The following is a 55,571-nucleotide window of genomic DNA, read 5'->3' as shown; positions in this document are numbered from 1 at the left end:
CCCGCTGGGTCGCCGCCAGCCACTCGATGCCGCGCTCCACGGCCCTGGACTCCCGCTCCCCCGCCGCCAGCAGGGCCATCAGCGCCCAGCCGGTCTGCGAGGCGGTCGAGGCGCCCCGGCCGCTCCACTCCCGGACGTAGCGGTAGGAGCGCAGGTCCTCGCCCCAGCCGCCGTCCTCGTTCTGGACGGACTCCAGCCAGCGCACCGCGCGCCGGATGGCCGGGTGCGAGGTGGGCAGTCCCGCCGCGGTCAGGGCGGGGATCACGGACCCGGTGCCGTAGACGTAGTTGACGCCCCAGCGGCCGAACCACGAGCCGTCCGCCTCCTGCGCGTCCAGGAGCCACTGGACGCCGCGGCGGGTGCGCGGGTCGTGGGCGAGGCCCTCGACGGCGAGCATCTCGACGACGTGCGCGGTGACGTCCGCGGACGGCGGGTCGATGACCTCGCCGAAGTCGCAGAACGGCAGCCGGTTGGGGAAGGAGCTGGTGTTGTCGACGTCGAAGGCGCCCCAGGCGCCGTTCTTGGACTGCATGCCGAGGTTCCAGCGCACCCCGCGGCCGATGGCCTTCTCCACCCGCTCCGGGTCGTGGTGCTTGACCCGGCGCAGGGCCAGCACCACCTCGGCGGTGTCGTCGATGTCGGGGTAGTTGTCGTTGTGGAACTCGAACGCCCAGCCGCCGGGCGGGAGTCCGGGGCGCTTCACCGACCAGTCGCCGGGGCGCACGATCTGTTCGCCGAGCATCCAGTCGGAGGCCTTGACGAGCTGCGGGTGGTCCTCGGGCACCCCCGCGTCGGCCAGCGCGATGGTGGCCAGGCAGGTGTCCCACACCGGGGACTGGCAGGCCTCGATCATCCGGGCCCCGTCCTCGCGCCACACGGCGAAACGGTCCAGCGACTCCAGGCCCGCGCGCATCACGGGGTGTTCGAGGTCGTAGCCGAGCAGGTAGAGGGCGATGACCGAGTAGACCGCCGGGGGCTGGATGCCGCCCCAGCAGCCGTCGTTCTCCTGCCGCTCGATGATCCAGCGGGCGGCGCTGTTCATCGCGGCCCGGCGCAGGCGGCGCGGGGCGACCTTGCGGTAGGCGTGCAGGGCCTTGTCGATGCGCTGGAAGGCGCCGTCCCAGCTGGCCGCGGGTGCCAGTGGGCGCGGGGGGTTGGGCCGGGCCGGGTCGGTGTGCAGTTCGTCCAGCGGGAACGGCGCGGGGCGCACCGGCCGCTTCGCGGAGACGATGGTGAGCGGCACGATGGTCTGCCGGGCCCAGCAGCCGAAGTCGTAGATGTTGAGCGGGACCCAGGTGGGGAAGTAGATGAGCTCCGGCGGGAGTTCGGGCAGGTCGTCCCATTTCCACCAGCCGAACAGGGCGAGCCAGATCCGGGTGAAGACCCGGGCGGAGGCGATGCCGCCGCGGGACCTGATCCACTCGGAGGCCCGCGCCATGTGGGGTGCGTCGGGCGCGTCGCCGGCCAGGCGGAGGGCGACGTAGGCCTCGATGGTGGTGGACAGTTCGCCGGGGCCGCCGTAGAAGGTGGCCCAGGTGCCGTCCTCGCGCTGCTCGCCGCGGATGAACAGGGCGGCGGCGCGGGTGGTCTCCGCGTCCTGGATGCCCAGGAACTGACGCAGGAGCAGGTCCTCGGCGTCCATCGTGACGTTCGTCTCGAGGTCGCCCTTCCACCAGCCCTGGGCGTCCTGCTGGGAGAGCAGGAAGTCGGTGGCGCGCCGAGTGGCGCGTGCGGCGGCTTCTGGTACCCCGGCCGCCGCGGCGGGGATCGTGATGTCGGTTTCACTGGCCGAGGCTGCCAGGGGCCGCAGGGAGGCCCCGGTGCTTCCGTCGGTCGTCGCTGTCATGGCTTCCCCTTCGTGCAGTGTGCGTGGTGCGTCTGCTGGGTCCGCCGTCGGCCGGTGCTCGTGTCTCCACGACACCGGCCGGCGACTACGCGAGGGCTATTCGACCGATAATGATCATCTCTTTCGTACGACGACGAAGTCCGCGAGTGCCGTGAACATCTCCCGCACCCGGTCGGGCATGTCGACGGCGTCGAGGGCTTCGATGGCGATGGTGTGCTGGCGGCGCGCCTCGTCGGCGGTCCACTCCCGCCCGCCCGCTTCCTCGATGAGGGCGGCGCGGGCCGCGAACTCCTCCTCGGAGAAGTTCGCGAAGTCACTGGCCTTGGCGTCGGCGGCGAGGATCTCGCCGAGCCGCTCGGAGGCGGGCCCCCCGGCCGCGAGGGCGGCGACGACCGGCAGCGACTTCTTGCGCTGGCGCAGGTCGCTCCAGGTCTGCTTGCCGGTGGCGTCCGGGTCGCCCCAGATGCCCAGCAGGTCGTCGACGGCCTGGAAGGCGAGGCCGAGGTGGTAGCCGTACCTCTCCAGGGTGTCGGCGGTGCGCTCGTCGGCGCCGCCGAGCACCGCGCCGATGGAACTGGCGGAGGCGAGCAGGGCGCCGGTCTTGTTGCCCTCCATCTCCAGGCACTCCTCGACGCTGACGCGGTCGCGGTGCTCGTAGGAGATGTCCTGGGCCTGACCGTCGATCAGGGCCCGGGTGGCGCTGGTGAGGCGGCGGGTGGCGCGGCCGGCCTCGACGGTGCCCAGTTCGAGCAGCACCTCGCCCGCCAGCGCGAACAGGGCGTCGCCGACCAGGATGGCCTGGGCGGGGCCGTGCACCTTCCAGACGGTGTCGCGGTGGCGGCGCTGCTCGTCGCCGTCCATCAGGTCGTCGTGCAGGAGGGAGAAGTTGTGCACCAGTTCCACGGCCACCGCGCCGGGCACGCCGACCTCGGGGGCGGCGCCGGTCACCTCGGCGGAGAGCACGGCGAGCGCGGGGCGGACGGCCTTTCCGCCGTCGCCGTGCGCGGGGTTGCCCTGGGCGTCGATCCAGCCGAAGTGGTAGGCGGCGACGGTGTCCATGGGAGGCGCCAGTCGGTCGACCGCCGCCCGCAGGACCGGCGTGGCCAGGGTCCGGCCGCGCTCCAGAAGCGCGGTCACGTCCACCGTGGTCCGTCGATCGGCCTTCGGGGCCGGGGGCACAGTGGGCACAGTCTTTCCTCCAGTTGCGGTGCCGGGAGTGCGGGATCCGGTCCCGCGTGGATCGGCTTTCACGCCGCCTCCTCGAAGAAATCGGGAAGGAGGCCGCGGGACCGGCCCGGGGTGCCGAGCGCGGCGGCCACCGCTCCGACACCGCTGCGAACCGCACTCTCCATGGTCGCGGGCCACCCGGTGGCGGTCCACGCCCCGGCCAGGTAGAGGCCGGGTGCCTTGGTGCGGGCGCCGGGCCTCAGGCGGCCGACGCCGGGGGCGGGGGCGAACGTCGCCGTGCGCTCCCTGGTCACGAAGAAGTCCTTCACCTCGGCACCCCGGGTGCGGGGCAGCAGCCGCTCCAGTTCCGGCAGATACCGCTCGCGCAGCGCGGCCACGGGCTCGTCGATCTCGCTCTGCGCCGTCGACTGGGACAGCGCCAGGTACTGACCCTCCTTCAGTCCGGAGGCCTCGGTACGGTCGAACACCCACTGCACCGGCGTGCCCAGGGCCGTGAGGAAGGGCGTGGCGAGCACCTTGCGGTCGTAGACCACGTGGATGTTGAGGATCGGCGCGGTGCCGATCCGCAGAAGATTCTCCGGGGCGTCCAGCGCGCCGTCCGGCAGCAGGTCGTGGGCCTCGCGCTGGGGTACGGCGAGGACGACCGCGTCCGCTTCGAGCGTCTCGCCGGGAACCTGAACGCTCCAGCCGCCGTTCTCGTTCAAGGAGACGGAGGTGACGCGTGTACGGACCTCGGTACGGACGCCCGCGGAGTCGAGCGCCTTGCGGGCCAGCCGGTCGTGCAGTTCGCCCAGCGGGACACGGGCCCATCCGATGTCGGCCGCTCCCGGGTCGGACAGCAGACCGGTCTTGAACACCATCGCGGCGAGCCCCAGCGAGGCGTCGCCCGCGACCGCGTTGAGGGTGGCGACCCCGACCAGGTCCCACAGGGCCTCGACGGCACGCGCCGACTGGCCGTGCGCGGTCAGCCAGCTGCCGAAGTCCTGGGTGTCCAGGGTCGGATCGGCGAGGTCGAGCCCCTTCAGCGCGAGCGCGGCACGTCCCACCGAGGCGCGCTCGGCCAGGGAGAGGTGCGGGTAGGCCGCCAGGCTGCGCCCCAGGTGCAGGGGCACCGGGAGCGCGTCGCGCCGCAGTCTGCCGAGCCGGTTGCCCTCAGGCCGCGCCAGGTCGACCACGGGCACGTCGAGACGGTCCTGCACCGGTGCGAGCGCCGCTCCGCCGATCCGGTCGAGGAACCACCGGTAGGCGGTGCAGCAGCGCAGGTACACGTGCTGGCCGTTGTCGACGGTGAGGTCGCCGCGCTGGAAGGAGAAGGCCAGCCCGCCCAGCCGGGGGCGTCCTTCGAGCAGGGTGACGCGCACGCCGGCGTCGGCGAGTGCGAGCGCGGTGGTGACCCCGGCGAGTCCGCCGCCGACCACGACGGCGTGCCCTCCGGGGCCGAGGCCCGAGACGTCCGCGAGCGGCCCGCCCTCGCGCGTGCCGTTGCCCTGCGTCATGGTGCGCCCTTCCCTGTCCGGTCGCCGTGGTGGGTGAACGGCGTACGGCCGACCGTCTCAGTCAGGGACGCCGACCGCCACCGCAGGGTTGCCCGCCGCTGCCCGCCGCCGGTGTTGTGCGGGTCCCGGGTGACGAGTGTGCCCGGTGTGTCCATCAGGCGCGCCTCCTGACGGTCCGCCGGGTGACGTGCCGGGTGTCGATGCCAGACAGACCGCGCACGGCGACGTACGCCTTCTCGCGTCCGGGCAGGGAGACCCGGCCGCGCAGCACGGCCTCGGGGTCGCGCTCGATGCGGTCCAGGAGGCGGCGGTAGATGCCGGCCATGGCGGCCACGCAGGCGCCGCTGCGCCGGTCGAGCATGGGCAGCAGCCGGTAGCCCTCGGCGAAAAGGGCGCGGGCCCGACGCACTTCGAAGTGCACGAGGCCCGCGAAGTCGGAGCCCTCGGGTGGCGTCGGTCCGTTGAAGCCGGCCGAGCAGCCGAACTTGGCGAGGTCGTCGGCGGGCAGGTAGGTACGGCCGCCCTCGGCGTCCTCCCGGACGTCGCGCAGGATGTTGGTGAGCTGGAGCGCGAGCCCGAGCGTGTCGGCGTACTCGGGCGCGCGCTCGGCGCCGCGCGTCCCCGGTTCGGTGCCGAACACGCCGAGGGAGAGCCGTCCGATGGCGCCCGCCACGCAGCGGCAGTAGACCTTCAGGTCGTCCCAGGTCTCGTAGGTCTCGCCGCGCAGGTCCATCTGGACGCCGTCGATCAGCTCGTCGAGGCCGCCGAGCGGGATCGGGAACTGCCGGGCCGCGTGGGCGAGGGCCACGGCGACCGGGTCGGTGTCGTCCTCGTCGACCGCGCCGTCGTGGATCCGGGCGAGGACGGCCCGGGTCTCGTCCAGCCGGGCGACCTTGACGTCGTCCGCCAGCACTCCGTCGCCGATGTCGTCGACCCGGCGCGAGAACGCGTACAGCGCGGACATCGCCCGCCGCTTGGGCGTGGGCAGCAGCCGGATGCCGTAGGCGAAGTTGCGTGCCTGCTGACCGGTGACGGCCTCGCAGTAGCTGTAGGCGGCGAGCACCGGTGCCGACATGTTCGCTGACGACTCCACGGACCCGATCACCCCTCTCCTCGCAGGACCACGCCCGCCTCGCGCAGCAAGTGGACCTTGCCTGACTTGGGCGGGCCGGGAAGTACGTCGTGATCCGCCGCGGCGATCGCGTTCAGCGCCGCCCTTCCCCCCGCCACGAAGCCCGCGAGGAGCAGCCGCAGCCTGCCGTGGACGCTACCCACCAGGGGGGCTCCTTCATTCAGCAGGTCGCGGGCGCGACCGGCCTCGTAGGCGATCAGGGCGCGCACGGACGCGTTGGCGGTGGGCGCGGCGAGGTCCGTCTCCTGGACGTGGAAACGTTTCATGTCCTCGGCGGGCAGGTAGATCCGGTCCCGGCCGAGGTCCTCGGCGACGTCCTGGAGGTGCTCGACGATCTGCAGGGCGGTGCAGATCTCGTCGGAGCGGCGGATCCGTTCGGGCGTCGAGGTGCCGGTGACGGCCAGGACGAGGCGGCCGACCGGGTTGGCGGACAGCTCGCAGTAGGCGAGGAGGTCGTCGTAGGTCTCGTACCGTGCGACCAGCTGGTCCTGGCGGTTGGCGGCGATCAGGCCCAGGAAGGGCTCGGGGGTCAGCGCGCGGCGGCGCACGGTGGGCGTCAGGCGGCGCAGCAGCGGGTGGCGGGGCGGGCCGTCGGAGCCGTCGAAGACCCTGCGCAGGTCCGTCTCGAAGGCGTCCAGCATCAGCAGGCGGTCGTCGGCGCGGTCCTCGGGGACGCCGAGGAGGCGGGCGTCCGCTCCGCCCGGGGCGAGGTCGCCGTCGCCGATGTCGTCGACGAGGCGGGCGAAGCCGTACACCGCCATGAGGTCGGTGCGCCAGGCGCGGGGCAGGAAGAAGGGGGCGACGGGGAAGTTCTCGTCGGCGGCCTTGGCGAGGGTGCCGCGCTCCGGGTCGACGGCGTGCGCCGTGTCGGTGGCCGTCATCGCGGGCTGCCCTGGGCGGGCACGGCGCACGCTTCGCGGAGCTGGGGAGTTTCCGTCGCCATTGCCGTCACATCTCCCGTTCTACACTGCCGACCCAATACACACTATTTCGGACACGCCGCCCTGCCACCCGCGCGACAGGCCCGCTCCAGGGTGTCGGGCATTATCGCCCCATGTGCCGCGTTTCAGGACCGGTACAGCTTACGTTGTACAACTAACGGCCGTCCGTCGGGGTGCACCGCGCATCACAACAACACACCGATTGGGTTCAAGATTCCTGGGAACGCCAGGAGTTGACGTTTCCTTTGCAGACGCGGGGCCCCGCCGGAACAGTTCCGGCGGGGCCCCGGCGTGTCGGGCTACTTGCCCGTGAACTTCTCGTACTCCTTGAGCACCTCGTCGGTCGGGCCGTCCATGCGCAGCTCGCCGCGCTCCAGCCACAGGACCCGGTTGCAGGTGTCGCGGATGGACTTGTTGTTGTGGCTGACCAGAAAGACGGTGCCGGCTTCCTTCTTCAGTTCCCGGATGCGCTCCTCGGAGCGGGTCTGGAACTTGCGGTCACCGGTTGCCAGGGCCTCGTCGATCATCAGGACGTCGTGGTCCTTGGCCGCGGCGATGGAGAAACGCAGCCGGGCGGCCATGCCGGAGGAGTAGGTGCGCATCGGCAGGGTGATGAAGTCGCCCTTCTCGTTGATGCCGGAGAAGTCGACGATGTCCTGGTAGCGCTCCTTGATCTGCTCACGGGTCATGCCCATCGCCAGTCCGCCGAGGATGACGTTCCGCTCGCCGGTCAGGTCGTTCATCAGGGCGGCGTTCACACCGAGCAGGGAGGGCTGGCCGTCGGTGTAGACCTTGCCGCGCTCGGCCGGCAGCAGGCCCGCGATGGCCCGCAGCAGCGTCGACTTGCCGGAGCCGTTGGAGCCGATCAGGCCGATGGCCTCGCCCCGGTACGCGGTGAAGGAGACCCCGCGCACGGCATGCACCTTGCGCACGCCCCGCGCCGCGTCGTCGGAGCCTCTCTTGAGCATGCGGCTCAGGGCGGCGGTGGCGCTGCCCTTGCCGGTCCTGGCGCCGTTGACGCGGTAGACGATGTGCAGTTCGTCCGCGATGACCGTCGGCACCCGCTGGTCCTGCTGCTGCTCAGCCACGGCCGTACCTCTCCTCCGCCTTCCAGAAGTACACGAAGCCGCCCACGGCGAGGACCACGGCCCAGCCGAGCGCGACCGCCCACACGTGCGGCGGCAGGTTCTCGGAGCCGTACCCGTCGATCAGCGCGAAGCGGATCAGGTCCATGTAGACGGCGGCCGGGTTCCACTGGAGCACGTCGGCGAGCCAGGCGGGCTTGTCCTCCAGCATGATCGGGATGGAGAACATGACGCCCGACGCGTACATCCAGGTCCGCATGATGAACGGCATCAGCTGGGCCAGGTCCGGCGTCTTGGCGCCCATGCGGGCCACGATGAGCGCCAGGCCCATGTTGAACAGGAACTGCAGGACGAGCGCCGGCAGGACCAGCAGCCAGGACAGCGAGGGGTAGCTGCCGAAGCCGATGACCACCGCGAACAGGACGATCATCGAGGCCAGCAGCTGCTGGAGCTGCTGGAGCGCGAACGAGATCGGCAGCGAGGCCCGCGGGAAGTGCAGCGCCCGCACCAGCCCGAGGTTGCCGGAGATGGCGCGCACGCCCGCCATCGCGGAGGACTGGGTGAAGGTGAAGACGAACACACCCGTCACCAGGAACGGGATGTACACGTCCTTGGGCATGCCCTTGCCCGCGTTCAGGATCAAGCCGAAGATCGCGAAGTAGACGAACGCGTTCAGCAGCGGGGTGGCCACCTGCCACAGCTGGCCGAGCTTCGCCTGGCTGTACTGGGCGGTCAGCTTCGCCTGGGAGAAGGCGAGGATGAAGTGCCGCCGCCCCCAGAGCTGACGGACGTACTCCACGAGGGAAGGTCTGGCACCGCTCACGGTCAGCCCGTACTTGGCGGCGAGCCGGGCCGGTGTGAGGCCCTCGTCGGGCGACACGGGCTTGGTCATGGCGACCGTGCCGTCGTGCGTTGTCTCACTCACTGGTGGATACTTTCGTCTTCGAAAATGCTCGGCCGCGTGGGCCTGCATGGACCTGGTTGCCCCGGTCGGGGCCGGAACGCTCTCGGGTACGAGCTTGTCAGATCACCGGGGGGCGGCCCAGCCGGGTCAGGCGCCACACCGTACGCCACCGCATGGGCCGGCGGGGACCGCACGGGGTGGCCCAGCCCTCGCGGAAGCCGCCGAACCAGGCCTTCAGGGCAGGTCGCGACGGCCGGCGCAGCAGGGTGAGCAGCATCCAGACGCCGAGGTAGACCGGGACCAGCAGCGCGGGGAGGTTGCGGCGGGCGAGCCAGACGCGGTTGCGGGCGACCATGCGGTGGTAGACGGCGTGCCGGGAGGGCGCGGTCGTGGGGTGGTTCAGCACCATGTCGGACCGGTAGTCGATCATCCAGCCCGCGTCGAGGGCCCGCCAGGCCAGGTCGGTCTCCTCGTGGGCGTAGAAGAACGCGTCCGGCAGCCCGCCGACCTGGGTGAGGACGCGGGTGCGCACCGCGTTGGCGCCGCCGAGGAAGGTGGTGACCCGGGAGGAGCGCATCGGGTCGGAGGCGCGCAGCCGCGGGACGTGCCGGCGCTGGGTCTCGCCGGTGTCCGGGTCGGCGATGCGGAAGCTGATGATGCCCAGATCGTCGTCGGCCGCGAAGGCCTCGCGGCACAGCTCGGCGGTGTCGGTGCGGGCGAGCAGGCCGTCGTCGTCGAGGAAGAGCAGGATGTCGACGTCGCTGCCGCCCGGTCCGAAGGCCTCGATGCCGACGTTGCGGCCGCCGGGGATGCCCAGGTTCTCGGGCAGCTCGACGGTGCGCACGCCGTCCGGCACCTCCGGCACCGGAGAGCCGTTGCCGACCACCACCACCTCGACCGGGTCGCCGTCCTGCCGGGCGACCGAGTCGAGCAGGGCGCGCAGTTCCTCGGGGCGGTTGCCCATCGTGATGACGACGGCGCCGACCTTCATGGGCGCGCTCACTTCAGCCTGCTGGAGGCGAGGATGGACACCAGGTGCAGCAGGGTCTGCAACAGGGCGATGCCGGCGAGCACGGCGGTGCCGAGGCGGGTGAAGAACAGGTCGCCGCGCGCCTGGTCGACGATGGCGAGGACCAGGATCAGCAGGGACGCCTCGATGCCGAGGATCAGCCGGTGGAACTTGAGCGCCCCGGCGGCCCGGCGGGCCAGCGCCATGCCGGAGGAGCGGATCTCGGAGGCGGCCTCCTTGACCGGGGGCATCCCGTTCTGGTGCCGGGCGACGCCCACCAGGTCGGTCTCGGCCTTGATCAGGATGGCGCCGAGGGCGGCCAGGGTGCCGAGGAACGCCCACAGCCAGTCGATGCGTCCGGTGCCCCACAGGTCGGCGGCGCGCAGGCCGAGGCCGACCAGGACGGCGGCGTCGGTCAGGTAGGCGCCGACCCGGTCGAGGTAGACGCCACCGAGCGAGTACTGCTTCCGCCAGCGGGCGATCTCGCCGTCGACGCAGTCCAGCAGCAGGTACAGCTGGACCGCGACCACGCCGAGCACGGCGCCCCAGACGCCCGGCACCAGCAGCGCCGGGGCCGCGAGCACGCCGCAGACGGTCATCAGGTACGTGAGCTGGTTGGGCGTGATCCTGGTGTTCACCAGGTAGCGGTCGATCCGCAGCGAGACCTCACGCATGTAGAGGCGTCCCGCCCAGTGCTCACCGCTGCGCCGGTCCTTGACCCCCGCGGGATGGACGACCGGGCGTAGTTCAGCTACCGATGGCCTTGACATAGTCGGCGTACAGGTCCTTGATCTGGTCGGTTTTCAGGTCGAGGTGCTCGAGGATCGTGTAACGGCCGGGCCGCGTCTGGGGGGCGAACTCCACGGCCCGGAAGAACTCCTCGGGGGTGAACCCGATCTCCTCGGGCAGCACCGGCAGCCCGTGCCGCCGCAGGACCCCGGCCATGTGGGCGGACTCCTCGTGGGCCCCGCGCAGGTACATCGCGAAGGCCGCGCCCAGGCCGCACTGCTCGCCGTGGGCGGCCGCGCGCTCGGGGAAGAGCAGGTCGAAGGCGTGGTTGATCTCGTGGCAGGCGCCCGAGGACGGCCGCGAGTCGCCGGAGACCGACATGGCGATGCCGCTGAGCACCAGCGCCTCGGCCAGCACCTGGAGGAACTCGTTGTCACCGATGCCGCCGGGGTGCCGGAGCACGGCCTCACCGGCCTGACGGGCCATCGCGGCGGCCAGGCCGTCGATCTTCTCGCCCTTGACCCGGTTGGCCAGCTCCCAGTCCGCGATCGCGGAGACGTTGGAGACGGCGTCGCCGATGCCGGCGCGCACGAAGCGGGCCGGGGCCGCGCGGATGACGTCCAGGTCGATGACGACGGCGATGGGGTTCGGCACACCGTAGGAGCCGCGGCCCGCGTCGTTGTCGAGGGTGGCGACCGGGGAGCACAGACCGTCGTGCGCGAGGTTGGTCGGCACGGCGACCAGCGGGAGGCCGATGCGCGCCGCCGCGAACTTGGCGCAGTCGATGATCTTGCCGCCGCCGAGGCCGACGACCGCGTCGTAGTGGCCGCCCTTCATGGCGCCGGCCAGCTTGATCGCGTCGTCCAGGGTGCCGCCGCCGACCTCGAACCAGTCGGCGCCGGGCAGCGAGGGGGCGACGCGCTCACGCAGCCGGGCGCCGGAGCCACCGCTGACGGCGACGGCGAGCTTGCCCGAGTGGGAGATGCGCTCGTCGGCGAGCACACACCCCAGGTCGTCGAGGGCACCCGCGCGGATGTCCACGACGACCGGCGACGGGATGAGCCTCGTCAGTACTGGCACGCGATCTCCCTGCCCTTGGCGAGGTCGTCGTGGTTGTCGATCTCGACCCACTTGACGTCGCCGATCGGCGCCACGTCGACCTTGAAGCCGCGGTTGACGAGCTCCTGGTAGCCGTCCTCGTAGTACAGCTGCGGGTCGCGCTCGAAGGTGGCCTTCAGCGCGTCGGCCAGGTCGGCGGCGGCCTCACCCTCGATGAGGGTGACGCCGATGTACTCGCCGGTCGCCTCGGCCGGGTCCATCAGCTTGGTGATGCGCTGGACGCCCTTGTCGGGGTCGACGACGACCTTCATCTCCTCCTCGGCGAGGTTCTTCACCGTATCGAGGGCGAGGATGATCTTCTTGCCGTCGCCGCGGGCGGCGAGCAGGGTCTTCTCGACGGAGACCGGGTGGACGGTGTCGCCGTTGGCGAGGATCACGCCGTCCTTGAGGGCGTCACGGCCGCACCACAGGGAGTAGGCGTTGTTCCACTCCTCGGCCTTGTCGTTGTCGATGAGGGTGAGCTTGACGCCGTACTTGCGCTCCAGCTCCTCCTTGCGGTCGTACACGGCCTCCTTGCGGTAGCCGACGATGATCCCGACCTCGGTCAGGCCGACCTCGGCGAAGTTCGCCAGGGTCAGGTCCAGCACCGTGATGCTGTCCTCCGCCCCCTCGGGGCCGACCGGCACCAGTGCCTTGGGCAGGGTGTCGGTGTAGGGACGCAGACGCCGGCCGGCGCCGGCCGCCAGCACGAGGCCGATCATGCGGGTTCTCCTTCGTCGTGTACGGCGGGTGCGCCGACCTTGTGGGCGGCGACCCAGAAGCGGATGCTCTCGACGAGCACCACGAGTGCCACGGCCACGGCGAGGACCGTGAGCGCGACCTTGAACTGTGTGGCGGTGAGCAGCACGGCCAGCACGCAGATCACCAGCGTGCGGCCCTCGTGCCCGCCGATCGTCCGCACCAGCCACTGCGGCGGCGCGCCCGCGTCGCCACGGATGCGGTAGACCGTGTCGTAGTGATGGTAGGCGACCGCGGCCACCAGCCCGAATGCCGCCGGAAGGGCCCCGTTCACGTCGGCTTTCGCGGCCAGTACCAGGACGGTGAGGTACTCGGCGGCCCGGAAGAACGGCGGGACCAGCCAGTCGAGGGCGCCCTTCAGCGGGCGGGCGACGGCGAGGGCCGAGGTCAGCACGTAGACGATCGCGGCGACGAGCGGCCAGGGGCCGCCGAAGTCGGTGAGGGCGGCGGTGGCGACGACGGCCGCCCCGCCGAGGAGGGCGACGGCGGGGGCGGTGACCGCGGGCAGCCGGCGGGCGGCGCCGCGCAGGCCCCGGGCGGCGGCCTCGGCGAGCGGTCCCGAGTCGGCGAGGTCGGCCAGCGCCTTCGCCGCCCGGTCGGTGCGGGTGGCCTTGCGGGTCAGCGAGCGCAGCACGCGGCCCGCCGTGGTGTACGTCGCGGCGAACGCGCAGCCGATCAGCAGGGCGTAGAAGGTGATCCGGGGCGTGGTGAGCGCGGTCAGGACGGCGATCATGGCCCAGCGTTCACCGATCGGCAGCACGATCATGCGGCGCACCCAGACCGTCCAGCCGACGCTGTCGAGCTTGTCGGAGAGGGCGGCGGTGGGGCTGGTGTTGGCGGCGGCGTCGTGGTTGGCCTCGTTGAAGGAGAAGTCGACGACGTGCCGGCAGGTCTGCAGGACCATGGCGCCGAGCGCGAGGGCCCATACGTCGTCATGGCCGCCGCGGGCGGCTCCGAGCGCGAGGCCCGCGTAGTAGGCGTACTCCTTGGCGCGGTCGAAGGTGGCGTCGAGCCAGGCGCCGAGGGTGGAGTACTGCAGGGAGTAGCGGGCGAGCTGTCCGTCGGTGCAGTCGAGGACGAAGGAGGCGATGAGCAGCACGCCGGCGGCGACGAAGCCGGCCCGGGTGCCGGTGGCGGCGCAGCCCGCCGCTATCAGCGCGGTGATCAGCGAGGCGGTGGTGACCTGGTTGGGTGTCAGCCCGCGCCGCGCGCACCAGCGGGCGATGTAGCGGGAGTAGGGGCTGATGAGGAAGGTGGTGACGAAGCCGTCGCGGGCCTTGACCGCCGACTTCAGGCGTACGGCCTCGTCGTCGACGGCGGCGACGGCCTGCCGTGCCTCGTTGCGGGCCTGCGGGTCGGCGGGCACGGCGGCGACGAGGCTGCCCAGCTCGGGGCGGTGCACGTCGGCGCCGTCGGCGTCGAGGGCGGCGGTGATCCGGTCGGCGAGGCTGTCCACCTCCGCCACGCTCGGCTTCGCTCGCGCGGGGGCACCCCCATGCGCGGTGCCGCCGCCGGCGGAGTTCTCCCGGGCCATCGCGCGGGTCAGCGCCTGGCGGGCGGCGGGCTGGGCGGTCACGGCGCCCGGGATCGCGGCGAGCGGGAATCGGGGGTCGGTGAGGCCGAGGCGCAGGGCGTGCGGGTGGCCCACGAAGCGGGCGTCGACCACGGCGACCCGCTCCTCGCCCGGGGCCCGGGCCAGGAGGGTCTCGGTGTCGGCGGCGCCAAGGGCGAGGTGCACGTCGAACCCCAGGGACCGCAGCTCGCTCTCGATCGACGAACCGGGGACCGGCTGACCGGTGAGGATGGCGGTCGGCAACCGAACTCACTCCCTGGTGCCGGCGCGTGGACGCCGGGCCTGTGCATGGTGGAGCGCCCGTGCCTGGGGCACCCGGGCGGCATGTCGGCAGAGGTTATCGGATGCCGGGAACGCCGTGTTCACCGCCCGTTTGACGGTCGGTCCACGCCGCTTGCTCCCGCCTTTGCCGCGATCATCATCGTGGATGCGGGGCCCGCCCCACAAACCGCGCTCCCAGACCGGGCATCGCGGACATCGCACAGTGTCGACGGTTGTTCGCACAGGGTCAGGGCGGTCCTCGGCGACCGGGTGCGCCGCGTGGCGGAGGCTGCGGCTCCGATTGCCTCCCGGCGCCCTGACCTGCGGAACGTTTTCGCAGGTCAGGGCAGATGACAACGGTGTTCAGTGCCGCGTTGCCCGATACCCCCTACCCGTAGTTGACTGTCATCCGGGCGCCGGGGCACCGGACGCCGGTACGCACAGGGAGGCGGCTTTCTCATGGGGGCTGGGCACGATCACGGACACGCGCACGGGGGGCACGCCGGCGGGACGGCGACGGCCGCCTACCGGGGCAGGCTGCGGGTGGCGCTGGCGATCACCCTCACCGTCATGGTCGTCGAGATCGTCGGCGGGCTGGTCGCCGACTCGCTCGCGCTGATCGCCGACGCCGCGCACATGGCGACGGACGCCCTGGGGCTCGGCATGGCCCTGCTGGCCGTCCACTTCGCGAGCCGCCCGCCGAGCGACCGGCGCACCTTCGGCTACGCCCGCGCCGAGATCCTCGCCGCCCTCGCCAACTGTCTGCTGCTGCTCGGGGTCGGCGGCTACGTCCTGTACGAGGCGATCGACCGGTTCGTCACGCCGGCCGACACCGCGGGCGGTCCGACGGTCGTCTTCGGCGCGATCGGCCTGGTGGCGAACATGGTGTCGCTGTCGCTGCTGATGCGCGGCCAGAAGGAGAGCCTGAACGTGCGGGGCGCCTTCCTGGAGGTGGCCGCGGACGCGCTGGGCTCCCTGGCGGTGATCGTCTCGGCGCTGGTGATCCTGGGCACGGGCTGGCAGCCGGCCGACCCGATCGCGTCGCTGGTCATCGGCCTGATGATCGTGCCGCGCACCTTGCGCCTGCTGCGCGAGACCCTGGACGTGCTCCTGGAGGCGGCTCCCAAGGGCGTGGACATCGCCGAGGTGCGCGCCCACATCCTGGCCCTCGACGGGGTCGAGGACGTGCACGACCTGCACGCCTGGACCATCACCTCGGGCATGCCCGTGCTGTCGGCGCACGTGGTGGTGGACGGCGACGCGCTGAACGCGATCGGCCACGAGAAGATGCTGCACGAGCTGCAGGGCTGCCTGGGCGACCACTTCGACGTCGAGCACTGCACGTTCCAGCTGGAGCCCAGCGGTCACGCGCAGCACGAGGCCCGGCTCTGCCGCTGAGCAGGGGGGCGCCACGGCGGACGACGGGGGCGCGTACGCACCGGCACGCACCCCCGATCGCCCACCGGAAGGTTCCCGGGACGCGGCCCCGGGAACGATCACTCATCGGGCCCCTGCTCGGTGTCCGACCGGCCGCCCCCCGGTGCCGGCACGGGCACGCGGGACATGCGGGTGTGCCGAGAAGTGCCGAGAGTGCCGGATTCGTACGGCACACTTGGGGCGCGAGGACCGATGTGAAGGATGGGTATGCCGATCACTCCTGCCACCGCGACGCCCAGCTCGTCGAACGGCACCGCAGACGCGATTTTGCTGGAACTGGTCGACGAGAACGGCGTCACGATCGGCACCGCGGAGAAGCTCTCCGCGCACCAGCCGCCGGGGCGGCTGCACCGCGCCTTCTCCGTGTTCCTCTTCGACGAGCGGGGGCGGCTGCTGATCCAGCAGCGGGCCCTGGGCAAGTACCACTCCCCCGGCGTGTGGTCGAACACCTGCTGCGGCCACCCCTACCCGGGCGAGGCGCCGTTCGCCGCGGCGGCCAGGCGGACGTACGAGGAGCTGGGGGTGTCGCCCTCCCTGCTCGCCGAGGCGGGCACGGTGCGCTACAACCACCCGGACCCGGCCTCCGGGCTGGTCGAGCAGGAGTACAACCACCTCTTCGTCGGCCTGGTGCAGGCCGAGCCGCGCCCGGACCCGGAGGAAGTGGCGGGTACGGCCTTCGTGTCCCCGGCGGAGCTGACCGAGCGGCACGCGCGGGACACCTTCTCGGCGTGGTTCATGACGGTGCTGGACGCGGCCCGGCCGGCCGTCCGCGAGCTGACGGGCCCGTCCGCGGGCTGGTGACCTGGGGGGTGTCGTGCGGAGCCTGCCTGATCCGCACGACACCCCCTAGCGCAGGGCGTGCTTGAGCGGCAGGGCGGCCCAGATCACCTTGCCGCCGCTCCCGGTGTGGGCGACGTCGCAGGCGCCGCCCGCCTCCCGGGTGACCTCACGGACCAGGAGCAGGCCGCGCCCGCCGGTGCGCCCGTGGTCCGTCTCCAGGGCGGTCGGACGGTAGGGGTGGTCGTCCTCCACGGCCACCCGCACCCACTCGGGTCCGACGGCGACCTCCACGGCGAGCACCGGCGAGAGCACCGCCGCGTGCCGGACCGCGTTCGTGACCAGTTCCGAGACGATCAGCAGCAGGGCCTGGGTCACGTCGTCCGAGACCGGCACACCCTGGCGCGTCAGCAGGTCGCGCACGGCGTGCCGGGCCTGCGGCACCGAGGCGTCCACGGCGGGGGCGGTGAACCGCCAGACACCTTCGTACGGCAGCGGCCCGGCGGGCCCGGTCTCGTCCATGGTCCGGTCGCCACCCCTGGGCTCGATTGTCACCACACCCATGAGTGTTGGTAACGCACAGCGCCGCCCCGGAGCACTGAACACAAGTCAGCATGTATCGAGCGATTTCTGATCGTTGAGGCATGACACGGGACCGTTCCTGTCCCGCCTGCCCGGCCGCTCGCGGCCGAAGGGCCGGTGGATAGCATCCGGTCCATGGAGCCGCAGCTGCTGCACCGGGTCGCCGACTCGGTCGCCACCGTCGTCGTCCACCACCCGGCCAAGCGCAACGCCATGACGGCCGGGATGTGGCGGGACCTGCCCCGCGTCCTCGACGACCTGGCCGCCGATCCCGGGGTGCGGGCGCTGGTGCTCACCGGTGAGGGCGCGACCTTCTGCGCCGGGGCCGACATCTCGACCCTGCGCGAGTCCGCCGAGGAGGCGCAGGGGCTGGCGGTACGGGCCGAGGAGGCCCTCGCCGCCTTCCCCAAGCCGACGCTCGCCGCGATCCGGGGCCACTGCGTGGGCGGCGGGGCGCAGCTGGCGGCGGCGTGCGACCTGCGGTTCGCCGAGGAGACGGCGCTGTTCGGCGTGACCCCGGCCAAGCTGGGGGTCGTGTATCCGGCGTCCGCCACCCGGCGGCTGGTGGCGTTGACGGGGCCCGCCACCGCGAAGTATCTGCTGTTCAGCGGGGAGTTGATCGACGCCGCACGGGCGCTGCGCACCGGTCTGGTGGACGAGGTGCTGCCGGAGGGCGAACTGGGCAAGCGGGTGGCGGAGTTCACCCGGGTGCTGGCGTCCCGCTCGCTGCTGACGCAGGCCGCGGCGAAGGAGTTCGCGAACGGGCGCACGGACCGGGACGCCCACTGGGCCGCGCAGGCGCGCCGCAGCGGCGACACCGCGGAGGGGGTCGCCGCCTTCCTGGAGCGCAGGCAGCCGCGTTTCGGCTGGAGCGGTCCTACGTCAGGGTGAAGCGGTTCCTGGTGCGGAACTCCTCGACGAGACCGGCGGGCGCCTTCTGGGGGGAACCCGCGTCGTACGGCGGCTGCGGGTCGTACTCGGTCAGCAGCTGCACCGCCTGGGCATGCTCGTCGCCGGCGATCCGGCCGACCAGGGTGAGGCCCATGTCGATGCCGGAGGAGACACCGGCCGCGGTGACGTACTTCCCGTCGGTGACGACCCGATCCCCGGTCGGCTCGGCGCCGTACTGCTTCAGGAGGTCCAGGGCCAGCCAGTGCGAGGTGGCGCGGCGGCCGCTCAGCAGGCCCGCGGCGGCGAGCAGCAGCGAGCCCGAGCAGACCGAGGTGGTCCAGGTGCTGGTGGCGTCGGCGGCGCGGAGCCAGTCCAGCAGGGTCTCGTTGTCCATCTGCGCGTCCTGGCCGGGACCGCCCGGCACGACGACGACATCCGGCTCGGTCAGGTCCGCGAGGGTCCGGTCGGCGGTGAGCGCCAGGCTCCCCGTGTCGTTGCGCACCGGGCCGGTCCGCTCGGCGACGAAGACGGTCTCGGCGCCCGGGATGCGGCTCATGACCTCGTACGGGCCCACGGCGTCGAGGGCGGTGAAGCGGTCGAAGAGAACGATGGCTGTCTGCACGTGCTGCCTCTTTCGGTTCGTGGCGGTCCGGTCGTGCGGTTCTGCCGCGCGGTCGGGTCGTGCGGCGGGCCGGTGGCTCGGCGCGTCAGGAGACCGGTGCGGGCCGGAACCGGCGGCGGTACTCCGCCGGTGGGGTGCCGAGGGCCTTGACGAAGGCGCGGCGCATGGCCTCCGGCGTGCCGTAGCCGCTGGCGCGGGAGACCTCCTCGACGCCGTCGCCGGTGTCCTCGAGGAGCCGGCGGGCGTGTTCCAGGCGGACCCGGTCGACGTACCGCCCGGGCGTCATGCCGGTCTCGGCCTGGAAGGCGCGGGCGAAGTGGCGCGGCGAGAGACTGGCGCGGGCGGCGAGGGACTCGACGCTCAGATCGGCGCCGGGGTGCTCGGTGATCCAGTGCTGGAGCTGCCGCAGCGGCTCGCGGCGCGCGGTCTGGGCGGCGAGCTGCGCGCTGAACTGGGCCTGGTTCCCGGGCCTGCGCAGGAACACCACCAGGTGCCGCGCGACGGTCAGGGCGACGTCCCGGCCCAGGTCCTCCTCCACCAGCGCGAGCGCGAGGTCGATGCCGGAGGTGACGCCGGCGGAGGTGGCCACGTTCCCGTCCCGGATGTAGATGGGGTCGGGATCGACGTCCACGGCCGGGTGGTCGCGGCCGAGTCGGCCGCTGTAGGCCCAGTGGGTGGTGGCGCGGCGGCCGTCCAGCAGACCCGCCCGGGCCAGCAGGATCGCCCCGGTGCACACGGAGACCAGGCGTCGGGCGCCGGGACCGTGCTCGCGCAGCCAGTCGATCAGGCGCGGGTCGGGGTTCCGAGAGCCCCGGCCGCCGGGGACGACCAGGGTGTCCGGCTCCGGCAGGTCGCCGGTGAGCGCCTGGTCCGGTACGACGGTCAGACCGCTGGAGGTGCGCACGGGAGCCCCGTCCAGCGACGCCGTGCGGATGCAGTACGTGCCGGGGGTGTGCGTCTCGGCGCCCGCGAAGACCTCCACGGGGCCGGTGACATCGAGGCTCTGGACGTCGTCGAAGAGGAGGACCAGAACGGTGCGGCCGGTGCGGCCGGTGCGCTGCGCCATGCCGTCGATTCTTCGCCCCGCCGTCGTACGGCTGCAATGACGAGGACCCCTCCTTTCCTGCCATGCGTCCCGCGGACCCGGAGTACGTACTGAGCGGTTGGTAACGTGCGTGGCATGACAACTGCCGCCATCGACGACCGCGCGGGCCGCCGCTGCCACAACGCGCTCAACTCGCTGCACTCCACGCACTACTTCTCGCCCGACCTGGGCCGGGAACTGGGCGCCCTCGGGGTCACCGACGCCCCGGCCGTCAACTTCGCGGTGCGCGCCGCCGCGCTGGGACCGGTGGGCGCCGGTGCCGTGACCGCGGCGTTCTACAACTACAAGCACGATCTCGTCGCCCGGCACGTGCCCGCGGTGTGGGAGAAGGTCACGCCGGAGCAGGCGCTGGCGGCACGCGTGCGCGCCGTCGACGCGACGCTGCGCCGTCTGCTGGGCGAGGAGGCCGTGACGTCGGCCGAGATGGCGGAGGCGGCCGAGCTGGCCCTGCGCGCCGCCGAGGGCTGTACGCGCAGCGCCCGCCCGCTCTACTCGGCCCACGCGGACCTGCCCGTGCCCGACGCGCCGCACCTGGCGTTCTGGCACGCCGCGACCCTGCTGCGCGAGCACCGCGGCGACGGTCACCTCGCCGCGCTCATGACCGCGGGCCTGGACGGCCTGGAGGCGCTGGTCACGCACACCGCGACGGGCAAGGGACTGGCACCGAGGTGGGTCTTCGGCACCCGGGGCTGGAACCAGCAGGAATGGGACGCGGCCGTCGCCCGGCTGCGTGAGCGCGGGCTGACCGACGCGACCGGCGGACTGACCGAGGAGGGCACGGCCCTGCGGGAGGGGATCGAACGCGAGACGGACCGCCTGGACGCGGCCCCCTACGCGCACCTGGGAGCAGAGGGCGTGGCGCGCCTGACGGAACTCGGGACGGCCTTCGCGCGCAAGGCGCTCGGCGCGGGCGCCTTCCCGGCGGATCTGCTCGCCAAGCGCTGACGACACGCGCGGGCTCGGACGGAGTGTACGGACAGGCATGCGAAGCCGCGACCGAGGTACCCGTAGGTCTCCCGGCCGAGGCGGCCGGGAAACGAAAGGGGCTACACGTGTTCCGTGCCATCGCAGACGTTCTGCGCCAGATCGGTGGAGCGATCGCCACCGTGGTGACGCTTCCCTTCCGGGCCCTGGCCCGGCTCTTCGGCGGGGCCTCGTCCTCCACCCGGAGCCGCAGGGTCTGATCCGGGCCCCGCTCGTCGGTCGCGACCGGCCCGGACTGCGCCCTGATCCCCGATTGTCGGTGTCACCTGCCACAATTGCCGCGCAACCTCAGTGAGAAGGCGGTACGGGATCGTGACGACACCCGACGTAGGGTCCATCGAAAGCAGGATCGCCGACGAGCTCGGCGTACGGGAGCGGCAGGTGAAGGCCGCGGTCGAGCTCCTCGACGGCGGCTCGACGGTGCCCTTCATCGCCCGCTACCGCAAGGAAGCGACCGAGATGCTCGACGACGCGCAGCTGCGCACACTCGAGGAACGGCTGCGCTATCTGCGGGAGCTGGAGGAGCGGCGCACGGCGATCCTCGACTCGGTGCGCGAGCAGGGCAAGCTCACGGAGGAGCTTCAGGCGCGCATCCGCGCGGCGGAGACCAAAGCGCGCCTGGAGGACATCTACCTGCCGTTCAAGCCGAAGCGGCGGACCAAGGCGCAGATCGCGCGCGAGGCGGGGCTGGAGCCGCTGGCCGAGAGCCTGCTCGCGGACGCGTCGGTGGACCCTCTGGCCGCGGCTTCCGCGTTCGTCGACGCCGGCAAGGGCGTGGCCGATCCGCAGGCCGCTCTGGACGGGGCGCGCTCCATCCTCACGGAGAAGTTCTCCGAGGACGCCGACCTGATCGGCGAGCTGCGCGAGCGGATGTGGACGCGCGGGCGGCTCACCGCCAAGGTCAAGGAGGGCAAGGAGGAGGCCGGCGCCAAGTTCGCCGACTACTTCGACTTCGCCGAGCCGTTCACCGAGCTGCCCTCGCACCGCGTCCTCGCGATGCTGCGCGGCGAGAAGGAGGACGTGCTCGACCTCGTCCTGGAGCCCGAGGAGCCCACCGAGGGCCCGTCGTCGTACGAGGCGATCGTCGCGAGCCGGTTCGGGATCGCCGACCGGGGCAGGCCCGCCGACAAGTGGCTGGTGGACACCGTCCGCTGGGCCTGGCGCACCCGCATCCTGGTGCACCTCGGCATCGACCTCAGGCTGCGCCTGCGCACCGCCGCGGAGGACGAGGCGGTCGACGTGTTCGCCGCCAACCTGCGTGACCTGCTGCTGGCCGCCCCGGCGGGCACCCGCGCGACGCTCGGCCTCGACCCCGGTTTCCGCACCGGCGTGAAGGTCGCCGTGGTGGACGCCACCGGCAAGGTCGTGGCCACGGACGTGATCCACCCGCACGTCCCCGCCAACCGCTGGGACGAGGCGATCGCCAGGCTCGCGCGGCTGGCGAAGGAGCACACGGTCGACCTGATCGCCATCGGCAACGGCACGGCCTCCCGCGAGACCGACAAACTCGCCGGGGAACTCATCGCCAAGCACCCGGAGTTGAAGCTCACCAAGGTGATGGTGTCCGAGGCGGGCGCCTCCGTGTACTCGGCATCCGCCTTCGCCTCCCAGGAACTGCCGGACATGGACGTCTCACTGCGCGGCGCGGTGTCGATCGCCCGGCGGCTGCAGGACCCGCTGGCCGAGCTGGTGAAGATCGACCCGAAGTCGATCGGCGTCGGCCAGTACCAGCACGACCTGTCCGAGGTGAAGCTGTCGCGCTCACTGGACGCGGTGGTCGAGGACTGTGTGAACGGCGTGGGGGTGGACGTCAACACGGCCTCCGCACCCCTGCTCGCCCGGGTGTCCGGCATCACCTCGGGGCTCGCCGAGAACATCGTGGCGCACCGCGACGCGAACGGACCGTTCACGTCGCGGACCGCGCTGAAGAAGGTGTCACGGCTCGGCCCCAAGGCGTACGAGCAGTGCGCGGGCTTCCTGCGGATCCGCGGCGGCGACGACCCGCTGGACGCGTCCAGCGTGCACCCCGAGGCGTACCCCGTGGTGCGGCGGATGGTGAAGACCGCGGGGCAGGAGGTGACCGGGCTGATCGGCAACACCTCGGTGCTGCGGTCGCTGAGGCCGGAGCAGTTCGTGGACGAGACGTTCGGTCTGCCGACGGTCACGGACATTCTGCGGGAGCTGGAGAAGCCGGGGCGCGACCCGCGGCCCGCGTTCAAGACGGCCACCTTCAAGGAGGGCGTGGAGAAGATCTCCGACCTGTCGTCCGGGATGGTGCTGGAAGGGGTCGTCACGAACGTGGCCGCGTTCGGGGCCTTCGTGGACGTCGGTGTGCATCAGGACGGGCTCGTGCACGTGTCGGCGATGTCCAGGACGTTCGTGAAGGACCCGCGGGACGTGGTGAAGCCCGGGGACATCGTGAAGGTGAAGGTGATGGACGTCGACATTCCGCGGAAGCGGATCTCGTTGACGCTGCGGTTGGACGACGAAGCGGCTCCGCAGGGTGAGCCGAAGAAGGAGCGTGAGGGGAGGCCCCCTCGCCAGCGGCAGCAGCGCAGTGCCTCCGGCGGCGGGGGGAAGGGGCGGCCGTCGTCGGCGCCCGCGCCTTCCAACGGGGCGATGGCGGACGCGTTGCGCCGGGCCGGGTTGGCCTAGCGGTCGGGGTCGTGGCTGGGGCGGGTGGGCACGCAGCCCGGCGTTGCGGGGTGCCTCCCCCGCTCTCGGCTCCGCTCGAGCGGGAGGTACCCCCACCGCCCGCCCGCGCCGCCCCAGCGGCACGACTGCCCGCAGCTATGCGGTCGCCTCCACTACCTTGCCGTTCGTTACCTCCAGGCGGCGGGTCACTCTCACCGCGTTGAGCATGCGGCGGTCGTGGGTGATCAGGACAAGGGTGCCTTCGTAGGCGTCCAGGGCCGATTCGAGCTGTTCGATGGCCGGTAGGTCGAGGTGGTTGGTCGGCTCGTCCAGGACCAGGAGGTTGACGCCCCGGCCCTGGAGGAGGGCGAGGGCGGCCCTGGTGCGTTCGCCGGGTGAGAGGGTCGACGCCGGGCGGACGACGTGGTCGGCCTTGAGGGAGAACTTGGCCAGCAGGGTGCGGATCTCCGCCGGTTCCATGTCCGGGACGGCGGAGCGGAAGGCGTCGAGCAGGATCTCGGGCCCGTGGAACAGCTCGCGGGCCTGGTCGACCTCGCCCAGCAGGACACCGGAGCCGAGCGCCGCGTGCCCGGCGTCGAGCGGGACCCGGCCGAGGAGGGCGCCTAGGAGCGTGGACTTGCCCGCGCCGTTGGCTCCCGTCACCGCCACCCGGTCCGCCCAGTCGATCTGGAGGGAGACCGGGCCGAGCACGAAGTCGCCGCGCCGGACCTCGGCGTCGCGCAGGGTGGCGACGACGGCGCCCGAGCGGGGCGCCGAGGCGATCTCCATGCGCAGGTCCCATTCCTTGCGCGGTTCCTCGACGACCTCCAGGCGTTCGATCATGCGCTGGGTCTGGCGGGCCTTGGCGGCCTGCTTCTCGCTGGCCTCGCTGCGGAACTTGCGGCCGATCTTGTCATTGTCGTTGCCCGCCTTGCGCCGGGCGTTCTTGACGCCCTTGTCCATCCAGGCGCGCTGTGTCTGGGCCCGGTCCTGGAGGGAGGCCCGCTTGTCGGCGTACTCCTCGTACTCGTCGCGGGCGTGCCGACGCGCCACCTCGCGCTCCTCCAGGTACGCCTCGTAGCCGCCGCCGAAGAGGTTGATCTGCCGCTGGGCGAGGTCGAGTTCGAGGACCTTGGTGACGGTGCGGGTGAGGAACTCGCGGTCGTGGCTGACGACGACGGTGCCGGCCCGCAGGCCGGTCACGAAGCGTTCCAGGCGCTCCAGACCGTCCAGGTCCAGGTCGTTGGTCGGCTCGTCGAGGAGGAAGACGTCGTAGCGGGAGAGGAGGAGGGAGGCGAGGCCGGCGCGTGCCGCCTGGCCGCCGGACAGCGAGGTCATCGGCTGGTCCAGGTCGACGGTCAGGCCCAGCGCGCCGGCGGTTTCCTCCGCGCGGTCGTCGAGGTCGGCGCCGCCCAGGGCCAGCCAGCGCTCCAGGGCGCTCGCGTACGCGTCGTCGGCTCCGGGGGCGCCGTCGACCAGGGCCTGGGTGGCCTCGTCCATGGCGCGCTGGGCCTCGGTGACGCCGGTGCGGCGGGCCAAAAACTCCCGCACGCTCTCGCCGGGGCGGCGCTCCGGCTCCTGCGGGAGGTGGCCGACGGTGGCGGTGGGCGGCGACAGGCGCAGCTCCCCCTCCTCCGGTGTGGTCAGCCCGGCGAGCATCCGCAGGAGGGTGGACTTGCCCGCGCCGTTGGACCCGACGAGACCGATGACGTCACCGGGTGCGACGACGAGGTCGAGCCCGGTGAACAGGGAGCGGTCGCCGTGGCCGGCGGCGAGGTTCTTGGCGACGAGGGTGGCAGTCATCAGACCGTCGATCCTAACGGCGCTCCCCGCGCCCGCTCAGCCCGGTTTCCCCGCTGCCGGTCCGCCCGGCCCGCCCCGCGTCACCGCCGTCACCAGCACGCTTCCCGGGGTCCGCGCCACCACGTAGGCCTCCCCCTTCACCGCACCCGCGTCCAGGGCGACGCGGTGGCCGCCGGGTTCGAGTACGCCGTCGTGGACCTCGTGGACGTGGGTGCGGTGGATGCGGTCGAGTCGGTACGCGGTGAGGCGTACCCGGCAGGGCGAGGTCACCTCGACGTCCGCGGCGGCGCCGTCCGCCGTCAGCCGGCTCAGGCGGCGGCGTTCGGCCGGGCCTCGCTCCAGGGCGTGTTCGATCTGGGCGACGAGCACCGGGACGATCGGGGCCAGGCCGTCGACGTGGGTCACGTCCGCGCCGGCGTCCGCGAAGGCGCGGCGCACGCGGATGCGCTGCTCCTCGGTGACCGCGCGGCCGAAGGCGACGGCGCCGTAGGTGCGCAGTTCCTCGGCCGGTACGTCACGGGCGTCCTCGGTGATGTCGGCGCCGATGCCGATGGTGCGCAGCGCGGCGGCGAGCCGGGCGAGCAGGGCGACGCGGGCGCCGATGAGCAGGACCCTGCGGCGGGGGTGCGGGGCTCCGCCGTCGAGCAGGGTGGCGAGGGCCGCGCGGTACTCGGCGCCGGAGAAGCGGTAGGGGCCGATGCCGTGGTAGCCGTTCAGCTCCAGATCGGCGTGATCACCGGTCTGCCAGGCGAAGTCCCGCCAGACGAAGTCGTCGCCGTCCCGCAGGATCACGGCGGTCACCGCGCCGCAGGCCAGGTCCGCGCACTCGGGACAGCCGTAGATGACGTACCGGCCGCCGGGCAGGGGCGCGTCGGTCTCCAGCAGCAGGCCGCGGACCTGTGCGGTGAAGATGGCGGGCGGTACGTCGGAGGCCAGCGGGGAGACCGCGTCCAGGTCACAGAGGCGGAACAGGAGGGGGCGTCCGTCGACGACGAAGTCCATGAAGTCGCGGTGGACCTGGAAGTCGCCGTCGGTGTGGACCCCGCCGGCGCGCGTCGCCGGGGCCAGACCGAAGGTCGCGTACTCGGCAGCCATGCGGTGAGTATTCCCGCGCCGGGGCCGCTTGGAGCACGGCGTCGGGCGTTCGGTTAACGTCCTGGTGTGGAGACCGAACTGGTTGACGAACAGGATGACGACGTCGTCGTGGTCGGCGGCGGGGTCATCGGGCTGACGACGGCCGTCGTCCTCGCCGAGCGGGGCAGGCGGGTCCGGCTGTGGACGCGGGAGCCCGCGGAGCGGACCACCTCGGTGGTCGCGGGCGGACTGTGGTGGCCGTACCGGATCGAGCCGGTCGCGCTGGCGCAGGCCTGGGCGCTGCGTTCCCTGGACGTGTACGAGGAGCTGGCGGCCCGGCCCGGGCAGACCGGCGTACGCATGCTCGAAGGGGTGCTCGGCGAGACCGGCCTGGACGAGGTGGGCGGGTGGGCCGCGGCCCGGCTGCCGGGACTGCGTGCGGCGAGCGCCGCCGAGTACGCCGGGACGGGGTTGTGGGCACGGCTGCCCCTCATCGACATGTCGACTCATCTGCCGTGGCTGCGGGAGCGGCTGGTGGCCGCGGGCGGCACGGTCGAGGACCGCGCGGTGAGCGATCTGGCCGAGGCGGACGCGCCGGTCGTGGTCAACTGCACCGGCCTGGGCGCCCGGGAGCTGGTGCCGGACCCGGCGGTGCGGCCGGTGCGCGGGCAACTGGTCGTCGTGGAGAACCCCGGCATCCACACCTGGCTGGTCTCGGCCGACGCGGCCTCGGAGGAGACGACGTACTTCCTTCCCCAGCCGGGGCGGCTCCTGCTGGGCGGGACGGCCGAGGAGGACGCCTGGTCGACCGAGCCGGACCCGGCGGTCGCGGAGGCCATCGTGCGGCGGTGCGCGGCCCTGCGTCCCGAGATCGCCGGGGCGCGGGTGCTGGCGCATCTGGTGGGGCTGCGGCCGGCCCGGGACGCGGTCCGGCTGGAGCGCGAGGCGCTGCCGGACGGGCGGCGGCTGGTGCACAACTACGGCCACGGCGGCGCGGGCGTCACCGTGGCCTGGGGCTGCGCTCAGGAGGCGGCCCGGCTCGCCTCCTGACGCCGGTGTTCCGGGCGGCCGGGCCCTCGGGGGTCAGTCCTTGTGGTGCTTGCCGATCGGGTCGCCCTCCACGTCCGTGCCGGGGCCGGGGCCGATGCGGATCTCGAAGTCGCCCTCGTACTGCTTGTGCCCCTCGATGACGGCCAGTTCGACGGCTTCGGAGGCCATCTCGCCGCGCACCATGAGCGGGTCGCGGCGCAGGTCGCGCATGAGGGCGACGCACATGAAGATCATCACGATGACGAAGGGCGCCGCCGCGAGGATCGTGAGGTTCTGCAGACCGGTGAGCGCGTCCGCCTCTCCGCTGCCGATCAGCAGCATGATGGCCGCGACCGCGCCGGTCACCACGCCCCAGACGACCACCACCCAGCGGCTGGGCTCCAGGGCGCCCTTCTGCGAGAGGGTGCCCATCACGATGGAGGCCGCGTCGGCGCCCGAGACGAAGAAGATGCCGACGAGGATCATCACCAGCAGGCTGGTGGCGGTGGCGATGGGGTACTCCTGCAGCACGCCGAAGAGCTGGCCCTCCGGGGTCGTGTCGTCACCCAGCCGGTTCTGCTCCTGCAGCCGCATCGCCGAGCCGCCGAAGATCGCGAACCAGACCAGGCTGACCGTGCTGGGCACCAGGATGACGCCGCCGATGAACTGACGGATCGTCCGGCCCCGGCTGATGCGGGCGATGAACATGCCGACGAAGGGCGTCCAGGAGATCCACCACGCCCAGTAGAAGACGGTCCAGCTGCCCAGCCAGTCCGCGACCCCCTTGCCGCCGCTGATCTCGGTCCGGCCGGCCATCTGGGGCAGGTCGCCGAGGTAGGCGAAGACGGAGGTCGGCAGCAGGTCGAGGATGAGGATGGTCGGGCCCGCGATGAACACGAAGACGGCGAGCAGCAGCGCCAGCACCATGTTGGTGTTGGACAGCCACTGGATGCCCTTCTCGACGCCGGAGATCGCGGAGGCCACGAACGCCACCGTCAGCACCGCGATGATGCCGACGAGCAGTCCGGTGCTGACCTTGTCCATCCAGTCGAGCTTCTCCATGCCGGAACCGATCTGCAGCGCGCCGAGGCCGAGCGAGGCCGCGGAGCCGAAGATCGTCGCGATGATGGCCAGGATGTCGATGACCCGGCCGGGGGCGCCGTTGGCGTGCTTCTCGCCGATGAGCGGGGTGAACACCGCGCTTATGGTCTGCCTGCGGCGCCTGCGGAAGGTGCTGTAGGCGATGCCGAGGCCGACCACGGCGTAGATCGCCCACGGGTGGAGCGTCCAGTGGAAGAGGGTGGTGGCCATGGCCGTGGCCATGCGGTCACCGGAGTCGGCCGGGCTGGTGCCGGGCGGGGGCGTGCTGTAGTGCGCCAGCGGCTCGCTCACGCCGTAGAACATCAGACCGATGCCCATGCCCGCGCTGAACATCATGGCGACCCAGGACACGGTCTTGAACTCGGGTTCCTCGCCCTCGGCGCCCAGGTGGATGCGGCCGTAGCGGCTGGCCGCCAGCCAGAGGGCGAAGACCACGAAACCGGACGCGGCCAGCGTGAACGCCCAGCCGCCGTTGTGCAGCAGGCCGCCGAGCATGCTGCTGGAGACGTCCTCCAGCGAGTCGGTGGCGGCGGCGCCCCAGACGACGAACGCCAGGGTCAGGACCGCCGTGACGCCGAAGACGACGCGGTCGGTCCGAGGCTTGTGCTCCCGCCCCGGCAGGCCCGCTTCCGAACCCGGCAGCGCTCCTCTTTCGTGCTCTTCCTCGTCGCTTGGTCGGTCCTGCGTCACGGGCGGCACCTTTCCAGTCGATCAGGCCGAAAATACTCCACCGCTACGCCCCTACCACGTAAGACGCGGAACTCACCTCCTCAACAGTGGGCGTCCGGTTCGCCCACCGTCAGGTGGTACGCGGCGCGCTCGTCCAGGAGCAGCGGCACCAGGGCACGCTGTGACTGGCGCAGCGGTACATAGGCGCCCTTCTCCCCGGTCGGGAGCGCCCGTACACCGTGCAGGGCGAGTTCGTCCGCGACGTCCCGGTACTGGGCGGGGGTCAGCCGGTAGCCGCAGGGCGGGTCCTGGACCACCTCGGAGTCCTCGGCCGGGTCGTTGTCCGCGCCGCCCAGGTACACGGGTCCGGAATCGGCCAGTCCGGCCCGGCGGGCGGCGTCCGTGGCCGCCTCGACGCGTCCACGCCGTACGTCCGCGAAGCGGAACATGCCGTCCAGGGCGGCGAGCTGGGAGTCCACCCGGCGCCGGTGGTTGAGGGCCGGGTCCGCGCGCTCGGCGTCCGTGAGGGCGTCGACACGGCTCTCGATGAGCAGGCCGACCGCGTGCTTCACGCCGGACATGTTGCGCAGGATGCGTTCCTGGCCGTCGCCGGCGGTCTGTTTGACGGGGTCGCCGGTTTCCGGGTCGGTCCAGATGCCGTACGTGCCCGTCGAGTACCCGGCGCGCTCGGCGGCGGGGCGGACGTACGCGCCGGACAGGGTGCGGGCCTCGTCGTGGACCGGCGTACGGGTGTTGAGGTTGCGCGGCCAGAGGTCGAAGAGGTCCTTGTCGTAGTACGGGGGCGTGGCACCGTACTCGTGCAGGTCGTAGATGACGTCGGGGCGCTCGTCGCGGACGACGGCGGCCAGGGCGCTGGCCTCCGCCGTCGCCAGGGCCAGGTGGTCGCGGTTGACGTCGACGCCGTCGCCGTTGCCGCGGGTGTCGGCGGCCCGGCCGTCGGGGTTGGCGGTGGGCACGACCAGCACGGCGGTGCGGTCCAGGAAGCGCCGGGTCGCGCGGTCGGTGGCGTACGCGAGGTCCCGCACGGTGGTCAGGCAGGCCTCGCGGCCGGAGGGTTCGTCGCCGTGCTGGCTGCACACGAGGAGCACCTTGCCGGCGGCGAAGGGATTGCCGATGGTCACGAGCTGGAGCGGACGGTTCTGCTTCGTGGTGCCGATGCGGTCGAGGGTGACCCGGCCGCTCGCCCGGTCGGCGGCGGCCAGGAGGGCCTGTTCCTCCGGCTGGGTGGTCCAGCGGGCGCCGTGCGTCCGTTCGAAACCGGTGCGGGGCGGGTGGGGCGCGGGGCCGTCGGCGTGGGCGGGTGCGGTGAGGAGGGACGGGACCAGGAGGGACGCGGCGAGGGCCGCGGTGGTCGCGGTGAGGGTGCGCAGGCGGTTCATCGGCCTCCCTTCGGGACGCGGTGCGTGGGGTGCGGCGTGCTCGCGCCGGGGTGCGGCGCGGGTGCCGGGGCGGTGGTCCGCGTACCGGCGGTGGCCCTGGTGAACGCGGCGGTGCCGCCGGCGAACGGTACGCGGGCCGACGTGCGGAAGAGGCCCGAGGTGGCCGTCGGCGTGTCGGCGCACGGGCCGACGGGGCCCTTGTCGACGCGCGGGGCGGACGGGTGGGCCGGGACCGCCGTCGCGAGCGGTCTCCGGAGGGTGAGGCGCATGCGTATCGGCATGCGCGGACGGTACATCGGCCGACTCCCGCGCATAAGAGGGCCGGTTGTGGCTCATGACGGCCGGATGGCGATCGTGTGACAGGGGTGGCCGTGGACATGACGGTGTCCACAGGGGCTGAATAGGCTTCGAAGGATCTCGAACAGAACTCGTGCTTCTACGACTTGGAGCTTTCGTGCACCGCAGATTCATCGTGCCGGGCGCACTGGGCGCCGCCTCCCTCATGCTGGCGATCCCGGCGTCGGCGGCTGCCCACTCCCCCGGCGCTCCGGGCATCGGCGACCCCTACTACCCGGCCTACGGCAACGGCGGCTACGACGTCTCGCACTACGACCTGCGTCTCAAGTACCAGCCCGCCACCGACCGGCTGGAGGGAACGGCGACGATCCTGGCCCGCACCACCGCGGACCTGTCCCGGTTCAACCTGGACTTCCTGCTGGACGTCGACGAGGTGCGGGTGAACGGTGCCAAGGCGTCGTTCAGGACCTCGGGCGAGCAGGAGCTGGAGATCACGCCGAAGCACCCGCTCGACAAGGGCACGCCCGTCACCGTGGTCGTCCGCTACAGCGGTGTGCCGTCCTCCGAGGAGGCGTACGGCTTCACCAGCTGGCACCGCACCCCGGACGGCGGCGTCGCCGCCAACGAGCCCGAGGCCGCCGCGTGGTGGTTCCCCAGCAACGACCACCCGCTCGACAAGGCCACCTACGACGTGTCGGTGCAGGTGCCGGACGGCACCCAGGCGATCTCCAACGGCACTCTCCAGTCGACGAGTTCACGGCTCGGCTGGACGCGCTGGAACTGGCGCTCGGACCGGCCGCAGGCCACGTACCTCGCCACGCTGGCGGTCGGGAAGTTCGACCTCACCACCGGCACCACCGAGGGCGGCATCCCGGTCGTCAACGCCTACAGCAGGGACCTGGGCGCGAACGACGGCGCGGCGCGGGCCAGCGTGGAGCGGACCGGGGAGGTCGCCGACTGGCTGAGCGAGTACTTCGGGCCGTATCCGTTCAACGCGCTCGGCGGCTACGTGCCGAACACCACCACCGGGTACGCGCTGGAGACGCAGACCCGGCCGTTCTACAGCCCGCGGCAGTTCGCGAACGGGTCGAACGTGTCCGTCGTCGTGCACGAACTGGCCCACCAGTGGTACGGCGACCTGGTCTCGGTGCGCGGCTGGAAGGACATCTGGATCAACGAGGGCTTCGCGCGGTACGCCCAGTGGCTGTGGTCCGAGCACGAGGGCGAGGGCACGGCACAGGAACTGGCCGACTACACGTACGCCTCGCACCCGGCCGACGACGCGTTCTGGACGGTGCGGCCCGGTGACCCGGGCCCCGAGAACCAGTTCGACGGCGCCGTCTACGACCGGGGCGCGCTGGCCGTGCAGGTGCTGCGCAACGAGATCGGGGACGAGGCGTTCTTCACCGTCCTGAAGGGGTGGCCCGCGAAGTACGCCCACGGCAACGCGTCCGTCGCGGACTTCCAGCGGTACGCCGAGGAGGTGTCCGGCAAGCCCCTGGCCGCCCTGTTCGACACCTGGCTGTTCCAGCCGTCGAAGCCGGACGCCCCGGCGGCGCGCGCGCAGTCGCTCGCGAAGAACTCCGAGGCGCCCGCGCAGCCCCGCTCCTGGCGGAAGATCGCCGCGACGAACGACGTGCACGAGCACTGAGCCGTCGCGGACAGCCCTAGGCCGTGTCCCCGTGGTCGTAGACGGTCACGGGGATGCCGCGCCGGGCGAGGCGGTCGGTGACGAGCGGCTCCACGCGGGACCACTTGCCGCCGGCCAGGCCGCAGCCTATGCGGGGCATGTGCACGGACGCCTCCAGCCCGGCCGCCTTTTCGGCGAGGTCGCCGAGGGCCGTGCCGATGGCCTCGTAGCGCACGGGGGCGCCCTTGCTGCCGGTCCGTATGCCGCGCTGGCCGATCATGTTGGCCACCCACACGTACGGCTCGACCTGGACGAACTGGACCGCGCCGAGACCGAAGTCGTTGGACGCGCGGTCACGGTGCCAGGCCCGGTACGCCGCCTCCGGCTGCGGCCAGCGGCGGGAGACGGCCAGGACGAAGCCCTTGCCCCAGCCGCCGAGGTCGTTGCACACGTGGGCGATGACCTTGACGCCCTTCACCGACGGCGCGGTGGCGTCGCCCCGGACATATCCGATCTCCAGCATGACGCCACCGTACGGGCCACCACTGACAGTGGCCCCGGGTCGCTACTTCCCCGGTGTCGGGAGGTCCTGGTCGGCCTGGTGGGCGACCCGGCGCCGGACGCCGAACCAGCCGGCCACCAGCATCACCGCGATCACGGGCACCAGCAGCACGGTCTTGCGGCCGACCTCCTCGTCGTTCCACATCAGGCCGATGACAGCCAGCAGGAAGGCGATCGTGACGATCTCCGTGACGGGGCCGCCGGGCAGCCGGAAGCGCGGCCGTTCGACCAGGCCCGCCCGCGCCCGGCGGACGAACACCAGGTGGCAGATCATGATGATCACCCAGGTGCTGATGATGCCCAGGGAGGCGACGTTCAGCACGATCTCGAAGGCCTTGCTCGGCACAAGGTAGTTGAGGCCGACACCGAGGACGCAGACCGCGCAGGTCAGCAGGATGCCGCCGTAGGGGACCTGGCTGCGGCTCATCACGCCGGTGAACCTGGGCGCGGAGCCCGCCATCGCCATGGAACGCAGGATGCGGCCGGTGGAGTACAGGCCGGAGTTCAGCGACGACATCGCGGCGGTGAGCACGACGAGGTTCATCACGTCACCGGCGGCCGGCACACCGATCCCCGACAGCACCGTGACGAAGGGACTCTCGTCACCCGAGTAGAGCGAACTCGGCAGCAGCAGGGCCAGGAGCACGACCGAGCCGACGTAGAACACGGCCACCCGCCACATGATCGAGTTCACCGCGCGGGGAACGATCTTGTGCGGCTCAGCGGTCTCACCGGCGGCGACGCCGACCAGCTCCAGGGCCGCGTAGGAGAAGATCACGCCCTGCATGACCAGGACCACGGGCATCACCCCGTGCGGGAGGACGCCGCCGTGGTCGGTGATCATGCCCACGCCCGGGGACTGCCCGCTCACCTCGTGCTGGGTGGCGAGCAGGAAGATGCCGATCAGCATGAAACCGACGAGGGTGGCGACCTTGACGATCGCGAACCAGAACTCCATCTCGCCGAAGATCTTCACCGAGATGAGGTTCACGGCCAGAACCACCGCGAGGGCGACCAGGGCGAGCACCCATTGGGGGATGCTCGTGAACATGCTCCAGTAGTGCGTGTACAGCGCGATCGCGGTGATGTCGGCGATACCGGTCGTCGACCAGTTCAGGAAGTACATCCAGCCCGCGACGTAGGCCCCCTTCTCGCCGAGGAACTCGCGCGCGTACGACACGAAGGATCCGGAGGACGGCCGGTAGAGCACCAGCTCACCGAGCGCCTTGACGACGAAGAAGGCGAAGACGCCGGCGACGAGGTAGGCGATCGCGAGCGCCGGTCCGGCGTCGCGCAGGCGTCCGCCGGCGCCGAGGAAGAGGCCGGTGCCGATCGCGCCGCCGATGGCGATCATGTTGACGTGGCGGGCCTTGAGGTCCTTGCTGTAGCCGGCGTCGCCCGCGTCCGCGGGTCGTTCGGCCGCCTGTGGGTGGGCGGCGGCCTGTGCCGTGGCGACGGCGTCCTTGCTCACGGGTGGTTCCACTCTCTGGTGCGCCCGGGCGGGATGTGCCCGGGTCGTCCGTACAGTGACAAGGCCCGCACCACCCTCGCGGCACAGACCAAGGCAGCACCTTCCCACGACGCTGCGTGGGCATGCGGTGGCTCATGTCACACAGCGTGACTTCTCACATGATCCACCGACGGTCTCCACGTGGTGCACAAGAGGTGTCACAGCATCGGTGAGACAGCGATACTGCTACACATGACGACGAGCGACACCGAGGCGGCCGACGCCGGAGGGCAGACCCTCACGATCGACGAGCTGGCCGCGCGGGCCGGCGTCACGGTGCGCACGGTCCGCTTCTACGGCACCAAGGGTCTGCTGCCGCCGCCGGTGATCGGCCCGCGCCGGGTGGGGCACTACGACGGGGAGCACCTGGCCCGGCTGGCGCTGATCGAGGAGTTGCAGCACCAGGGCATGACGCTGGCCGCGATCGAGCGGTACCTGGGGCAGCTGCCGAAGGACCTGAGCGCCCAGGACCTGGCGCTGCACCGCGCGGTGGTGGCCTCCTGGGCGCCTCGGACGGTGGAGCGGGTCACCCGTGAGGAGCTGGGCAGGCGGGCGGGGCGGCCGCTCACCGACGAGGAGGTGGACCGGCTGGGGGCGATGGACGTCGTGGTGCCCGACGGCGACGGCCAGGGTTACCGCGTCGACGTCGGGCTGCTCCGGCTCGGCGTCGAGCTGCTCGACGTGCCCTTCTCCCCCGAGACGGTCCTCGCCGCCCGTACCGCCCTCCTGGAGCACTCCCGCGCCGCCGCGCGGGACCTGTCGCGGCTGCTGCGCGAGGCGGTCGCCGGACGCGGCACGCGGGACGTGCGGTCGCTGTCCGCCCACATGCACCCGCTGGTGGTGCAGGCGCTGCTCACCACGTTCCAGCGGTCGCTGCGCGAGGAACTGCGGGAGTGGCTCGACGAGGAGGCCGGTGAATGATCCGGCGGCTCAGCGGCCGTCCGTGAAGACCTCCCCCTTCTCCGCCTTCTCGACCAGCAGCGCGGGCGGGGTGAAGCGCTCGCCGTAGCGGTCGGCCAGTTCGCGCGCGCGGGCGACGAAGCCCGGCAGGCCGCCCTCGTAGCCGTTGATGTACTGCAGGACGCCGCCGGTCCAGCCGGGGAAGCCGATGCCGAGGATCGAGCCGATGTTGGCGTCGGCGACGGAGGTCAGTACGCCCTCCTCCAGGAGCTTGACGGTGTCCAGCGCCTCCGAGAAGAGCATGCGCTCCTGCATGTCGGCGAACGGGATCTCGTGCCCCGGCTTGGTGAAGTGCTCGCGCAGGCCCGGCCACAGCCCGGCACGCCTGCCGTCCTCGCCGTACTCGTAGAAGCCGGCGCCGCCACTGCGTCCGGGGCGCCGGAACTCGTCGACCATGCGGTCGATGACCGACTCGGCGGGGTGCGCGGTCCAGGTGCCGCCCGCCTCCTCCACGGCCCGCTTCGTCTCCTGGCGGATCTTCCGCGGGAGGGTCAGGGTCAGCTCGTCCATCAGGGACAGCACCTTGGCCGGGTAGCCGGCCTGGGCCGCCGCCTGCTCGACGGAGGCGGGCTCGATGCCCTCGCCGACCATCGCGACGCCCTCGTTGATGAAATGGCCGATGACCCGGGAGGTGAAGAAGCCCCGCGAGTCGTTGACCACGATCGGCGTCTTGCTGATCTGCCGGACCAGGTCGAACGCCCGCGCCAGCGCCTCCTCTCCGGTGCGCTCACCCTTGATGATCTCCACCAGCGGCATCTTGTCCACCGGCGAGAAGAAGTGCAGCCCGATGAAGTCGGCCTGGCGCTCGACGCCCTCGGCCAGCGCCGTGATCGGCAGCGTCGAGGTGTTCGAGCACAGCAGCGCGTCCGGGGCGACGACGTGCTCGATCTCCTGGAACACCTTGTGCTTGAGCGCGGTGTCCTCGAACACCGCCTCGATCACCGCGTCGCACCCCGCCAGGTCGCCCACCTCCGCGGTCGGCGTGATCCGGGCCAGGAGCGCGTCGGCCTTCTCCTGGCTCGTACGCCCCTTCGCCACCGCCTTCGCGCACAGCTTCTCCGAGTACGCCTTGCCCTTGACCGCCGATTCCAGGGCGACGTCCTTCAGCACGACCTCGATGCCCGCGCGGGCGCACGAGTAGGCGATGCCCGCGCCCATCATCCCGGCGCCCAGCACGGCCACCTTGGTGACCTTCCTCGGCTCGACGCCCTTGGGGCGGTTGGCGCCCGAGTTGACCGCCTGGAGGTCGAAGAAGAACGCCTGGATCATGTTCTTCGAGGTCTGTCCGGCGGCCAGCTCGACGAAGTAGCGGGCCTCGATGACCTGGGCGGTCTCGAAGTCGACCTGGGAGCCCTCGACGGCGGCGGCCATGATGTTGCGCGGCGCCGGGTAGGGGGCGCCGTTCGTCTGCTTGCGCAGGTTGGCCGGGAAGGCGGGCAGGTTGGCGGCGAACTTCGGGTGGGACGGGGTGCCGCCGGGGATGCGGTAGCCGGGCCGGTCCCAGGGCTGGGCGGATTCCGGGTGGGCGTCGATGAAGGCGCGGGCCTTGGCGAGCATGTCCTCGCGGCTGTCGGCGACCTCGTCGACCAGGCCGTTCTCCTGGGCGCGGCGCGGGTTGTACTGGGTGCCCTGGAGGAGGACCTTCAGCAGCGCGTCGGTGATGCCGAGCATCCGGACGGTGCGGACGACGCCGCCGCCTCCGGGGAGCAGGCCGAGGGTGACCTCGGGGCAGCCGATCTTGGAGCCGGGCGCGTCGAGGGCGACGCGGTGGTGGCAGGCCAGCGCGATCTCGTAGCCGCCGCCGAGGGCCGCGCCGTTCATGGCGGCGACGACGGGCTTGCCGAGGGTCTCGATGCGGCGCAGGTTGCGCTTGATGGCCATGCCGCCGTCGAAGAGGTCCTGGGCGGTCTCCGGGGTGACGCGGATGAGGTCGCGCAGGTCACCGCCGGCGAAGAAGGTCTTCTTGGCGGAGGTGACGATGACGCCGCGGACGGAGTCCTTCTCGGCCTCCAGGCGGTCGGTGACCGCCGCCAGGGAGTCGCGGAACGCCTGGTTCATGGTGTTCGCGGACTGGGCGGGGTCGTCGAGGACGAGGGTGACGACGCCGGTGTCGTCCTGCTCCCAGCGGATGGTGGTGGGCTCGGTGCTCATGAGGGTGTGCTCCAGGTGATCCGTCGTGATCCGTCGGGAGGGGGTCAGATGCGCTCGACGATGGTGGCGATGCCCATGCCGCCGCCCACGCACAGGGTGGCGAGGCCGTACCGCTTGTCCTGGCGCTCCAGTTCGTCGACGAGCGTGCCGAGGATCATCGCGCCGGTGGCGCCGAGCGGGTGGCCGAGCGCGATGGCGCCGCCGTTGACGTTGACCTTGTCCAGGGACAGGCCCATGTCCTTGACGAAGCGCAGGACGACCGCGGCGAACGCCTCGTTGATCTCGACCAGGTCGATGTCGTCGATGGTCAGCCCGGCCTTGGCGAGGGCCTTGCGGGTGGCCGGGGCTGGGCCGGTGAGCATGATGGTGGGCTCGGAACCGGACACGGCGGCGGAGACGATCCGGGCGCGCGGGGCGAGGCCGTGGCGGTCGCCGGCCTCCTTGGAGCCGATGGCGACCAGGGAGGCGCCGTCGACGATGCCGGAGGAGTTGCCCGCGTGGTGGACGTGGTCGATCTTCTCCACCCAGTGGTACTTCTGCAGCGCCACGGCGTCGAATCCGCCCAGCTCGCCGATGTCGGCGAAGGACGGCTTGAGCTTCCCGAGGGAGTCGGCGGTGGTGCCGGGCCGCGGGTGCTCGTCGTGGTCGAGGACGGTGAGACCGGCGCGGTCCTTCACCGGCACGACGGAGCGCTCGAAGCGGCCCTCCTTCCACGCGGTGGCCGCGCGCTCCTGGGAGAGCGCCGCGTACTCGTCGACGTCGCGGCGCGAGAAGCCCTCGATGGTCGCGATCAGGTCGGCGCCGATGCCCTGCGGGACGAAGTTGGTGGCGAGGTTGGTCATCGGGTCGTTGAACCAGGCGCCGCCGTCCGAGGCCATGGGGACGCGGGACATGGACTCAACACCGCCCGCGAGGACCAGGTCCTCCCAGCCGGAGCGCACCTTCATCGCCGCCATGTTGACGGCCTCCAGGCCCGAGGCACAGAAGCGGTTCTCCTGCACGCCCGCCACCGTGTCCGGCAGCCCGGCGGCGATCGCCGCGATACGGGCGATGTCCGAGCCCTGGTCGCCGACCGGGCCGACGACACCGAGCACGATGTCGTCCACCGCCGCCGGGTCCAGGCCCGGGAAACGGGCGCGGATCTCGTGGATGAGGCCGACGACCAGGTCGACGGGCTTCGTGCCGTGCAGGGCTCCGTTCGCCTTGCCGCGTCCGCGCGGGGTGCGGATCGCCTCGTACACGTACGCTTCGGTGCTCACTGGCAGGCCTTTCACTGAGGGTTGTGGACTGCGGGGTTCGGGAGGGGGGCCGGGGACGGGGCCCAGTCGGGGGCCAGCCCCCAGTCGCGGACCACGGCCTCGGTGCCGGCGCCGGGCAGGGCCGGCCCGGTGCGTACGGCGGTGGGGGTCGCGGAGAAGCGGGGCGCGGGGGCGGGCTGGGTGATGCCGTCGTGGTCGGTGAAGGTGGAGCGGGCGGCGAGGTGCGGGTGGTGCGGGGCCTCGCGCAGCGACAGGACGGGAGCGGTGCAGGCGTCGGAGTCCGCGAAGAGCGCCGTCCACTCGTCGCGGGTACGGGACTTGAACCGGGCGGCGACGGCCGCGCGCAGCTCGGGCCAGCGGGCCGGGTCGTCGCGGGCCGGTGCCTGCTCGGGGATGCCGAGGAGCCGCGTGAACTCGGCGTAGAACCGGGGCTCCAGGGCGCCGACCGCCATGTACCGGCCGTCGGCGGTCTCGTAGGTGCCGTAGAAGGGGCAGCCGCCGTCGAGGAGGTTGGCGCCGCGCCGGTCCTGCCAGCCGCCGGCGGCCAGCATGCCGTGGATCATCGCGGAGAGGTGGGCGGCGCCGTCGACGATGGCGGCGTCCACGACCTGCCCGGTGCCGTTCTCCCGCGCGTGGTGCAGGGCGGCGAGGATTCCGACGACCAGGTAGAGGGAGCCGCCCGCGTAGTCGCCGAGGAGGTTGGCGGGGACGGCCGGGGGCTCGCCGGGGGCGCCGATCATGCCGAGGGTGCCGGTGAGTGCGATGTACCCGATGTCGTGCCCGGCGCGCGGGGCGAGCGGGCCTTCCTGGCCCCAGCCGGTCATGCGGCCGTAGACGAGCGCCGGGTTGCGGGCGTGGCAGTCCGCGGGGCCGATGCCGAGCCGTTCGGCGACGCCGGGGCGGTAGCCCTCGATCAGGACGTCGGCGCGTTCGGCGAGGTCGAGGACGCGGGCCGGGCCGTCCGGTGCCTTGAGGTCGACGACCACGGAGCGCTTGTTGCGGTTGGTCACGTCGTGGGCGGGGTCGATGCCGAGGCCGGGCCCGCCGGGACGGTCGACACGCACGACGTCGGCGCCCAGGTCGGCCAGGAGCATGGCGGCGAACGGGCCGGGACCGATCCCGGCCAGCTCGACCACGCGCACACCAGTGAGCGGGCCGTCGGCGCCCGGCGTCCGCGTCGGCGTCTTCGCTTCCGACATCCAGCCCCCAGCTCTGTGACACAACCGATGTAACACCAGTGATGCTAAGAACGTGTTCCACTGGGCACAAGACCCGGGCGAGCAAGCGCTTAGCCAATTATGGTGCAGGCTCCTCGCCGGGCCGCGCGCTCCTCACGCTAGCCTCGGCCACCGGCAACGGCGCGTGCTGCGGGCCCAGGGGTTGCCGACGGGTGACGGAGGGATGTCATGAGCAGGCTGAAAGCGGCCGACCGGCCGTACGACATCGTGCTGTTCGGGGCGACGGGGTTCGTCGGCGAGCTGACGGCGGAGTACCTCGCCGCGCACGCGCCGGACGGGCTGCGCTGGGCGATCGCCGGCCGCAGCGAGGAGAGGCTGCGCCGGCTGCGCGACCGGCTGACGGGTGCGGCGGACACCGCGGCGGACGTCGGCGTGCTGCTCGCGGACGTGTCCGACCCGGCCTCGCTGCGCGAACTCGCCGGGCACGCGCGCGTGGTGGCCACGACGGTCGGTCCCTACGTCCGGTACGGCGACGCGCTGGTGGCCGCCTGCGCGGACGCCGGCACGGACTACCTCGACCTCACCGGGGAGCCCGAGTTCGTGGACCTGGCCTACGTCCGCCACGACACCCGCGCGCGGGAGACCGGCGCCCGCCTGGTGCACGCCTGCGGCTTCGACTCCGTCCCGCACGACCTCGGCGTGTACCTCACCGTGCGGCACCTGCCGGAGGGCGTGCCGCTGACCGTGGACGGCTTCGTGCGGGCCGGCGCCGCTTTCTCGGGCGGTACGTTCGCCTCCGCGCTGGGCCAGTTCGCGCGTGGCCGCGCGCTGCGGGCCGCCGCGCTGGAGCGCCGGCGGCACGAGCCGCGTCTGGTGGGCCGCCGCGTGGTGACGCCGACCGGGGCGCCGCGGTTCGCCGGGGAGGTGGGGGCGTGGGCGCTGCCGCTGCCGACCGTGGACGCGCAGATCGTGCGCCGCTCCGCGAAGGCTCTGGACCGCTACGGTCCGGACTTCCGCTACCGCCACTACGCGGCCGTGCGGCGACTGCCCGTCGCGGTGGGCGGGGTGGCGGCCGTGGGCGCGCTGATGGCGGCGGCCCAGGTGCCGGCCGCGCGGCGCTGGCTGTCCGGGCGGCTCGCGCCGGGCGAGGGACCGAGCGCCGAGCGGCGGGCCAAGAGCTGGTTCTCGGTCCGCTTCGTGGGCGAGGGCGGTGGCCGGAGGGTGTTCACCGAGGTCGCGGGCGGGGACCCCGGGTACGACGAGACGGCCAAGATGTTCGCCGAGGCGGCGCTCTGCCTGGCCCTCGACTCCCTGCCGCCGACGGCCGGACAGGTCACGACGGCCGTGGCGATGGGCGACGCGCTGACCGAGCGGCTGCGGGCGGCGGGCATCGGCTTCCGGGTGGCCGCGACGCGCTGATCAGCCGTTCCCCGACGCGCTGACCAGCAACGCTCCCCGGGAGGTGTGCGGCGGTCCGGTCCGGGGGTGTGCGGCGGTCCGGCGGCCGCCGCTACCCGGACCACCCTGCGATCGTGTAGATCATCCCGACGATCCAGGCCAGCCCGGCGCCCACCGCCAGCACCAGCCCCACGACCACGGCCCGCTCCACGGGGCGGCCGGACCGGGCCGAGTACTTGGGTGCACGGTGTGTCGTCATGCGTCCACCCTGCCGGGGCCGCCGCCGGCAGCACATCCGTACGGGTACTCAGATCCACCTGCGCGATCGGAACAGCCGATTTGAGACTTCCACGGCGTCCTCCTCGGCACTTCCCGCTGCTCCCGGGCATCACGCGCGCCGAAGTCCCAAGAAGGAGTTCAATGAAACCCTTGAAGGCATGAAGTTCCTTCTCGAAGTCACCATGGACGAGGGCGCCCTCGCCGAGGACCCCACGGGCGAACTGCAGCGGATCCTGCGGTACTGGGGCGGCAACCTGAAGCACTACGCGCTGCGGCCCGGCGACGGCTCGGAGATATACGACTCGGCGTACCGGGAGGTGGGCCGCTGGAGCATCGCGGATCAGGCCGGGTAGGCGGCGTCCCGCAGGGCCGCGCGGCACAGGGCGTCCGCCCTGCGGGTGGTCTCCGGCAGCCGGTAGGCGGGCGTCAGGGCCAGGGTGTGGGCGCAGGCGTTGCCGAGGTCCACCCGGTGCCCGACGGAGACGAAGACGGGCTTCACCGCGTCGCGGGTGCGCACCGCGCGCCCGACCTCCTCCGCTCCGGCGAGCAGCGGCGACGTACTGCCGCGCGGGGCGGCCGGGTCGTCGTAGGTGAAGGTGAAGGGGTTCTTGGCCACGCCGATCGTGGGCAGGCCGGTCAGGACGCCCAGGTGGCTCGCCAGGCCGAAGCGGCGCGGGTGGGCCAGACCGTATCCGTCGCAGACGACCAGGCCGGGCGGACAGGGCAGCGCCTCCAGGGCGGCGAGCACGGTCGGGATCTCCCGGAACGCGAGCAGGCCGGGCACGTAGGGGAAGGAGATCCGGCCGACGGCCGTGGCCTCGGCGACGACGGCGAGGGTCGCGGCGTCCAGCACGACGGCCGCCGCCGCGACGACGTCGCGTTCGTCGTCGTAGGCGACGTCCACGCCGGTGATCCGGCCGGTGCCGGGCCGGGGTCCGGGCTCGTCGAGCACCACGCGTGCGCGTAGTTCGTCCTGGACGGCGCGGGCCCGCTCCTCGGTCGTGGGCCAGTCGGCGGGGGTCTGCGCGGTCACGGTCGTCATGGTGGCCGCAAGCCTAACGGGAGCCGGGCGTAGGCTCGCGAACATGTTCGTACTGGAGCTGTCCTACACCGCCCCGCTCGAAGCCGTCGACGCCGTGCTGGAGGAGCACGTGGTCTGGCTCGACGGACTCTACGAGCAGGGCGTGTTCCTGGCCTCCGGGCGCAAGGAGCCCCGCGAGGGCGGGGTGATCATCGCCGTCGCGGGGGACCGTGCGCGGATCGAGGAGATCACCGCGGGCGACCCGTTCGTCAAGGCGGGTGTGTGCGCGTACCGCGTCACCGAGTTCATCGCCACGAAGACGGCGCCCGCGCTGGAGCGCTACCGGGAGACGCCCGGCCGGTAGCCGCGGCTCACTTGCCCAGCGCCTGGCGCAGCTCGCCCTTGTTCATGCTCGAACGGCCGTGGACGTCACGGCGCTTGGCCTCCTGGTACAGCTGGTCGTAGGTGGGCCCCTGGGGTCCCTGACGGTTCCCGGACCGCTGGCCGCCGCGCTTGCTCGGCGACTTGTCCTGTGTCGAGGTGCGGCTGGCGGTCTTCGACTCGCCGGACTGCGCGCGCTCCTTGTTCACCGTCCGCGCCGCGATCTCCTTGGCGCGGCCGGTGCTCTCGCCGCGGTCCTTCGCGCTCTTCTTGATGTGCTCGTACTGCCGCTCCCGCTTGGAGCTGGAACCGCTCGGCATGTCCGCTCACTTCCTCTCACGTTCAGCGAACGGTTACCCACGTTACGGACAAACACCCCTGCCCGCCCGGCGTCAGCGCTCCAGCCGGGCGACCCGGCCCTGCTCGCCGGCGGCCCAACAGCCAAGGTCCGGGGTGCAGTCCACGGTGTCGTAGGACCCGGTGTCGACGGTGCGCCAGGTTTGGCCGCCGTCCGTGGTGAGGTCGGTGCCGGTGGGGCCGACGGCGAGGGCGGTGGTGCGGCTGTGCGGGAGCCAGGCGACGCCGGAGCGGTAGGCGGGCGGCGGCCGGTCGGCGGGGCGCCAGGTGCGGCCGGCGTCGGCGGTCCGGGCGGCGGCCCGCGGGGAGGCCTGCTCGGGGCGGTAGTCGCCGCCGACGGCGAGGCCGTGGGCGCGGTCGCGGAAGGCGAGGGCGAAGACGCCGCGGGCGGGGTCGCCGGCCGGGATCGGCGCGTCGGTGGCCGTCCAGGTGAGCCCACGGTCGGCGGAGTGCAGCACGCGCGCGCGTGCGGCCCCGCCGGTGGCCAGCCAGACGTCCCTCGGTCCGGCGGAGACCAGGCACTGGCCACTGGCCGCGAACCCGGCCTCGCCGTCCTGCGCGGCCGGCATCCCCGCGTCGGGCAGCACCTGCCAGGAGCGGCCGCCGTCGCTGGTCGACAGGATGCGGAACCTCCCGTCCACCGGGTCGCTCATGGCGAGGCCGTGACGGCGGTCGAAGAAGGTGAGGCAGTCGTAGAAGGCCCGCGCGTCGGTGTTGCGGAAGGACTCGGTCCAGGTCGCCCCGCCGTCGTCGGTGCGGTAGACCCGGGACGCCTCGCCCTCGCCGATGGCCAGCACCACGGCGCGGCGGGCGTCGAATGCCTCGATGTCCCGGAACTCCAGCTCACCGGCGCCGGGCGGGGAGACCTCGCGCCAGGTGTCGCCGCCGTCGGTGGTGCGCAGGACCGTCCCCCCGGTGCCGGCCGCCCAGGCGGTGTGCCGGCTGACGGCGGCGAGCCCCCGGAACCGGACGTCCGAGACCCCGGTGTCCTTCACGTCCCAGTGCGGCCGCTGGTGCGCCTGGGCGGGTACGGCGGTCAGCGCGGCCAGCGCCGCCGCGCAGACGGCGCCCGCGAGCGCCACCCGCCCCGTGCGCCTGCCGCCGGCTCGAACGGACCGTACCGTGCGTCGCGTGCTTCCCAAGCGCCTCATGGCGGGCGAAGCTAGCCCACGGCCCGCGCGCCGTCCAGAGGGCCGCGACCGCTCGCACATGCGATGCGGGCGTGCCGCAAGTGCCCTGCGGGGCACGGGAGGAGAGGCGTGTCACTCCTGGCGGCTCCCGGGCATGAACGCGGTGACAGAGGTCACTCGCTCGTCGTGTGCACGGATGGGCTGATTCCGACGTCTCTTCCAGTGCCCGGCCCGTACCACCCGCGAAGCCCGTCCAGCCGTCACGAGGGAGCAAGGCGTTGTCCACCGTCATCGAGCAGCCCGTCGAGGCGCGTCTCGTCGCCGCCGCGCCGCGTATGCCGAGCATTCCCGCCACCCTGCACTACGATCGCGCCGACCCGTTCGCCGTCCGCATGACCTTCCCGGCCCCGGCCACCCTCGAAGGCGTGGAGGTCTGCTGGACCTTCTCCCGCGAGCTGCTCATCGCCGGGATGGCCGAGCCCAACGGCCACGGTGACGTCCGGGTGCGCCCGTACGGGTACGACCGCACCGTCCTGGAGTTCCACGCGCCCGAGGGCACCGCCGTGATCCATGTCCGCTCGGGCGAGCTGCGCCGGTTCCTGCACGCCGCCGGCGAGCTGGTGCCGGTGGGCCTGGAGCACCTCCAGCTGGACCTGGACCACGACCTGGCGGAGCTGATGCGCGGGAGCTGCTGACCCCCTCCCCCGGCTCCCGCGGTGACGGACGGCGCTCAGCCGCGCGCGGACGCCGGTGCCCGTGCGCTCTCGTCGCTCACCGCGTCCCACACCTCACTCACGATCTTCCGCATGCCGGGTGCCGCACTCGCGCACCGCCGGGACAGCTCCGTGATCCGGTCCCGTCCGCGCACCCCGCCGAGCGTGCCCTTCGGGACGCCCAGGCCGGCGGCGGCCGCCAGCGCGCCCAGGGCCGCGTCCCGTTCGGAGACCTCCCCGGCCGGCAGCGGCCCCTCCAGGACGGATCGCGCCTCCTCGCGCAGCGCCCGCGCCACGGCGGCCCGCGCCAGCACGTACTCGACGGACGGGAACACGCCGAGCACCCGCCTCTTCTCGGCCCGCAGGTACCCCTGCGCCACCAACTGCTCCCGTACGGCGTCGAAGGTGACCCTGGCGTGCAGCCGCACCCAGGTGCGCCACCGGTGCGGCAGCGACTCGCGGACGAGTTCCAGCAGCCCGTCGAGGACCGCGTCCCCGGTGCGGGAGTCCAGGTCGGCGGGGGTGACGATGCCCTCGTCGTCGGTGAGCAGACCGCGCTGGGCCAGTTCGGTGAGAGCGCCGGCACGCACCAGGTGGTGGACCCGGGCGGTGTCGGCGGCGGTGGACCCGGTGGGGTCCCAGGCCAGCAGGCAGAGCCGGGCCGGCAGTGAGAGCGAGCCGTTGGGCACGGGGGCCTCCTCGGGGTCCGCGTAAATGCGTTGACAGGCCAACCGGCCCTGTCTAGGTTCGGTACCGCTTCTGTTGCCGCCGATTGGAGAAGGACGTTGCTCGTCTGAGGTCCTGAGACACCGCGTCACACGTATCTCACGTGTGTACGCCGCGTGCGACCTCGGCGTTCGAGCCGTCCGTGCCGTCCGTGCCTCCTGACGGAGCGGGACTTGCTTCGTGCTCTCCCCTCGTCCGACGGCGGCCGCCCGCTTGCGGTGTCTCGATACGCGTTTGCCCCTGACCGCTTCGAGCAACCGCGGAGACCCGTATGTCTACTTCCCCTGCTTCCCTCACCTGTACGTCCCTGTCCTTCGCCTGGCCCGACGGCACCACCGTCTTCGAGGGACTCGACGTCGCCTTCGGCCCCGGCAGAACCGGCCTCGTCGGTGTCAACGGCGCCGGCAAGTCCACCCTGTTGAAGCTGATCGCCGGAGAGCTCACCCCGGCCGACGGCGCCGTCCGGGTGACCGGCGAGGTGGGTTACCTGCCGCAGAACGTCACGCTCGACACCGCGCTGCGCGTCGACGAGGCGCTCGGCATCGACGGGCGGCGGGCCGCGCTGCACGCCATCGAGGCGGGCGACGTGAGCGAGGAGCACTTCGAGACCGTCGGCGACGACTGGGACGTCGAGGAACGCGCCCTCGCCACGCTCGGCGGACTCGGACTGGGCCACGTCGGCCTCGACCGCACCGTCGGCGAGGTGTCGGGCGGCGAGTCGGTGCTGCTGCGGCTGGCCGCGCTGCTGCTGCGCCGGCCCGACGTCCTGCTCCTGGACGAGCCCACCAACAACCTCGACGTGTACGCCCGCGGACGGCTGTACGCGGCCGTCGAGTCCTGGCCGGGCGTGATGGTCGTGGTCAGTCACGACCGGGAACTGCTGGAACGGGTCGACCAGATCGCCGACCTGCGTTCCGGCTCGGTCACCTGGTACGGCGGCAACCTCACGGCGTACGAGGAGGCGCTGGCCGTGGAGCAGGAGGCGGCCGAGCGCATGGTGCGGGTCGCCGAGTCGGACCTGCGCAGACAGAAGCGCGAACTGGCCGACGCCCAGGTCGTCCTGGCCCGGCGCAGGCGCTACGGGCAGAAGATGTACGACACCAAGCGCGAGCCCCGGGCGGTGATGAAGCTGCGCGCCCGCACCGCCCAGCAGTCCGCGGGCAAGTACCGCGTCATGCACGAGGAGAAGCTCGCCGAGGCGAAGGAGCGGCTCGACGACGCGGTGGAGGCCGTGCGGGACGACGACGAGATCCGCGTCGACCTGCCGTACACGGCCGTGCCGCCGGGCCGGACCGTGCTGACCCTGCGCGAGCTGGAGCTGGCCTACGGCGCCCGGGTGGCGGGCGGACTCGATCTGCACGGTCCCGAGCGGATCGCGCTGATCGGACGCAACGGCGCGGGCAAGACCACGCTGCTGCGCACCGTCGCCGGGGAGCTGGCACCGGTGGCGGGCGAGGCGACGGCGCACGTGCCCCTGCGGTTCCTGCCGCAGCGCCTGGACGTCCTGGACGGCGAGCTGAGCGTCGCGGAGAACGTGGCCCGGTTCGCGCCGGGCGCCACCGGCAACCGTATCCGGGCGCGGCTGGCTCGCTTCCTGTTCCGGGGCGCCCGCGCCGATCGGAAGGCGGCCACGCTGTCCGGCGGCGAACGCTTCCGGGCGGCGCTGGCGGCCCTGATGCTGGCCGAGCCCGCGCCGCAGCTGCTGATGCTGGACGAGCCGACCAACAACCTGGACATGTCGAGCGTGCGGCAGCTCACCACCGCGCTGGAGGCCTACGAGGGGGCGTTGATCGTGGCCAGCCACGACCTGCCGTTCCTGAAGTCACTGGGCATCACGCGCTGGCTGCTGTTCGAGGAGGGGGAGCTGAGGGAAATCACGCCGGAGGCTGTCGGGTATTCGGCCTAGCGTCCCTGGCATGAGCGAGTTCATCAGCATCACCGGAGCCAGGGAGAACAACCTCCAGAACGTCTCGCTCCGCATCCCGAAGGGCCGGCTGACCGTGTTCACCGGCGTTTCGGGATCGGGGAAGTCGTCGGTCGTGTTCGACACGATCGCGGTGGAGTCGCGGCGCCAGCTGAACGAGACGTTCACCTGGTTCGTGCGCAACCGGCTGCCCAAGTACGAGCGGCCGCACGCGGACGCCCTGGAGGACCTGACCCCCGCCATCGTCGTCGACCAGCGGCCGGTCGGCGGCCACTCCCGCTCCACCGTCGGCACCATGACCGACATCCACTCGGTGCTGCGGGTGCTGTTCTCCCGGCACGGCACCCCCGGCGCCGGAGCGGCGACGGCGTATTCGTTCAACGACCCGTCGGGCATGTGCCCCGGCTGCGACGGCCTGGGCCGCAGGGTGCAGCCCGACTGGGACCGGATCCTGGACCCGGCCAGGTCGCTGGTGGGCGGGGCGGTCCGCTTCCCGCCGTTCGCCGCCGGGACCTGGCAGGGGCAGACCTACACCAACACCGGGGAACTGGACGTGCACAAGCCGGTCGGCGACTTCACGGCGGCCGAGCGCGCGTTCCTGATGCGGGGACGGCCCGGCAGCAAGGTCACCGTCAACGGCTCGGGCGGGACCTGGAACACCGAGTACGAGGGGCTCGCCGACCGGTTCGAACGGCTGTACCTCAAGCGGGACCTGTCCGGCATGAGCGAGAAGACCCGGGACCTCGTGCGCGGCTTCCTGGTGGAGGCCCGCTGCCCCGACTGCGGCGGGGCCCGGCTGAACGCGGCCGCGCTCGCCAGCCGGATCGACGGGCACTCCATCGCCGACTGCTCGCGGATGCAGATCACCGACCTGATCGCCGTGCTGAGGGAGATCGACGACCCGGTGGCCCTGCCCGTCGCCGCTGCCGCGGTGGCCGCGCTGGAGCGGGTGGAGGCGATCGGACTCGGCTACCTCAGCCTCGACCGGGAGACCGCCACCCTGTCCGGCGGCGAGGGGCAGCGGCTGAAGACCGTGCGGCACCTCGGTTCCAGCCTCACCGGGATGACGTACATCTTCGACGAGCCCAGCGTCGGACTGCACCCGCGTGACGTGGGGCGCCTCGGCGACCTGCTGCTGCGGCTGCGCGACAAGGGCAACACCGTGCTGGTGGTCGAACACGACCCGGACGTCATCGCGCTGGCCGACCACGTCGTCGACATGGGGCCGCGGGCCGGTGCCGACGGCGGCCGGGTGGTGTTCGAGGGGACCCCGGACGAGCTGGCGGCCTCGGACACGCTCACCGGGCGGTGCCTGGGACGGCGTACGGCGGTGAAGGAGAACGTGCGGACGCCGACCGGTGAGCTGTGGGTCAAGGGCGCCGACCGGCACAACCTGCGGGAGGTGACGGTGGCGTTCGCGACCGGGGTGCTGACCGCGGTCACCGGGGTCGCCGGGTCGGGCAAGAGCACGCTGGTCGCGGAGCTGACGGCGGCCCACCCGGACGCCGTGGTCGTCGACCAGTCGGCCATCGGCATCTCGGCCCGCTCCACCCCGGCGACGTACCTCGGGATCATGGACACGGTGCGGAAGATCTTCGCGCGGGAGACCGGTGCCGAGCCGGGGTTCTTCAGCTTCAACTCGGCGGGGGCCTGCGGCACCTGCGAGGGGCGCGGGATCATCCACACCGACCTCGCCTTCATGGACCCGGTGACGACCACCTGCCATGACTGCGAGGGGCGGCGTTTCAGGGAGGAGGTGCTGCGGCTGACGGTCGACGGCCGGTCCGTCGCCGACGTGCTCGCGATGACCGCCGACCAGGCCCTCGGATTCTTCTCCGACACCGGGGTACGCCGCCGGCTGCGCGCCCTGCGCGACGTCGGCCTCACCTACCTGACCCTCGGGCAGCCGCTGTCCACGCTCTCCGGGGGCGAGCGCCAGCGCATCAAGCTGGCTACCCGGCTGCACCGCACCGGCGCGGTGTACGTCCTGGACGAGCCGACCACCGGACTGCACATGTCGGACGTCGAGGGGCTGCTCGCCCTGCTGGACCGGCTGGTGGACTCCGGCAACACGGTCGTGGTCGTCGAGCACAACCTGGACGTGGTGGCGCACGCCGACCGGGTGATCGACCTCGGCCCGGACGGGGGTCGGGACGGCGGCCGGGTGATCTTCGAGGGCACCCCGCGCGAGCTGCTCGCCGCCCACAACTCCAGCACCGCGGAGCATCTCAGGAGGGCTACGAGGGGCTGACGGGGGTTCCTTCCGCACGGCTCCCCGCTGCATGATGGCGGAGCGGCGCCACGTCACGGGCGCCGGGCCCCCGGCGCCCGACCCGCGCCGGTCCGCGCCCTCACGAAAGGTCCCGTGTGCCCAGCAAGAAGGCCCTCGTCCGCCGCCCCGGTCCCAGGCTCGCCGAGGGGCTGGTGACGCACGTCGAGCGGAAGAAGGTCGACCACGGCCTGGCCCTCGAACAGTGGGACGCCTACGTCGAGGCCCTCGGAGCGCACGGCTGGGAGACGCTGGAGGTGGACCCGGCGGACGACTGCCCGGACTCGGTCTTCGTCGAGGACGCGGTCGTCATGTACCGCAACGTCGCGCTGATCACGCGGCCCGGCGCCGAGTCGCGGCGCGCGGAGACGGCCGGCGTCGAGGAGGCCGTGGCCCGGCTCGGCTGCTCGGTCAACTGGGTCTGGGAGCCGGGCACCCTGGACGGCGGCGATGTCCTGAAGATCGGCGACACGATCTACGTGGGGCGCGGCGGGCGTACCAACGCGGCCGGCGTGCAGCAGCTGCGGGCGGCGTTCGAGCCGCTGGGCGCCCGGGTTGTCGCGGTGCCCGTGAGCAAGGTGCTGCACCTGAAGTCGGCGGTCACCGCGCTGCCGGACGGGACGGTGATCGGGCACATCCCGATGATGGACGTACCCTCGCTGTTCCCCCGCTTCCTGCCGGTGCCGGAGGAGTCGGGGGCGCACGTGGTGCTGCTGGGCGGGAGCAAGCTGCTGATGGCGGCGAGCGCGCCGAAGACGGCGGAGCTGCTCGCCGACCTCGGCCACGAGCCGGTGCTCGTCGACATCGGGGAGTTCGAGAAGCTGGAGGGCTGTGTGACGTGCCTCTCGGTCCGGCTGCGGGAGCTGTACGCCTGAGTACGGTGCACCGCGCGTCCGTACTGCCTCGGACCTGCGGCTCTCGCGGCCGTGTCGGGTGGGGCCGGTCGGGGTGCTGATCAGCGACCTTTACAGTGCGTTTAACCTACGGTCTCGTAACCTACGGTTTCGTAGCCTACGATCCCGTAGGTTCCCCGGCACCGCTCGCCGGGCTGTTCCGCACTGTCGCACGTCCCCTGGAGTTCTTCGTGACGATCGTCTCCCCGCACCTCGGCACTTCCGCCGACTGGACCGACGCCCGGCTGCTGTACGCGCTGGAGGAAGTGGTCGAGAAGGAACTCAACCGGCATCTTCAGGTCGCCAAGGACTGGATGCCGCACGAGTACGTGCCGTGGAGCGACGCACGGAACTTCCCGGGGATCTTCGAGGACGGCGAGGCCTGGGGGAAGGAACAGTCCAAGGTCACCGACATCGGCCGGATCGCCCTCGTGGTGAACCTGCTGACGGAGGACAACCTCCCCAGCTACCACCACGAGATCGCCAGCCTCTTCGGCCGCGACGGCGCCTGGGGCACCTGGGTGCACCGGTGGACCGCCGAGGAGGGCCGGCACGGCATCGTGATGCGCGACTACCTGCTCGCCTCGCGCGCGGTCGACCCGGACCAGCTGGAGCAGTTCCGCATGGCCCACATGAGTGAGGGCTTCGAGTCGGACAACCGGCACTCCATGCTGCACTCGGTGGCGTACGTCGCCTTCCAGGAGCTGGCCACCCGCATCTCGCACCGCAACACGGGCCACCAGTCCGGCGACCCGGTCTGCGACCGCATGCTGGCCCGCATCGCGACCGACGAGAACCTGCACATGGTCTTCTACCGGAACCTGCTCAAGGCGGCCTTCGAGCTGGCACCCGACCTGACGATGCAGGCGGTCCGGGACGTGGTCGTCAACTTCCGGATGCCGGGTCACGGCATGCCGGGATTCGAGCGGGCCGCCGCGCAGATGGCGATCGGCGAGGTCTACAACCTGCGCATCCACCACGACGACGTGATCCAGCCCGTGCTGCGCTTCCTCAAGATCATGGAGATCGACGGCCTCGGTCCCGAGGGCCAGCAGGCACAGGAGGAACTCGGCCTGTACATGGGCGGGCTGGACGCCGAGGCCGCAAAGTTCGACGAGAAGCTGGCGGCGCGCAAGGCCCGCATGGCGGCCCGCGCGGCGGGCTGACCGCCCCGACCCCGGCCCCGCACACCGCTTCCGCCCCCGGCTGCCGCGCGCGGACCCGTGCTGAAGCGCGCGGACCGGTGTCACTCGTGGACCGTCGTCTCCTCCAGGGCCGCGTCGCGTGGTGCCGCTTGGCGAACGGGTTCCAGGACCGGACGGCGTACAGGAGGCCGGGCAGCAGCGGGCGACCGTGGGCGTGGTGCAGCCCGGCAGCAGGCGGGTCGCTTCGGTGTCGCCCCAGTCGCGGCGCACCCCGTCCACCAGCCGGTCGGCGAGGGCGGTGCGTCCGCCGGCGGCGACGGCGCGCAGCAGGCTCCGGCGGACCGCCTCGGAGGCGTCGGCGAGCCCCGTCCCGAAGGCGGCGTCGGGCACGCCCAGCTTGTCGGCACCCGCAGGGCGTGGCCGCGCACATACGGGTCGGGGTCGGCGATCCGGTCCGCGATCCACGCGGTGTCGCGGGCGGCGGACGCGGCGACGACCGCGAGCCGGCGCCCGTACGCCCCGTGCCGTTCGAGCTCGCGGAGCAGGGCCCGCGGCTCGGCCGACTCCCGCGCGCGTGCCACGAGTTCCCGCATGCGCCGCGGGTGGGCGAGCGGATCGAGGGCGTGCAGCAGGCTCTCGGCCTCGTGCTGTGCGGCGGTTCGGGACATGCCGGGATTCTGCCTGGCGCAACGGGCGCGGCGCAGCGCATTGTCGCGGGCGCGCTCAGGTGTGGCTCGGGAGCGCGGGTCAGAGAGTGGTGCGGGTCAGGGAGTGGTGCGGCGCAGGGCCAGCCGTTCCTTCTCCGACAGGCCGCCCCAGACGCCGAATCGCTCGTCGTTGCTCAGCGCGAACTCCAGGCAGGTCGAGCGGATCGGGCACAGGGCGCAGATCCGCTTCGCGTCCCGTACGGAGCTGCCGGGCTCGGGGAAGAAGAAGTCTCCCCCCGTCTGCGCGCACAACGCCTCCTCCTGCCAGCTGAGGTCGGGCGTCAGGGTCGTCTCGATGTGCATGCGCAGCAGCGTGCCGGGCGACGAAAAACGTTCGATCAACGCGGTATCAACGCCGCGCGTCCGCCACTCCCAGCCGATCAGATCGTCCTCCGCCCCGCACGGCGGCGCACGGCGGCGCGCGGAAGCGGTTGTCAGTGGTCGGTGGAAGACTCGTCAGAGCAGGCAACGGGACCCTTCCGAGGAGGGCGATCATGCTCACCACCCGTTTCGTCACCGGCGCTCCGAACTGGCTCGACGTCGGCACCTCCGACCTCGACGGCGCCGCATCCTTCTACGGTGGCCTCTTCGGCTGGCGGTTCCGCTCGGCGGGGCCGGAGGCCGGAGGCTACGGCTTCTTCGAGCTGGACGGCCGGATCGTGGCCGGCGGCATGGGCACGACGCAGGAGCAGGGCCCGCCGTCCTGGACGGTGTACTTCCAGGCGCCGGACGCCCGGGCCGCCGCCAAGGCCTCCGAGCAGGCGCACGGCGGTGTCCTCGTGCAGCCCACCGACGTCATGGACCAGGGCACGATGGCGATCCTCGCCGACCGGGCCGGGGTGCCGTTCGGCCTCTGGCAGCCGGGGCGGCGCGGCGGGCTGGACGTGGTCGGCGAGACGGGCGCGCTGTGCTGGGTGGAGCTGCACACGGCGGACATCGCGGCCGCCGCCGCGTACTACCGTGCGGTGCTCGGCCTGGAGACCTCCGCCGTCTCCTTCCCCGGCGGCTCCTACACCTGTGTCAATCCGGCCGGGGAGGGCGAGGAGGCGATGTTCGGCGGCATGGTCCCGCTCGCCGAGGACCCGGCGGACACGGACGCCGGATGGCTGCCGTACTTCGCGGTCGACGACGCGGACACCGCGGTCGCCCGGACCGGGGAGCTGGGCGGGACGGTGCGGATGCCCGCGACGGACATCGAGGGCGTCGGCCGCGTCGCCCACCTCGCCGACCCGTACGGCGCCCGCTTCGCGGTACTCAGGCCGGCACCACGCCAGGGGTAGGACCCGGGGCACGCCCGGCCCTCACCCCGCGCCGAGGCCCGACACCCCGGCCCGCGCCGGCTCCCCCGGCACCCCGCACACGCGGCGACACGGCCCACCGGGCCGACCACGGGACGGCGCAGGGCGCCAGGGCACGCCCAGACCCCCGCACCCGCGCCGACGCACGACACCGCGGTCCGCACCGGCATGCCCGGCCACACGGCCGACCGGAACGGCCACGGGACGGCGCAGGGCGCCAGGGCACGCCCGGCTGACCCCGAGGGCGGTGACCCGTCCGGCGTCCGGGTTCGCACCGCGCGGCGCGTTTCCGTGACCGCCGGTGCTCGCGTGCACGCGATGGTGCCCGGCCCCTGCGCATGTGTGTCCCGCGGCCGGGGGCCGGGAGCGTGGTCCGGGCGACGCGGTGACGTGCCGTCTCACGCCGTGGCGCGGTGGACCAGGGTGGTCGGCAGGATCACGCCGGACGGGGCTGCCGCCCGGGCCTCCGCGTCGTCGGCCGTCCCGCCGTCCAGGCCGCGCAGCAGCAGGCGGGCCATCAGCCGGCCCATGCCCTCTATGTCCTGACGCACGGTGGTCAGCGGCGGGTCGGTCTCCTCGGCGACGGGCAGCATGTCGTCGAAGCCCACCACCGCCACGTCGTCCGGCACCAGCCGCCCGCGCTCGCGCAGCACCCGCAGGGCGCCCGCCGCGGTGAGGTCGTTGGCCGCGAACACGGCGTCCAGCCCGGGGCACCGGTCGAGCAGTTCCCGCATCGCGCGCTCCCCGCCGCCCGAGGTGAAGTCCCCCCGCGCGATCAGCCCCGGGTCGGCGCCGGCCCGGACGTCGCGGAAGCCCGCGAGCCGGTCGGCCGCGGAGGTCTGGTCGAGCGGGCCGGTGATGTGCGCGATGCGGGTGCGGCCGAGCCCGGCCAAGTGGCGGACGGCCGAACGGGCGCCGCCCCGGTTGTCGCTGTCCACGTAGACCACGTCGCCCCGCCCGTCGTCCCAGTCGGGGCGCCCGCCGAAGACGGTCGGTACGCCGGCGCTGCGGACGAGGCCGGGCAGCGGGTCGTGCAGGTGCAGGGAGAAGACGAGGGCGCCGTCGACGTGTCCGCCGGCCAGGTAGCGCCCGACGCGGGCATGGTCCTCGCGGCCCTCGGTGAGCAGCAGGACGAGCTGGTTGTCGTGGGCCGTCAGTTCCTTGCTGATGCCGCGCAGTTGCTGGGCGAAGTACGGGTCGGCGAAGACCCGTGTCTCCGGTTCCGCGGCGACGACGGCGACGGCCTGGTGCCGCCGGGTCACCAGGGAGCGTGCGGCTTGGTTGGGCACGTATCCGAGTTCCTCCACCGCGCGCCGGACCCGCTCGGCCAGCGCGTCCCGCACCCCGTGGGCACCGTTGACCACACGGGACACGGTGGCCCGCGAGACCCCGGCGCGCTCGGCCACGGCCTCGAGCGTGGGGCGCGGCGCGGTCTCGGTCACGGGCGACTCCTCCTCGGCGGCTGCGGCACAGGATAGCGGCAGGCCGGGGCGCGGGAGGGAGCGCTCACGGGGCGGGGAACGTGCTGGTACGGGGGCCGGAGCCCTGGGCCGGAGTCGGCTCAGTGCTGGTGCTCGTGCCCCTGCGCCGGCGCCTCGCCCGCCGGCGCCCCGCTCTCCCCGCTCTTCGCGGTCGCCCCGCCGTGGGCGTGCGGG

General features: G+C 72.6%; 53 protein-coding genes (2 of these 53 cut by a window edge). 18 read left to right on the top strand and 35 right to left on the bottom strand.

From position 1 onward, the window contains the following. The 13 genes from shc to ACZ6IM_RS35100 all read right to left on the bottom strand — a co-directional run. Window positions 1-1,846, bottom strand: the 5' portion of a protein-coding gene (gene shc / locus ACZ6IM_RS35160; protein ID WP_052842225.1) for a squalene--hopene cyclase. It extends 197 nt beyond the left edge of the window; only the first 1,846 of its 2,043 coding nucleotides appear in the window; its start codon is at window positions 1,844-1,846; its stop codon lies off the left edge, out of view. Between the two features lie 114 nt (window positions 1,847-1,960). After that, a complete protein-coding gene (locus ACZ6IM_RS35155; RefSeq protein ID WP_052842226.1) occupies window positions 1,961-3,025 on the bottom strand; it encodes a polyprenyl synthetase family protein in 1,065 nt (354 codons plus the stop codon). A 68-nt stretch (window positions 3,026-3,093) separates the two neighbouring features. Beyond that, window positions 3,094-4,530: a hydroxysqualene dehydroxylase HpnE gene (gene hpnE / locus ACZ6IM_RS35150; protein WP_052842227.1), complete on the bottom strand. Its 1,437-nt coding sequence runs from the start codon at window positions 4,528-4,530 to the stop codon at window positions 3,094-3,096. Further along, the gene (locus ACZ6IM_RS35145) at window positions 4,527-4,685 is read right to left on the bottom strand and encodes a DUF6380 family protein (RefSeq protein WP_052842228.1); all 159 of its coding nucleotides are present in this window, start codon (window positions 4,683-4,685) and stop codon (window positions 4,527-4,529) included. The genes hpnE and ACZ6IM_RS35145 overlap by 4 nt, the downstream gene beginning before the upstream one ends. Further along, window positions 4,685-5,635, bottom strand: a complete 951-nt coding sequence (gene hpnD / locus ACZ6IM_RS35140; protein ID WP_469562406.1) for a presqualene diphosphate synthase HpnD — start codon at window positions 5,633-5,635, stop codon at window positions 4,685-4,687. The genes ACZ6IM_RS35145 and hpnD overlap by 1 nt, the downstream gene beginning before the upstream one ends. Next, window positions 5,632-6,543, bottom strand: coding sequence for a squalene synthase HpnC (gene hpnC, locus ACZ6IM_RS35135; RefSeq protein ID WP_052842230.1), 912 nt, complete (start codon window positions 6,541-6,543; stop codon window positions 5,632-5,634). The genes hpnD and hpnC overlap by 4 nt, the downstream gene beginning before the upstream one ends. Before the next feature lie 359 nt (window positions 6,544-6,902). Continuing rightward, window positions 6,903-7,691: an ABC transporter ATP-binding protein gene (locus tag ACZ6IM_RS35130; RefSeq protein ID WP_052842231.1), complete on the bottom strand. Its 789-nt coding sequence runs from the start codon at window positions 7,689-7,691 to the stop codon at window positions 6,903-6,905. Then, complete coding sequence (locus ACZ6IM_RS35125) at window positions 7,684-8,613, bottom strand: ABC transporter permease (protein WP_052842232.1); 930 nt, start codon at window positions 8,611-8,613, stop codon at window positions 7,684-7,686. The genes ACZ6IM_RS35130 and ACZ6IM_RS35125 overlap by 8 nt, the downstream gene beginning before the upstream one ends. A 97-nt stretch (window positions 8,614-8,710) precedes the next feature. Then, window positions 8,711-9,583: a glycosyltransferase family 2 protein gene (locus tag ACZ6IM_RS35120; protein WP_052842233.1), complete on the bottom strand. Its 873-nt coding sequence runs from the start codon at window positions 9,581-9,583 to the stop codon at window positions 8,711-8,713. An 8-nt stretch (window positions 9,584-9,591) separates the two neighbouring features. Next, window positions 9,592-10,371, bottom strand: coding sequence for a CDP-alcohol phosphatidyltransferase family protein (locus ACZ6IM_RS35115; protein ID WP_469562401.1), 780 nt, complete (start codon window positions 10,369-10,371; stop codon window positions 9,592-9,594). Continuing rightward, window positions 10,349-11,410 (bottom strand): iron-containing alcohol dehydrogenase family protein, encoded by a 1,062-nt coding sequence (locus ACZ6IM_RS35110; RefSeq protein ID WP_052842235.1) that lies wholly within the window; start codon window positions 11,408-11,410, stop codon window positions 10,349-10,351. Before ACZ6IM_RS35110 ends, ACZ6IM_RS35115 begins: the two co-directional genes overlap by 23 nt. After that, window positions 11,398-12,150 (bottom strand): phosphocholine cytidylyltransferase family protein, encoded by a 753-nt coding sequence (locus tag ACZ6IM_RS35105; RefSeq protein ID WP_030191093.1) that lies wholly within the window; start codon window positions 12,148-12,150, stop codon window positions 11,398-11,400. Before ACZ6IM_RS35105 ends, ACZ6IM_RS35110 begins: the two co-directional genes overlap by 13 nt. Next, window positions 12,147-14,003, bottom strand: coding sequence for a DUF5941 domain-containing protein (locus tag ACZ6IM_RS35100; protein WP_052842236.1), 1,857 nt, complete (start codon window positions 14,001-14,003; stop codon window positions 12,147-12,149). The genes ACZ6IM_RS35105 and ACZ6IM_RS35100 overlap by 4 nt, the downstream gene beginning before the upstream one ends. 477 nt (window positions 14,004-14,480) lie before the next feature. Here ACZ6IM_RS35100 and ACZ6IM_RS35095 point away from each other — a divergent pair, with 477 nt between their 5' ends. Then, a complete protein-coding gene (locus ACZ6IM_RS35095) occupies window positions 14,481-15,419 on the top strand; it encodes a cation diffusion facilitator family transporter (RefSeq protein ID WP_052842237.1) in 939 nt (312 codons plus the stop codon). A 246-nt stretch (window positions 15,420-15,665) separates the two neighbouring features. Continuing rightward, window positions 15,666-16,259 carry an isopentenyl-diphosphate Delta-isomerase gene (idi, locus tag ACZ6IM_RS35090; RefSeq protein ID WP_076977422.1) on the top strand — a complete coding sequence of 198 codons (594 nt, stop codon included), beginning with the start codon at window positions 15,666-15,668 and terminating at the stop codon, window positions 16,257-16,259. 45 nt (window positions 16,260-16,304) lie between these two features. Here the strand turns inward: idi and ACZ6IM_RS35085 are convergent, their stop codons facing one another. Next, a complete protein-coding gene (locus ACZ6IM_RS35085) occupies window positions 16,305-16,757 on the bottom strand; it encodes an ATP-binding protein (protein WP_052842239.1) in 453 nt (150 codons plus the stop codon). Window positions 16,758-16,952: 195 nt separating this feature from the next. On the opposite strand from ACZ6IM_RS35085, the gene ACZ6IM_RS35080 reads away from it, so the two are divergent. Further along, complete coding sequence (locus tag ACZ6IM_RS35080) at window positions 16,953-17,708, top strand: enoyl-CoA hydratase/isomerase family protein (RefSeq protein WP_052842240.1); 756 nt, start codon at window positions 16,953-16,955, stop codon at window positions 17,706-17,708. Here the strand turns inward: ACZ6IM_RS35080 and ACZ6IM_RS35075 are convergent. Further along, window positions 17,695-18,330 carry a DJ-1/PfpI family protein gene (locus tag ACZ6IM_RS35075; protein WP_052842241.1) on the bottom strand — a complete coding sequence of 212 codons (636 nt, stop codon included), beginning with the start codon at window positions 18,328-18,330 and terminating at the stop codon, window positions 17,695-17,697. The two genes, ACZ6IM_RS35080 and ACZ6IM_RS35075, sit on opposite strands and share 14 nt — an antisense overlap. Before the next feature lie 85 nt (window positions 18,331-18,415). After that, window positions 18,416-19,396 (bottom strand): GlxA family transcriptional regulator, encoded by a 981-nt coding sequence (locus ACZ6IM_RS35070; RefSeq protein ID WP_469562393.1) that lies wholly within the window; start codon window positions 19,394-19,396, stop codon window positions 18,416-18,418. Window positions 19,397-19,510: 114 nt separating this feature from the next. On the opposite strand from ACZ6IM_RS35070, the gene ACZ6IM_RS35065 reads away from it, so the two are divergent. From ACZ6IM_RS35065 to ACZ6IM_RS35055, 3 genes are all read left to right on the top strand, one after another. Further along, window positions 19,511-20,380, top strand: a complete 870-nt coding sequence (locus tag ACZ6IM_RS35065) for an SCO6745 family protein (RefSeq protein WP_052842243.1) — start codon at window positions 19,511-19,513, stop codon at window positions 20,378-20,380. 107 nt (window positions 20,381-20,487) lie between these two features. Then, window positions 20,488-20,619 (top strand): LPFR motif small protein, encoded by a 132-nt coding sequence (locus tag ACZ6IM_RS35060; RefSeq protein WP_010042827.1) that lies wholly within the window; start codon window positions 20,488-20,490, stop codon window positions 20,617-20,619. A 112-nt stretch (window positions 20,620-20,731) separates the two neighbouring features. Then, the gene (locus ACZ6IM_RS35055) at window positions 20,732-23,074 is read left to right on the top strand and encodes a Tex family protein (RefSeq protein WP_469562390.1); all 2,343 of its coding nucleotides are present in this window, start codon (window positions 20,732-20,734) and stop codon (window positions 23,072-23,074) included. A 135-nt stretch (window positions 23,075-23,209) separates the two neighbouring features. Here the strand turns inward: ACZ6IM_RS35055 and ACZ6IM_RS35050 are convergent, their stop codons facing one another. Both ACZ6IM_RS35050 and ACZ6IM_RS35045 read right to left on the bottom strand, forming a co-directional pair. Next, the gene (locus tag ACZ6IM_RS35050; protein ID WP_052842245.1) at window positions 23,210-24,856 is read right to left on the bottom strand and encodes an ABC-F family ATP-binding cassette domain-containing protein; all 1,647 of its coding nucleotides are present in this window, start codon (window positions 24,854-24,856) and stop codon (window positions 23,210-23,212) included. Window positions 24,857-24,892: 36 nt separating this feature from the next. After that, window positions 24,893-25,951 (bottom strand): oxidoreductase, encoded by a 1,059-nt coding sequence (locus ACZ6IM_RS35045; RefSeq protein WP_469562386.1) that lies wholly within the window; start codon window positions 25,949-25,951, stop codon window positions 24,893-24,895. Between the two features lie 66 nt (window positions 25,952-26,017). Between ACZ6IM_RS35045 and ACZ6IM_RS35040 the strand changes: the two genes are divergently transcribed. Further along, window positions 26,018-26,980 carry an FAD-dependent oxidoreductase gene (locus ACZ6IM_RS35040; RefSeq protein WP_469562384.1) on the top strand — a complete coding sequence of 321 codons (963 nt, stop codon included), beginning with the start codon at window positions 26,018-26,020 and terminating at the stop codon, window positions 26,978-26,980. Between the two features lie 33 nt (window positions 26,981-27,013). Here ACZ6IM_RS35040 and ACZ6IM_RS35035 read toward each other — a convergent pair whose 3' ends face one another. From ACZ6IM_RS35035 to ACZ6IM_RS35025, 3 genes are all read right to left on the bottom strand, one after another. Further along, the gene (locus ACZ6IM_RS35035; protein WP_052842248.1) at window positions 27,014-28,750 is read right to left on the bottom strand and encodes a BCCT family transporter; all 1,737 of its coding nucleotides are present in this window, start codon (window positions 28,748-28,750) and stop codon (window positions 27,014-27,016) included. A gap of 80 nt (window positions 28,751-28,830) precedes the next feature. Then, a complete protein-coding gene (locus ACZ6IM_RS35030) occupies window positions 28,831-30,129 on the bottom strand; it encodes a M14 family zinc carboxypeptidase (protein ID WP_469562381.1) in 1,299 nt (432 codons plus the stop codon). Then, window positions 30,126-30,410, bottom strand: a complete 285-nt coding sequence (locus ACZ6IM_RS35025) for a hypothetical protein (protein WP_469562379.1) — start codon at window positions 30,408-30,410, stop codon at window positions 30,126-30,128. Before ACZ6IM_RS35025 ends, ACZ6IM_RS35030 begins: the two co-directional genes overlap by 4 nt. 173 nt (window positions 30,411-30,583) lie before the next feature. Here ACZ6IM_RS35025 and ACZ6IM_RS35020 point away from each other — a divergent pair, with 173 nt between their 5' ends. Next, window positions 30,584-32,077: a M1 family metallopeptidase gene (locus ACZ6IM_RS35020; protein ID WP_469562376.1), complete on the top strand. Its 1,494-nt coding sequence runs from the start codon at window positions 30,584-30,586 to the stop codon at window positions 32,075-32,077. A 16-nt stretch (window positions 32,078-32,093) separates the two neighbouring features. On the opposite strand, the gene ACZ6IM_RS35015 is transcribed toward ACZ6IM_RS35020, so the two are convergent. Both ACZ6IM_RS35015 and ACZ6IM_RS35010 read right to left on the bottom strand, forming a co-directional pair. Continuing rightward, window positions 32,094-32,579, bottom strand: a complete 486-nt coding sequence (locus tag ACZ6IM_RS35015) for a macro domain-containing protein (protein WP_469562371.1) — start codon at window positions 32,577-32,579, stop codon at window positions 32,094-32,096. Window positions 32,580-32,621: 42 nt separating this feature from the next. Then, on the bottom strand, window positions 32,622-34,088 hold the full coding sequence (locus tag ACZ6IM_RS35010; protein WP_469562368.1) for an amino acid permease: 1,467 nt from the start codon (window positions 34,086-34,088) through the stop codon (window positions 32,622-32,624). Between the two features lie 231 nt (window positions 34,089-34,319). Here ACZ6IM_RS35010 and ACZ6IM_RS35005 point away from each other — a divergent pair, with 231 nt between their 5' ends. Further along, window positions 34,320-35,048: a MerR family transcriptional regulator gene (locus ACZ6IM_RS35005; protein WP_469562365.1), complete on the top strand. Its 729-nt coding sequence runs from the start codon at window positions 34,320-34,322 to the stop codon at window positions 35,046-35,048. Between the two features lie 9 nt (window positions 35,049-35,057). On the opposite strand, the gene ACZ6IM_RS35000 is transcribed toward ACZ6IM_RS35005, so the two are convergent. Genes ACZ6IM_RS35000 through ACZ6IM_RS34990 form a run of 3 tightly spaced genes read right to left on the bottom strand, consistent with a single transcriptional unit; the run spans window position 35,058 to window position 39,696 of the window. Beyond that, window positions 35,058-37,238, bottom strand: a complete 2,181-nt coding sequence (locus tag ACZ6IM_RS35000; RefSeq protein ID WP_052842254.1) for a 3-hydroxyacyl-CoA dehydrogenase NAD-binding domain-containing protein — start codon at window positions 37,236-37,238, stop codon at window positions 35,058-35,060. 44 nt (window positions 37,239-37,282) lie between these two features. Beyond that, window positions 37,283-38,497 carry an acetyl-CoA C-acetyltransferase gene (locus ACZ6IM_RS34995; RefSeq protein WP_469562362.1) on the bottom strand — a complete coding sequence of 405 codons (1,215 nt, stop codon included), beginning with the start codon at window positions 38,495-38,497 and terminating at the stop codon, window positions 37,283-37,285. An 11-nt stretch (window positions 38,498-38,508) separates the two neighbouring features. Then, entirely contained in the window at window positions 38,509-39,696 is a 1,188-nt protein-coding gene (locus ACZ6IM_RS34990; RefSeq protein WP_052842256.1) for a CaiB/BaiF CoA transferase family protein, read from the bottom strand. A 207-nt stretch (window positions 39,697-39,903) separates the two neighbouring features. On the opposite strand from ACZ6IM_RS34990, the gene ACZ6IM_RS34985 reads away from it, so the two are divergent. Continuing rightward, the gene (locus tag ACZ6IM_RS34985; RefSeq protein ID WP_052842257.1) at window positions 39,904-41,094 is read left to right on the top strand and encodes a saccharopine dehydrogenase family protein; all 1,191 of its coding nucleotides are present in this window, start codon (window positions 39,904-39,906) and stop codon (window positions 41,092-41,094) included. Between the two features lie 91 nt (window positions 41,095-41,185). Here ACZ6IM_RS34985 and mmpA read toward each other — a convergent pair whose 3' ends face one another. Further along, window positions 41,186-41,332 carry a morphogenic membrane protein MmpA gene (mmpA, locus tag ACZ6IM_RS34980; protein ID WP_469562358.1) on the bottom strand — a complete coding sequence of 49 codons (147 nt, stop codon included), beginning with the start codon at window positions 41,330-41,332 and terminating at the stop codon, window positions 41,186-41,188. Window positions 41,333-41,510: 178 nt separating this feature from the next. On the opposite strand from mmpA, the gene ACZ6IM_RS34975 reads away from it, so the two are divergent. Next, window positions 41,511-41,705 (top strand): hypothetical protein, encoded by a 195-nt coding sequence (locus tag ACZ6IM_RS34975; RefSeq protein ID WP_052842259.1) that lies wholly within the window; start codon window positions 41,511-41,513, stop codon window positions 41,703-41,705. Here the strand turns inward: ACZ6IM_RS34975 and ACZ6IM_RS34970 are convergent. Next, entirely contained in the window at window positions 41,693-42,394 is a 702-nt protein-coding gene (locus ACZ6IM_RS34970; RefSeq protein ID WP_052842260.1) for an endonuclease V, read from the bottom strand. The genes ACZ6IM_RS34975 and ACZ6IM_RS34970 overlap by 13 nt on opposite strands. A 43-nt stretch (window positions 42,395-42,437) precedes the next feature. On the opposite strand from ACZ6IM_RS34970, the gene ACZ6IM_RS34965 reads away from it, so the two are divergent. Continuing rightward, a complete protein-coding gene (locus tag ACZ6IM_RS34965; RefSeq protein WP_052842261.1) occupies window positions 42,438-42,737 on the top strand; it encodes a YciI family protein in 300 nt (99 codons plus the stop codon). Between the two features lie 7 nt (window positions 42,738-42,744). Here the strand turns inward: ACZ6IM_RS34965 and ACZ6IM_RS34960 are convergent, their stop codons facing one another. Both ACZ6IM_RS34960 and ACZ6IM_RS34955 read right to left on the bottom strand, forming a co-directional pair. Then, a complete protein-coding gene (locus ACZ6IM_RS34960) occupies window positions 42,745-43,074 on the bottom strand; it encodes a hypothetical protein (RefSeq protein WP_052842262.1) in 330 nt (109 codons plus the stop codon). A 72-nt stretch (window positions 43,075-43,146) separates the two neighbouring features. Beyond that, window positions 43,147-44,193 (bottom strand): WD40/YVTN/BNR-like repeat-containing protein, encoded by a 1,047-nt coding sequence (locus ACZ6IM_RS34955; protein ID WP_052842263.1) that lies wholly within the window; start codon window positions 44,191-44,193, stop codon window positions 43,147-43,149. A 326-nt stretch (window positions 44,194-44,519) separates the two neighbouring features. Between ACZ6IM_RS34955 and ssgD the strand changes: the two genes are divergently transcribed. After that, complete coding sequence (ssgD, locus tag ACZ6IM_RS34950) at window positions 44,520-44,936, top strand: spore wall synthesis regulator SsgD (RefSeq protein ID WP_052842264.1); 417 nt, start codon at window positions 44,520-44,522, stop codon at window positions 44,934-44,936. 35 nt (window positions 44,937-44,971) lie between these two features. On the opposite strand, the gene ACZ6IM_RS34945 is transcribed toward ssgD, so the two are convergent. Beyond that, entirely contained in the window at window positions 44,972-45,643 is a 672-nt protein-coding gene (locus tag ACZ6IM_RS34945; protein WP_052842265.1) for a GOLPH3/VPS74 family protein, read from the bottom strand. Between the two features lie 308 nt (window positions 45,644-45,951). Here ACZ6IM_RS34945 and ACZ6IM_RS34940 point away from each other — a divergent pair, with 308 nt between their 5' ends. From ACZ6IM_RS34940 to ACZ6IM_RS34925, 4 genes are all read left to right on the top strand, one after another. Beyond that, window positions 45,952-47,586 (top strand): ABC-F family ATP-binding cassette domain-containing protein, encoded by a 1,635-nt coding sequence (locus ACZ6IM_RS34940; protein ID WP_052842266.1) that lies wholly within the window; start codon window positions 45,952-45,954, stop codon window positions 47,584-47,586. A 10-nt stretch (window positions 47,587-47,596) separates the two neighbouring features. Continuing rightward, window positions 47,597-49,855 (top strand): ATP-binding cassette domain-containing protein, encoded by a 2,259-nt coding sequence (locus ACZ6IM_RS34935; protein ID WP_469562352.1) that lies wholly within the window; start codon window positions 47,597-47,599, stop codon window positions 49,853-49,855. A gap of 116 nt (window positions 49,856-49,971) precedes the next feature. Continuing rightward, window positions 49,972-50,748, top strand: a complete 777-nt coding sequence (gene ddaH / locus ACZ6IM_RS34930; RefSeq protein ID WP_052842268.1) for a dimethylargininase — start codon at window positions 49,972-49,974, stop codon at window positions 50,746-50,748. Between the two features lie 209 nt (window positions 50,749-50,957). Beyond that, entirely contained in the window at window positions 50,958-51,932 is a 975-nt protein-coding gene (locus tag ACZ6IM_RS34925) for an acyl-ACP desaturase (RefSeq protein WP_052842269.1), read from the top strand. Window positions 51,933-52,012: 80 nt separating this feature from the next. Here the strand turns inward: ACZ6IM_RS34925 and ACZ6IM_RS34920 are convergent, their stop codons facing one another. Further along, window positions 52,013-52,579 (bottom strand): hypothetical protein, encoded by a 567-nt coding sequence (locus ACZ6IM_RS34920; RefSeq protein WP_469562349.1) that lies wholly within the window; start codon window positions 52,577-52,579, stop codon window positions 52,013-52,015. A 96-nt stretch (window positions 52,580-52,675) separates the two neighbouring features. Continuing rightward, the gene (locus ACZ6IM_RS34915; RefSeq protein WP_052842308.1) at window positions 52,676-52,921 is read right to left on the bottom strand and encodes a WhiB family transcriptional regulator; all 246 of its coding nucleotides are present in this window, start codon (window positions 52,919-52,921) and stop codon (window positions 52,676-52,678) included. A 191-nt stretch (window positions 52,922-53,112) separates the two neighbouring features. On the opposite strand from ACZ6IM_RS34915, the gene ACZ6IM_RS34910 reads away from it, so the two are divergent. Next, window positions 53,113-53,898, top strand: a complete 786-nt coding sequence (locus ACZ6IM_RS34910) for a VOC family protein (protein WP_469562346.1) — start codon at window positions 53,113-53,115, stop codon at window positions 53,896-53,898. Window positions 53,899-54,314: 416 nt separating this feature from the next. Here ACZ6IM_RS34910 and ACZ6IM_RS34905 read toward each other — a convergent pair whose 3' ends face one another. Continuing rightward, window positions 54,315-55,358 (bottom strand): LacI family DNA-binding transcriptional regulator, encoded by a 1,044-nt coding sequence (locus tag ACZ6IM_RS34905; protein WP_052842271.1) that lies wholly within the window; start codon window positions 55,356-55,358, stop codon window positions 54,315-54,317. Window positions 55,359-55,477: 119 nt separating this feature from the next. Beyond that, window positions 55,478-55,571: the end of a multicopper oxidase domain-containing protein gene (locus tag ACZ6IM_RS34900; protein ID WP_052842272.1), read on the bottom strand. Its footprint extends 944 nt past the window's final position; 94 of the gene's 1,038 nt are visible here — the last part of the coding sequence; its start codon lies beyond the right edge, outside the window; it ends in the stop codon at window positions 55,478-55,480.

This window comes from Streptomyces sp. NPDC042336, assembly GCF_055581985.1.
The sequence above is the reverse complement of the archived record's forward strand: the minus strand, read 5'-3'. Positions and strand labels throughout refer to the sequence as shown.

Coding starts and splice junctions, on each gene's coding strand:
- hpnE (WP_052842227.1), bottom strand. CDS start 4,530: ATGACGCAGGGCAACGGCACGCGCGAGGGCGGGCCGCTCGCGGACGTC.
- ACZ6IM_RS35145 (WP_052842228.1), bottom strand. CDS start 4,685: ATGGACACACCGGGCACACTCGTCACCCGGGACCCGCACAACACCGGC.
- hpnC (WP_052842230.1), bottom strand. CDS start 6,543: ATGACGGCCACCGACACGGCGCACGCCGTCGACCCGGAGCGCGGCACC.
- ACZ6IM_RS35120 (WP_052842233.1), bottom strand. CDS start 9,583: ATGAAGGTCGGCGCCGTCGTCATCACGATGGGCAACCGCCCCGAGGAA.
- ACZ6IM_RS35115 (WP_469562401.1), bottom strand. CDS start 10,371: ATGTCAAGGCCATCGGTAGCTGAACTACGCCCGGTCGTCCATCCCGCG.
- ACZ6IM_RS35105 (WP_030191093.1), bottom strand. CDS start 12,150: ATGATCGGCCTCGTGCTGGCGGCCGGCGCCGGCCGGCGTCTGCGTCCC.
- ACZ6IM_RS35095 (WP_052842237.1), top strand. CDS start 14,481: ATGGGGGCTGGGCACGATCACGGACACGCGCACGGGGGGCACGCCGGC.
- idi (WP_076977422.1), top strand. CDS start 15,666: ATGCCGATCACTCCTGCCACCGCGACGCCCAGCTCGTCGAACGGCACC.
- ACZ6IM_RS35085 (WP_052842239.1), bottom strand. CDS start 16,757: ATGGACGAGACCGGGCCCGCCGGGCCGCTGCCGTACGAAGGTGTCTGG.
- ACZ6IM_RS35080 (WP_052842240.1), top strand. CDS start 16,953: ATGGAGCCGCAGCTGCTGCACCGGGTCGCCGACTCGGTCGCCACCGTC.
- ACZ6IM_RS35070 (WP_469562393.1), bottom strand. CDS start 19,396: ATGGCGCAGCGCACCGGCCGCACCGGCCGCACCGTTCTGGTCCTCCTC.
- ACZ6IM_RS35065 (WP_052842243.1), top strand. CDS start 19,511: ATGACAACTGCCGCCATCGACGACCGCGCGGGCCGCCGCTGCCACAAC.
- ACZ6IM_RS35050 (WP_052842245.1), bottom strand. CDS start 24,856: ATGACTGCCACCCTCGTCGCCAAGAACCTCGCCGCCGGCCACGGCGAC.
- ACZ6IM_RS35045 (WP_469562386.1), bottom strand. CDS start 25,951: ATGGCTGCCGAGTACGCGACCTTCGGTCTGGCCCCGGCGACGCGCGCC.
- ACZ6IM_RS35030 (WP_469562381.1), bottom strand. CDS start 30,129: ATGAACCGCCTGCGCACCCTCACCGCGACCACCGCGGCCCTCGCCGCG.
- ACZ6IM_RS35025 (WP_469562379.1), bottom strand. CDS start 30,410: ATGCCGATACGCATGCGCCTCACCCTCCGGAGACCGCTCGCGACGGCG.
- ACZ6IM_RS35015 (WP_469562371.1), bottom strand. CDS start 32,579: ATGCTGGAGATCGGATATGTCCGGGGCGACGCCACCGCGCCGTCGGTG.
- ACZ6IM_RS35005 (WP_469562365.1), top strand. CDS start 34,320: ATGACGACGAGCGACACCGAGGCGGCCGACGCCGGAGGGCAGACCCTC.
- ACZ6IM_RS35000 (WP_052842254.1), bottom strand. CDS start 37,238: ATGAGCACCGAGCCCACCACCATCCGCTGGGAGCAGGACGACACCGGC.
- ACZ6IM_RS34990 (WP_052842256.1), bottom strand. CDS start 39,696: ATGTCGGAAGCGAAGACGCCGACGCGGACGCCGGGCGCCGACGGCCCG.
- ACZ6IM_RS34985 (WP_052842257.1), top strand. CDS start 39,904: ATGAGCAGGCTGAAAGCGGCCGACCGGCCGTACGACATCGTGCTGTTC.
- mmpA (WP_469562358.1), bottom strand. CDS start 41,332: ATGACGACACACCGTGCACCCAAGTACTCGGCCCGGTCCGGCCGCCCC.
- ACZ6IM_RS34975 (WP_052842259.1), top strand. CDS start 41,511: ATGAAGTTCCTTCTCGAAGTCACCATGGACGAGGGCGCCCTCGCCGAG.
- ACZ6IM_RS34970 (WP_052842260.1), bottom strand. CDS start 42,394: ATGACGACCGTGACCGCGCAGACCCCCGCCGACTGGCCCACGACCGAG.
- ACZ6IM_RS34965 (WP_052842261.1), top strand. CDS start 42,438: ATGTTCGTACTGGAGCTGTCCTACACCGCCCCGCTCGAAGCCGTCGAC.
- ACZ6IM_RS34960 (WP_052842262.1), bottom strand. CDS start 43,074: ATGCCGAGCGGTTCCAGCTCCAAGCGGGAGCGGCAGTACGAGCACATC.
- ACZ6IM_RS34940 (WP_052842266.1), top strand. CDS start 45,952: ATGTCTACTTCCCCTGCTTCCCTCACCTGTACGTCCCTGTCCTTCGCC.
- ACZ6IM_RS34935 (WP_469562352.1), top strand. CDS start 47,597: ATGAGCGAGTTCATCAGCATCACCGGAGCCAGGGAGAACAACCTCCAG.
- ACZ6IM_RS34920 (WP_469562349.1), bottom strand. CDS start 52,579: ATGTCCCGAACCGCCGCACAGCACGAGGCCGAGAGCCTGCTGCACGCC.
- ACZ6IM_RS34915 (WP_052842308.1), bottom strand. CDS start 52,921: ATGCACATCGAGACGACCCTGACGCCCGACCTCAGCTGGCAGGAGGAG.
- ACZ6IM_RS34910 (WP_469562346.1), top strand. CDS start 53,113: ATGCTCACCACCCGTTTCGTCACCGGCGCTCCGAACTGGCTCGACGTC.